This window comes from Chromobacterium sp. LK11, from assembly GCF_001043705.1.
Lineage (GTDB): Bacteria > Pseudomonadota > Gammaproteobacteria > Burkholderiales > Chromobacteriaceae > Chromobacterium > Chromobacterium alkanivorans.
On record NZ_LDUR01000027.1, the window covers coordinates 169,078 to 224,696 of the forward strand.

At 66.7% G+C, this 55,619-nt stretch carries 56 protein-coding genes and 1 tRNA gene (2 of these 57 only partly in view); 29 read left to right on the forward strand and 28 right to left on the reverse strand.

What is annotated here, in order from left to right; genetic code table 11:
* The 9 genes in view from VK98_RS16460 to gspG are tightly spaced (at most 49 nt apart) and all read right to left on the reverse strand, a layout consistent with a single transcriptional unit that may run on beyond the window.
* A protein-coding gene (locus tag VK98_RS16460; protein WP_082159081.1) for a secretin N-terminal domain-containing protein crosses the window boundary here: on the reverse strand, positions 1 to 1,561 show its 5' portion. The gene continues 293 nt to the left of window position 1, outside the view; the window shows 1,561 of its 1,854 coding nt (coding positions 1-1,561); it begins with the start codon at positions 1,559 to 1,561; the stop codon falls past the left edge of the window.
* A 49-nt stretch (positions 1,562 to 1,610) separates the two neighbouring features.
* Positions 1,611 to 2,039 carry a hypothetical protein gene (locus VK98_RS16465; RefSeq protein WP_048415057.1) on the reverse strand — a complete coding sequence of 143 codons (429 nt, stop codon included), beginning with the start codon at positions 2,037 to 2,039 and terminating at the stop codon, positions 1,611 to 1,613.
* Positions 2,036 to 2,617, reverse strand: coding sequence for a GspMb/PilO family protein (locus tag VK98_RS16470; protein WP_048415058.1), 582 nt, complete (start codon positions 2,615 to 2,617; stop codon positions 2,036 to 2,038). The genes VK98_RS16465 and VK98_RS16470 overlap by 4 nt, the downstream gene beginning before the upstream one ends.
* A gap of 8 nt (positions 2,618 to 2,625) precedes the next feature.
* A complete protein-coding gene (locus tag VK98_RS16475; RefSeq protein ID WP_048415059.1) occupies positions 2,626 to 3,159 on the reverse strand; it encodes a hypothetical protein in 534 nt (177 codons plus the stop codon).
* On the reverse strand, positions 3,147 to 3,881 hold the full coding sequence (locus VK98_RS22915; RefSeq protein WP_053077437.1) for a hypothetical protein: 735 nt from the start codon (positions 3,879 to 3,881) through the stop codon (positions 3,147 to 3,149). The genes VK98_RS16475 and VK98_RS22915 overlap by 13 nt, the downstream gene beginning before the upstream one ends.
* Positions 3,882 to 3,888: 7 nt before the next feature.
* Entirely contained in the window at positions 3,889 to 5,478 is a 1,590-nt protein-coding gene (locus VK98_RS16485; RefSeq protein WP_197083077.1) for a GspE/PulE family protein, read from the reverse strand.
* 8 nt (positions 5,479 to 5,486) lie between these two features.
* Positions 5,487 to 6,668: a type II secretion system F family protein gene (locus VK98_RS16490; protein ID WP_048415061.1), complete on the reverse strand. Its 1,182-nt coding sequence runs from the start codon at positions 6,666 to 6,668 to the stop codon at positions 5,487 to 5,489.
* A 1-nt stretch (position 6,669) separates the two neighbouring features.
* Complete coding sequence (locus tag VK98_RS16495; RefSeq protein WP_231589305.1) at positions 6,670 to 7,146, reverse strand: transglycosylase SLT domain-containing protein; 477 nt, start codon at positions 7,144 to 7,146, stop codon at positions 6,670 to 6,672.
* Positions 7,124 to 7,543 (reverse strand): type II secretion system major pseudopilin GspG, encoded by a 420-nt coding sequence (gene gspG / locus VK98_RS16500; protein ID WP_231589306.1) that lies wholly within the window; start codon positions 7,541 to 7,543, stop codon positions 7,124 to 7,126. The genes VK98_RS16495 and gspG overlap by 23 nt, the downstream gene beginning before the upstream one ends.
* Positions 7,544 to 7,863: 320 nt before the next feature.
* On the opposite strand from gspG, the gene VK98_RS22920 reads away from it, so the two are divergent.
* From VK98_RS22920 to VK98_RS16515, 3 genes are all read left to right on the forward strand, one after another.
* Positions 7,864 to 8,517 carry a cytochrome b gene (locus tag VK98_RS22920; protein WP_053077438.1) on the forward strand — a complete coding sequence of 218 codons (654 nt, stop codon included), beginning with the start codon at positions 7,864 to 7,866 and terminating at the stop codon, positions 8,515 to 8,517.
* A 101-nt stretch (positions 8,518 to 8,618) separates the two neighbouring features.
* Positions 8,619 to 9,131: a superoxide dismutase family protein gene (gene sodC, locus VK98_RS16510; RefSeq protein ID WP_048415063.1), complete on the forward strand. Its 513-nt coding sequence runs from the start codon at positions 8,619 to 8,621 to the stop codon at positions 9,129 to 9,131.
* 89 nt (positions 9,132 to 9,220) lie between these two features.
* Positions 9,221 to 9,673, forward strand: coding sequence for a DUF4442 domain-containing protein (locus tag VK98_RS16515; RefSeq protein WP_048415064.1), 453 nt, complete (start codon positions 9,221 to 9,223; stop codon positions 9,671 to 9,673).
* An 11-nt stretch (positions 9,674 to 9,684) separates the two neighbouring features.
* On the opposite strand, the gene VK98_RS16520 is transcribed toward VK98_RS16515, so the two are convergent.
* The 3 genes from VK98_RS16520 to VK98_RS16530 form a co-directional block, all read right to left on the reverse strand.
* Positions 9,685 to 10,113 carry a hypothetical protein gene (locus VK98_RS16520; protein ID WP_048415065.1) on the reverse strand — a complete coding sequence of 143 codons (429 nt, stop codon included), beginning with the start codon at positions 10,111 to 10,113 and terminating at the stop codon, positions 9,685 to 9,687.
* Entirely contained in the window at positions 10,110 to 11,048 is a 939-nt protein-coding gene (locus VK98_RS16525) for a Nudix family hydrolase (protein WP_048415066.1), read from the reverse strand. Before VK98_RS16525 ends, VK98_RS16520 begins: the two co-directional genes overlap by 4 nt.
* 122 nt (positions 11,049 to 11,170) lie before the next feature.
* Complete coding sequence (locus VK98_RS16530; RefSeq protein WP_048415067.1) at positions 11,171 to 11,374, reverse strand: hypothetical protein; 204 nt, start codon at positions 11,372 to 11,374, stop codon at positions 11,171 to 11,173.
* A 495-nt stretch (positions 11,375 to 11,869) separates the two neighbouring features.
* Here VK98_RS16530 and VK98_RS16535 point away from each other — a divergent pair, with 495 nt between their 5' ends.
* Entirely contained in the window at positions 11,870 to 13,579 is a 1,710-nt protein-coding gene (locus tag VK98_RS16535; RefSeq protein ID WP_048415068.1) for a potassium/proton antiporter, read from the forward strand.
* Here VK98_RS16535 and VK98_RS16540 read toward each other — a convergent pair.
* Together VK98_RS16540 and cysK are read right to left on the reverse strand one after the other, a co-directional pair.
* Entirely contained in the window at positions 13,571 to 14,443 is an 873-nt protein-coding gene (locus VK98_RS16540; RefSeq protein ID WP_048415069.1) for an ATP-binding protein, read from the reverse strand. The genes VK98_RS16535 and VK98_RS16540 overlap by 9 nt on opposite strands.
* A 91-nt stretch (positions 14,444 to 14,534) precedes the next feature.
* Positions 14,535 to 15,470, reverse strand: a complete 936-nt coding sequence (gene cysK, locus VK98_RS16545) for a cysteine synthase A (protein ID WP_048415070.1) — start codon at positions 15,468 to 15,470, stop codon at positions 14,535 to 14,537.
* Positions 15,471 to 15,661: 191 nt separating this feature from the next.
* Between cysK and VK98_RS16550 the strand changes: the two genes are divergently transcribed.
* Positions 15,662 to 16,537 (forward strand): ion transporter, encoded by an 876-nt coding sequence (locus VK98_RS16550; protein ID WP_048415071.1) that lies wholly within the window; start codon positions 15,662 to 15,664, stop codon positions 16,535 to 16,537.
* On the opposite strand, the gene VK98_RS16555 is transcribed toward VK98_RS16550, so the two are convergent.
* The 4 genes from VK98_RS16555 to VK98_RS16570 all read right to left on the reverse strand — a co-directional run bounded on the left by VK98_RS16555 (position 16,530) and on the right by VK98_RS16570 (position 20,216).
* The gene (locus VK98_RS16555; RefSeq protein ID WP_048415072.1) at positions 16,530 to 17,054 is read right to left on the reverse strand and encodes an O-acetyl-ADP-ribose deacetylase; all 525 of its coding nucleotides are present in this window, start codon (positions 17,052 to 17,054) and stop codon (positions 16,530 to 16,532) included. The genes VK98_RS16550 and VK98_RS16555 overlap by 8 nt on opposite strands.
* Positions 17,055 to 17,149: 95 nt before the next feature.
* Entirely contained in the window at positions 17,150 to 18,547 is a 1,398-nt protein-coding gene (locus VK98_RS16560; protein WP_048415073.1) for an amino acid permease, read from the reverse strand.
* A 312-nt stretch (positions 18,548 to 18,859) separates the two neighbouring features.
* A complete protein-coding gene (locus VK98_RS16565; protein ID WP_156187909.1) occupies positions 18,860 to 19,321 on the reverse strand; it encodes a DUF4136 domain-containing protein in 462 nt (153 codons plus the stop codon).
* Positions 19,322 to 19,325: 4 nt separating this feature from the next.
* Entirely contained in the window at positions 19,326 to 20,216 is an 891-nt protein-coding gene (locus VK98_RS16570) for a LysR family transcriptional regulator (RefSeq protein WP_048415075.1), read from the reverse strand.
* Between the two features lie 185 nt (positions 20,217 to 20,401).
* Here VK98_RS16570 and aceB point away from each other — a divergent pair, with 185 nt between their 5' ends.
* From aceB to VK98_RS16590, 4 genes are all read left to right on the forward strand, one after another.
* Complete coding sequence (gene aceB, locus VK98_RS16575; protein WP_156187910.1) at positions 20,402 to 21,997, forward strand: malate synthase A; 1,596 nt, start codon at positions 20,402 to 20,404, stop codon at positions 21,995 to 21,997.
* Between the two features lie 231 nt (positions 21,998 to 22,228).
* On the forward strand, positions 22,229 to 23,422 hold the full coding sequence (locus VK98_RS22925) for a GGDEF domain-containing protein (protein WP_053077439.1): 1,194 nt from the start codon (positions 22,229 to 22,231) through the stop codon (positions 23,420 to 23,422).
* 63 nt (positions 23,423 to 23,485) lie between these two features.
* A complete protein-coding gene (locus tag VK98_RS16585) occupies positions 23,486 to 24,175 on the forward strand; it encodes an SIMPL domain-containing protein (RefSeq protein WP_048415077.1) in 690 nt (229 codons plus the stop codon).
* A 98-nt stretch (positions 24,176 to 24,273) separates the two neighbouring features.
* Positions 24,274 to 24,885: a glutathione S-transferase gene (locus VK98_RS16590; RefSeq protein ID WP_048415078.1), complete on the forward strand. Its 612-nt coding sequence runs from the start codon at positions 24,274 to 24,276 to the stop codon at positions 24,883 to 24,885.
* A gap of 80 nt (positions 24,886 to 24,965) precedes the next feature.
* On the opposite strand, the gene VK98_RS16595 is transcribed toward VK98_RS16590, so the two are convergent.
* The 7 genes from VK98_RS16595 to treR all read right to left on the reverse strand — a co-directional run bounded on the left by VK98_RS16595 (position 24,966) and on the right by treR (position 32,503).
* Entirely contained in the window at positions 24,966 to 25,301 is a 336-nt protein-coding gene (locus VK98_RS16595; RefSeq protein WP_082159083.1) for a YnfA family protein, read from the reverse strand.
* 22 nt (positions 25,302 to 25,323) lie between these two features.
* Positions 25,324 to 26,010, reverse strand: coding sequence for a DUF1345 domain-containing protein (locus VK98_RS16600; RefSeq protein WP_048415079.1), 687 nt, complete (start codon positions 26,008 to 26,010; stop codon positions 25,324 to 25,326).
* A 72-nt stretch (positions 26,011 to 26,082) separates the two neighbouring features.
* Positions 26,083 to 26,874: an arylamine N-acetyltransferase gene (locus VK98_RS16605; RefSeq protein ID WP_048415080.1), complete on the reverse strand. Its 792-nt coding sequence runs from the start codon at positions 26,872 to 26,874 to the stop codon at positions 26,083 to 26,085.
* 123 nt (positions 26,875 to 26,997) lie between these two features.
* Complete coding sequence (locus VK98_RS16610) at positions 26,998 to 28,218, reverse strand: carbohydrate porin (protein WP_048415081.1); 1,221 nt, start codon at positions 28,216 to 28,218, stop codon at positions 26,998 to 27,000.
* A 243-nt stretch (positions 28,219 to 28,461) separates the two neighbouring features.
* Positions 28,462 to 30,114, reverse strand: coding sequence for an alpha,alpha-phosphotrehalase (treC, locus tag VK98_RS16615; RefSeq protein ID WP_048415082.1), 1,653 nt, complete (start codon positions 30,112 to 30,114; stop codon positions 28,462 to 28,464).
* 16 nt (positions 30,115 to 30,130) lie between these two features.
* Entirely contained in the window at positions 30,131 to 31,561 is a 1,431-nt protein-coding gene (gene treP, locus VK98_RS16620) for a PTS system trehalose-specific EIIBC component (RefSeq protein ID WP_048415083.1), read from the reverse strand.
* A gap of 234 nt (positions 31,562 to 31,795) precedes the next feature.
* The gene (gene treR / locus VK98_RS16625; protein ID WP_048415126.1) at positions 31,796 to 32,503 is read right to left on the reverse strand and encodes a trehalose operon repressor; all 708 of its coding nucleotides are present in this window, start codon (positions 32,501 to 32,503) and stop codon (positions 31,796 to 31,798) included.
* A gap of 192 nt (positions 32,504 to 32,695) precedes the next feature.
* Here treR and VK98_RS16630 point away from each other — a divergent pair, with 192 nt between their 5' ends.
* Complete coding sequence (locus VK98_RS16630) at positions 32,696 to 33,175, forward strand: nuclear transport factor 2 family protein (RefSeq protein WP_048415084.1); 480 nt, start codon at positions 32,696 to 32,698, stop codon at positions 33,173 to 33,175.
* 18 nt (positions 33,176 to 33,193) lie between these two features.
* Here the strand turns inward: VK98_RS16630 and VK98_RS16635 are convergent, their stop codons facing one another.
* Positions 33,194 to 33,886, reverse strand: coding sequence for a M24 family metallopeptidase (locus tag VK98_RS16635; protein ID WP_048415085.1), 693 nt, complete (start codon positions 33,884 to 33,886; stop codon positions 33,194 to 33,196).
* A gap of 36 nt (positions 33,887 to 33,922) precedes the next feature.
* Positions 33,923 to 34,987, reverse strand: a complete 1,065-nt coding sequence (locus VK98_RS16640) for an FAD-binding oxidoreductase (RefSeq protein ID WP_053077440.1) — start codon at positions 34,985 to 34,987, stop codon at positions 33,923 to 33,925.
* Between the two features lie 145 nt (positions 34,988 to 35,132).
* Here VK98_RS16640 and VK98_RS16645 point away from each other — a divergent pair, with 145 nt between their 5' ends.
* From VK98_RS16645 to VK98_RS16660, 4 genes are all read left to right on the forward strand, one after another.
* Complete coding sequence (locus VK98_RS16645; RefSeq protein WP_048415086.1) at positions 35,133 to 36,581, forward strand: PLP-dependent aminotransferase family protein; 1,449 nt, start codon at positions 35,133 to 35,135, stop codon at positions 36,579 to 36,581.
* Positions 36,582 to 36,625: 44 nt separating this feature from the next.
* Positions 36,626 to 37,105, forward strand: a complete 480-nt coding sequence (locus tag VK98_RS16650) for an SRPBCC family protein (RefSeq protein WP_048415087.1) — start codon at positions 36,626 to 36,628, stop codon at positions 37,103 to 37,105.
* Positions 37,106 to 37,226: 121 nt separating this feature from the next.
* Positions 37,227 to 37,300, forward strand: a tRNA-Gly gene (locus VK98_RS16655).
* Positions 37,301 to 37,363: 63 nt separating this feature from the next.
* Positions 37,364 to 39,514: an AsmA family protein gene (locus tag VK98_RS16660; protein WP_048415088.1), complete on the forward strand. Its 2,151-nt coding sequence runs from the start codon at positions 37,364 to 37,366 to the stop codon at positions 39,512 to 39,514.
* A gap of 359 nt (positions 39,515 to 39,873) precedes the next feature.
* On the opposite strand, the gene VK98_RS16665 is transcribed toward VK98_RS16660, so the two are convergent.
* Positions 39,874 to 41,847 (reverse strand): cation:proton antiporter, encoded by a 1,974-nt coding sequence (locus tag VK98_RS16665; RefSeq protein WP_048415089.1) that lies wholly within the window; start codon positions 41,845 to 41,847, stop codon positions 39,874 to 39,876.
* A 117-nt stretch (positions 41,848 to 41,964) separates the two neighbouring features.
* On the opposite strand from VK98_RS16665, the gene VK98_RS16670 reads away from it, so the two are divergent.
* The 15 genes from VK98_RS16670 to VK98_RS16740 form a co-directional block, all read left to right on the forward strand.
* Positions 41,965 to 42,945, forward strand: coding sequence for a KpsF/GutQ family sugar-phosphate isomerase (locus VK98_RS16670; protein ID WP_048415090.1), 981 nt, complete (start codon positions 41,965 to 41,967; stop codon positions 42,943 to 42,945).
* A 25-nt stretch (positions 42,946 to 42,970) separates the two neighbouring features.
* Positions 42,971 to 43,495: an HAD family hydrolase gene (locus VK98_RS16675; protein ID WP_048415091.1), complete on the forward strand. Its 525-nt coding sequence runs from the start codon at positions 42,971 to 42,973 to the stop codon at positions 43,493 to 43,495.
* Entirely contained in the window at positions 43,492 to 44,061 is a 570-nt protein-coding gene (gene lptC / locus VK98_RS16680; RefSeq protein WP_048415092.1) for an LPS export ABC transporter periplasmic protein LptC, read from the forward strand. Before VK98_RS16675 ends, lptC begins: the two co-directional genes overlap by 4 nt.
* Entirely contained in the window at positions 44,051 to 44,605 is a 555-nt protein-coding gene (lptA, locus tag VK98_RS16685) for a lipopolysaccharide transport periplasmic protein LptA (RefSeq protein ID WP_048415093.1), read from the forward strand. The genes lptC and lptA overlap by 11 nt, the downstream gene beginning before the upstream one ends.
* On the forward strand, positions 44,602 to 45,330 hold the full coding sequence (gene lptB / locus VK98_RS16690; protein ID WP_048415094.1) for an LPS export ABC transporter ATP-binding protein: 729 nt from the start codon (positions 44,602 to 44,604) through the stop codon (positions 45,328 to 45,330). The genes lptA and lptB overlap by 4 nt, the downstream gene beginning before the upstream one ends.
* A gap of 3 nt (positions 45,331 to 45,333) precedes the next feature.
* The gene (locus tag VK98_RS16695) at positions 45,334 to 46,758 is read left to right on the forward strand and encodes an RNA polymerase factor sigma-54 (protein WP_048415095.1); all 1,425 of its coding nucleotides are present in this window, start codon (positions 45,334 to 45,336) and stop codon (positions 46,756 to 46,758) included.
* A 67-nt stretch (positions 46,759 to 46,825) separates the two neighbouring features.
* Entirely contained in the window at positions 46,826 to 47,140 is a 315-nt protein-coding gene (gene hpf, locus VK98_RS16700) for a ribosome hibernation-promoting factor, HPF/YfiA family (protein WP_019104259.1), read from the forward strand.
* Between the two features lie 121 nt (positions 47,141 to 47,261).
* Complete coding sequence (ptsN, locus tag VK98_RS16705) at positions 47,262 to 47,723, forward strand: PTS IIA-like nitrogen regulatory protein PtsN (RefSeq protein WP_043632481.1); 462 nt, start codon at positions 47,262 to 47,264, stop codon at positions 47,721 to 47,723.
* Positions 47,716 to 48,672 (forward strand): HPr(Ser) kinase/phosphatase, encoded by a 957-nt coding sequence (gene hprK / locus VK98_RS16710; RefSeq protein ID WP_019104261.1) that lies wholly within the window; start codon positions 47,716 to 47,718, stop codon positions 48,670 to 48,672. The genes ptsN and hprK overlap by 8 nt, the downstream gene beginning before the upstream one ends.
* Positions 48,653 to 49,495 (forward strand): RNase adapter RapZ, encoded by an 843-nt coding sequence (gene rapZ / locus VK98_RS16715; protein WP_048415096.1) that lies wholly within the window; start codon positions 48,653 to 48,655, stop codon positions 49,493 to 49,495. The genes hprK and rapZ overlap by 20 nt, the downstream gene beginning before the upstream one ends.
* Before the next feature lie 36 nt (positions 49,496 to 49,531).
* Positions 49,532 to 50,155 (forward strand): flavin prenyltransferase UbiX, encoded by a 624-nt coding sequence (locus VK98_RS16720; RefSeq protein WP_048415097.1) that lies wholly within the window; start codon positions 49,532 to 49,534, stop codon positions 50,153 to 50,155.
* Positions 50,156 to 50,200: 45 nt separating this feature from the next.
* Positions 50,201 to 51,691 carry a bifunctional ADP-dependent NAD(P)H-hydrate dehydratase/NAD(P)H-hydrate epimerase gene (locus VK98_RS16725; protein WP_048415098.1) on the forward strand — a complete coding sequence of 497 codons (1,491 nt, stop codon included), beginning with the start codon at positions 50,201 to 50,203 and terminating at the stop codon, positions 51,689 to 51,691.
* A 115-nt stretch (positions 51,692 to 51,806) separates the two neighbouring features.
* Entirely contained in the window at positions 51,807 to 52,724 is a 918-nt protein-coding gene (locus VK98_RS16730) for a DMT family transporter (RefSeq protein ID WP_156187911.1), read from the forward strand.
* Positions 52,725 to 52,801: 77 nt separating this feature from the next.
* The gene (locus VK98_RS16735; protein ID WP_043591975.1) at positions 52,802 to 54,346 is read left to right on the forward strand and encodes a sensor histidine kinase; all 1,545 of its coding nucleotides are present in this window, start codon (positions 52,802 to 52,804) and stop codon (positions 54,344 to 54,346) included.
* Positions 54,343 to 55,619, forward strand: partial view of a DUF3369 domain-containing protein gene (locus VK98_RS16740; protein ID WP_048415100.1) — the 5' portion only. Its footprint extends 319 nt past the window's final position; 1,277 of the gene's 1,596 nt are visible here — the first part of the coding sequence; the start codon lies at positions 54,343 to 54,345; the stop codon falls past the right edge of the window. Before VK98_RS16735 ends, VK98_RS16740 begins: the two co-directional genes overlap by 4 nt.

Genomic DNA, 55,619 nt, shown 5'->3' on the forward strand with positions numbered 1-55,619 from the left:
CGCGGTCGTGTTGCTGATTGACCAGGCCGGCCAGCACCTGGGTTTCGCCGTCGCGCGCGGTCATCACGGTTTCGGCGTTGCGGGTGCTCATCGGATAGACGGTGCCGCCGCCGGCGGTTTTGACTTCGCCCTTGAGATTGCTGACTTCCATATTGACCTTGACGCTGACTTCATTGCTGAGGCTGATCCGCGGCTCCACTTGCAGGATCAGGCCGACGTCCTGATAGTTGACCGATTCCGTCACTACGCCGTTGGCGTTGGTGGTGGTGACCACCGGCACTTTCTCGCCTATCTTGATGCTGGCCTTTTCCATATTGCGCACGCGGATCTTGGGGTTGGCCAGCACCTTGGTCTTGCCCTGCCTTTGCAGCAGTTTGATCGCCGCGCCCAGATCCCCGCCGTTGCTGCCGCCAACGCCGATGCCGTCGCGGTTCAGGCCCAGCAGGTCGCCCACCGTCACCTTGTCCGATCCCTCTTTCGGCAACACCGAAAACCGCAGTTCCGCCGGATAGTCGACGCCGACGTCGAGCACGTCGTTGGTGTTCACTTCCAGCACTTGCACGTCCATGGTGACTTCTGACTGGGCAATGTCCAGGCTGGCCACCAGCCGCTCGATCACCGCCATCACTTCCGGCGTGTCGCGCACGATCACCGCATTGGTGCGCTCGTCCAGGTGGACGTTCTTGGGCGAGCTGATCTGGCGCAGCGCGGCCAGCACATGACTGGCGTTGGCCTGGCTCAGGTAGAAAGCGCGGGTCAGCAACTCTTGGTATTCCTTGGCTTTTTCCGAACGCGCCGGATAGATCAGTATGCTGTGCTGGCTAAGCACTTTCTTTTCCAGCTGATGGGTGCGCAGCAGCAGATTGATGGCGTCTTCCGCCGTGGTCTTGCTGGCGACGATGCTGGCGGGGGTGGCGATGGGCACTTCCGGGTCGAACACGAAGTCAATGCCGGCCAATTGGGAGATGGCGTCGAAGATGCCGGAGATCGGCTGCACCTTGAAATTCAGCGTTACCGGCTGACGCAGGGCCTCGGCCAGGCTGGGGCGCGTATCGCGGCGGCCGGCTTCCCGGTTTTGCAATTCGTCGCGCAGCGCTTGCGCCTGTCGGTAGTCCGGCTGCTCCTGAAGGATGCGCCCCAAGCTCTCCAGCGCTTCGCGCGGACGCTGCGCGCCGATCTCGGCGGCGGCGTCCAACTCCAGCTTCAGCCGCAGCCGGCGTTCCAGCTGTCGCCGCAGTTGCTGGGCGCGCATATGCTCCGGCGCCGATGCCAGCAGGCGGCTCACTTCCGCCTGCGCTCCCGCGTCGTCGCCGGCGTCCATCCTGGTCTTGGCCGTTCGCAAGGCCTCCTCCGCCAACGCCGCGCTCTTGACCACGACGTTTTTGCGGCGTTCGACATCGTCGGGCTTCCGCCGCAAAGCGGTTTCGGCGGCGCGCAATTGTTCTTCCGCGCCGGGCGGGGCCGTCTGGTTGAAGATCTTCTTGACCGGCCCGGGCAGCGCGCATCCGCCCAGCGTCAAACCAAGAGCGAGGGCCAGCAGTGTGGGTTTGCAATGTTTCATGATGCCTGGTGTCTGGTGAAAACGGCGTCGTCTCGTCGGCGGCGACGCCTTAGTTAGCCGATGGATGCAACGCAATCGAATACTCCCGCCCGTCCGCGTCCAGCAGCAGCGCGCGCTCCGCCTCCAAGGCCTTGAATGTGTATTGCCCCGCCAACTTGGCACCCGGTTGCAGCGCCTTGGGCATCCGGCAGCCGGCGCACAGCAGGAAGCTGCGCCCCAGGCCTTCCAGCACGACCACGCGCTGGCCGTCCTGCCGCCATTCGCCTACGGCGCTGAACGGTGCCGGCGCGGCCTCCAGCCGGGCTAGCGGCAGCGGAGCGGCCAGCGCCGACGCGGCGTCCGGCGGCGGAAGCTCGGGCCTCGCTTCTTCGCGCAGCGACGCCAGGCTCTGGACCGGAAATAGATCGACGCCGCCCGCCTGGGCCAGCGCCGCGCAGGCCAGCGCGAGGCCGCCCAGCCAATGCTTAAGCCGCCTCATCGTCCGGCGCCCAGCAGACTGAAGCGCATGCGCATGCTCAGCGTCGCGGTGTCGGTGCGCGCCCGCTCCAGCGTCAGCGCCTCCAGCCGCAGCAGCGGCTGCGCCGTCAGCGCGCCCAACGCCGCCGTCAAGTCCGGATAGCGGCCGCTGGCGCTCAGCTCCACCGTGACGCGGCGCAAAGCGCCGCCGGCCTCCGCGTCTTCCCGATAGCTGGCCTCGGACACGCTCAGGCCCGACTGGCGCAATTGCTCCAGCAGCGCCAGCTTGCGCGGAGCCAGCGCCAGCCGCAGCTGGGCCTGCCATTGCCGCTCTCGCCCCGCCGCCGTCGCCGGCTGCGCGCGCGCCGGCGCGCTCAATTGCCGGCGGCGCTGTTGCAAATCCTCTTGCTGCGCCTCTTGCACCAGCGCGCCGTAGGCAAGCAACAGACCGCAGGCCGCCAGCGACAAACGGCCGCCGCGCCCCAGCCGGCAAGCCAACGCTTGCCGATGCCAGCGCAGCCTGGCGCGCCATGGCCGTCCGCCGGCGGCGGGCCGAGCGCCGCGCTTGAAGGCCGCCAGCCGGCGGCCGGCGTCTTGCATCCAGGCCCTCATCGCAAGCCCACCTGCACCGTGGCCAGCACCGTCTGCTCCGGGTCGCCGGGCTTGAGCCCATGCCGCAACAGCTGCGCCTGGCCAAAACCGGCCGGCAGGTTCAGCCGTTCGACGAAATGGAAGACCTCCGCCAACTCCGCCGCGCTCAACTCCAGCCGGACTTGCTTGCCGGCGCCGTCGAGATGCAGCGACAAAATGCCCAAGCGCGGTGACCAGGCCTGTTCTATCGCCCGCAGCAGCGCCGGGCACAGCCGGGTTTGATCATCCCCCTGAGCCTGCAGCAAGGCCTGCGCCTTGCGCGCTTCCGGCGAGGCTGCCTGGGCACGGCGCTGTTCGCGCTCGCGCAGAAAGCGCTGTTGCTGCCGCCGCTGCTCCCAGGCCGAGGTGTCCGCCTCCAGCAACTCCAGCTCCCATTGCCGCCAGCCCAAGGCCGCCAGCAACGCCAGCAATACGATGGCGGCGACGCCGGCCAGCGGCGCGCTCGCCTCTGGCCGGCTGAAATCCAGCCCGCGGGTATTCAGGCGGCGCATGGCTGGCTCGCTAGCAAGGGGTGGGGAAAGCCCAGCCAGCGCGCCCGCGCCGCCAGCGGCTGCTGCGTCGGGCCTTGAGTCGCGCTCCAGTCGTAGTCGCCGCCGGGCTCGCGGCCGCACAGGGCTTCCGCCGCCGCCACGCCTTCGGCCGCGCTTTGCCCCGGCGCCAGCGCCAGGGTGAGCAACTCTTCCCAGCCGCCCTCGCCGCGCCACAAACAAGTAACGGCGCCGGCCTCGGCCAGCACCAGCCCGCCCGAGGCCGACGCGCGCGGGTGGGCTTGCAGGCAGCTGGACAACAAGTCGCGGCAGCCGGCCAAGCGCCAGCCGGCCGCCCGCGCCGCGGCGCGCAAATCGGCCAGCAGCGGCGCGTGGGCGGCGAAGGCCAGCCGCGCCGCGCCGTAAGCGGCCGGCGCCAGGCGGATGTCCAGTTCGCCGCCGACGCCGCGTTCGCGCAGCAAGCCCTGCGCGTAGGCGCGCCACTGCGCGCGCTGCCCGGACAAGCCGTCCTGCCACGGCAACAGCTGGCTGTGCGCCCATGGATAGCCCAGCAGCACCCGCGCCCGGTTGCGCCAGGCCGGCCGCCGGCGCTGGACGCCGCCCAGCAGCATGGCCAGCGCCTCGGCCGGCTTGCCGTGATGACGGCAGCGCCGCGGCTGGCCAGGGACGCCATCGGATGATTGCAGAGGCGGCAGCAGGGTCGCCAGTTCGGCGTCGATCAACACGGTTCTGTCATTCCATGGCCACGGCACGGCTGACCTCTTGATAAGTGGTGAGTCCGCGCGCCACCGCCTCGTGGGCGGCGTCGCGCAGCGATTGATAGTCGGCGCATTGCGCCAGCGCCTGCTGGCGCTTCTGCGGCGAGCGCTCCAGCAGCGCCTCCTTGAGTCGGCTGTCCAGGCGCAACACTTCCGCCAGCGCGATGCGGCCGTGGAAGCCGCCGCCGCGGCAGGTTTCGCAGCCGGCGCCGGCGCAGGCGACGCACAGCCGGCGCACCAGGCGCTGCGACACCACGCCGTTGAGCGCCTCCAGAAAGGTGGCCGCTTCCACGCCCATGTAGAGGAAGCGGTCTATCACGCTGAAGGCGTCGTTGGCGTGCACCGAGGACAGCACGCGGTGGCCGGTCAGCGCCGATTGCACCGCGATGGCGGCGGTCTCGGCGTCGCGGATCTCGCCCACCAGGATGGTGTCCGGATCGTGACGCAGGATGGAGCGCAGGCCGCGGGCGAAGGTCAGACCTTTTTTCTCGTTGACCGGAATTTGCAGAATGCCGGCCATTTCGTACTCCACCGGGTCTTCGATGGTGATGATCTTTTCCTCGCCGGTGTTGATCTCCGCCAGCGCGCCGTACAGGGTGGTGGATTTGCCGCTGCCGGTGGGGCCGGTGATCAGGGTCAGTCCGTAGGGCAGTTGCGCCAGCGCGCGCACGCGGCGCGCGGTTTCGCCGTGAAAGCCCAGGCTGTCCAGGCTCAGGCTGTCGCCGCGCTGGGATTTGTCCAACAGGCGCAGCACCGCGTTTTCGCCGTGGGCGCCCGGCATGATGGAGACGCGGAAATCCACCTCGCGGCCTTGCAGCGCCACCTTGAAGCGGCCGTCCTGCGGCACGCGCTTTTCCGCGATGTCCAGGCTGGACAGCACTTTCAGCCGCGACAGGGTCTGACTGGCCGCCAACTGCCCCGGCACCCGGCGAATGGCCTGCATCACGCCGTCGATGCGGTAGCGGATTTGCAGCCCGTCGTCGCGGGACTCCAGATGGATGTCGCTGGCGCGGCTTTGCAGGGCGTCGTACAAGGTCATGTTGACCAGGCGGATCACCGGGCTTTCGTCCTTGGCCAGGCTGCTCAGCGAGATCGATTCCACCGCCTTGGCCAGGCTGTCCTCGGCCAGGTCCACTTCCGCGCCGTCCATCACCCGCTCGCGGGCCTCGGCCTGTTTCAGCCAGGCGTCGGCCACGCCGGGCAGGCTGAGAGCGAAGCGCTGGCCGCGGCCCAGCAGCCGGTTCTGCATGCGCAGCCGCAGGTCCAGCCGCAGCGGTTCGGCCATCAACAGATACAGCTCGCCCCGCCACTCCAAGGGCGCTACGCGGCAGGACAAGGCCTCAGCCAGCGGCAACAGATCGAAGCGCGCCGTCGCCTCCCCCACCTGGGCCTCGCTCAGCGCGGCCAGGCCCAGCAGCCTGGCCGCCTGCGGCAGGCCGACCGGCTCGCGCTCCAGCTGCCGATTCAGCAGCTCGGACATCGGCAGGTCTTGTTCCCCGTTCTCGCGCCGCCATTGCCAGCCGGCCGTCTCCGGATCCATCACTCCTTGCATCAATCCTTGCATCGCTTCTCCTAGCCCATGCCGCCGGCCAATTCGAAAATCGGCATATACAGCAGGACGACGATCAGGCCGACCAGGCCGCCCACCGCCAACATCAGAATCGGTTCGAACACTTTGCTGAACACCTCGATCGCCTGGTCCAGCGCGCCGTCGTGAAACTGGGCGATGCGCTCGCACATGCCGCCCAGGTCGCCGCTCTGCTCGCCGACGCGCAATAAGCGCTCCGCCACCGCCGTGGTCAGCGCGTGACGCGCCAGGGTGTCCGCCACCGGCCGGCCGGCGCGCAACTCCTCCAAGGCGCGGCCCAGACGCTGGCCATACGCGGCCGGCAGCAGCCGCCCTGACAGCTCGAAGGCCTGCAAGGCCGGCGTGCCGCCGGCGATCAGCAAGCCGGTGGTGCGGTAAAACCGCGCCAGCACGAACAGGCGCGCGACGTCGCGCAAGCGGGGCAGCGTCCACAGCAGGCTCAGCAGCGCGCGCTGGGTCCGCGGCGCGCGCAGCAGCAGGCACAGCGCCGCCAGGCCGGCGGCCAGGCCCGCGCCCAGCAAGCCGCCGTGGGCCTGCACCAGCCGCGCCCACCAAAGCATGGCGGCGGCGCTGGCCGGCAGCTCGCGCAGCGATTCGAACACCACGGCGAAACGGGGAATCACGAAGAACAGCATGAACAGCAGGATGCCGAAACCGACGGCGAGCACCAGCGCCGGATAGACCAGCGCGCCGCTCACCCGCTTGCGGATGGCGACGATGCGCAGTTCGTAGTGCTGATAGCGCTTCAGCGCTTCCGGCAGTTGGCCGCTACCCTCGGACGCGGCCACGGTGGCCGCCAGCAGCGCCGGAAACGCCTCCGGCTGCTCTTCCATCGCCCGCGACAGCGGCTGGCCCTGGTACAGCGCCTGCAACAGCCGCTCCAGCACGCCCTGCAAGGCTTTGTCGCCGCGACCGGCCTTGTCGCGCAGCGCTTCCAGCGCTTCGATCAGCGCCAGCCCGGCCTCCAGCAGCGCCGACAGCTCCTGCAGCAGCAGGCCCAGCGCCGCGCCCTTGAGCGCGAACTCGGCGCCGGCTTCGCGCCTCGCCTCCAGCACCAGGCCGTCGTCGGCGCTCAGCTGGGCCAGCGCGGCGGCTTCGCTGTCCGCCCGCAGCAAGCGCGTCCGCACCTCCCCCTGCCGCAACACGCGGATCCGGTAGGCCGCCATCTCAGCCCCGCGCCTCGCGTTCCGCGCGCAATTGCAGATACTGCCGCCACACCTTGTCCACGTAACGCTTGCGCGCGCCTTCGCGCGCCGCCGCGCCGCCGGCGTTGTAAGCGCCCACCGCGCGCCAGGTGTAGCCGTAGCGCGCGATGAAGTCCGCCAGGATGGACGCGCCCACCTGAACGCTCAGGCAGGGCTCGTCCAGCAGCCGCTGGCGGCTGATGCCGCGCTGGGCCAGCGCCGGCAGGTGGAGGCTGTTGATCTGCATCAGGCCGATGTCGTGGCTGCCGTCCTTGTTGTAGTTGACGGCGCGCGGGTTCAGCGACGACTCCACCTTGGCGATGGAATACAGCAATAGCGGGTCCACCCGGTGGCGCGCGCCGGCTTCGCGCCAGCAATTGGCCGCCTGCGCGCCGTCGACCAGCAAGGCGCAGGCGGCCAGCAGCGGCAGCAGCCCCTTACAGCGCATGGACCAGTTCACCGTCGCCTCCCGCTCGCCCGGCTTCGCCCAGCGAAACGATCTCGGCCTCGGCCTCGCCGCCGGGCACCCGCCATTGATACGGCCGCCCCCAAGCGTCCATCGGCACGTCCTTGGCCAGATAGGGGCCGTGCCAGCCGGCCACGCCCGCCGGCGCTTTCACCAATGCCTCCAGGCCTTGCTCCGCGCTGGGATAGCCGCCGACGTCCAGCCGGTATTGCGCCAAGGCGTCGCCCAGCGTCTTCATCTGCGCCTGGGTGGCTTTGACCTTGGCCTTGTCCACCTGGGAAAACAGCTTGGGTCCGACGTAGCCGGCCAACAGGGCGATGATCAGCAGCACCACCAGTAATTCCAGCAGCGTGAAGCCGCCTTGTCCGGCGGCTCGTCGTCGAGCGCTCATCGTCGTCATAAGAATCGCTTGTCCAAAGTCAGGCCGCGCCCGGCGGCGTGGGATTAGAAGAGAGGAAGCGGGCCCGCGCCGCCCGTGACGACGGCGGCCCACTCCTTGCCAACGCATGCTCACATGGGGCTTTCGCGGTTCTCAATCTTTCTGAAAGGAATCTAAAGTCGGGCGGACGCGCCGGGACCGGGCGGCCGGAGCAAGTCATTGAGGATGGTTTCAGAATCATGGCGCCGGCAGCTGCGCCGGCGTTTGAATAGCGGTTTTTTTAATCGCGCGCCGCCGCCGGCCCCGCCCGGCGCCGCGTCCCGGAGAAACGCATGTCCCCTTCCGCCCCTGCCGCCGCCAACGCTGGCTATCCGCGCCTGCAAATCTTGTTTCACTGGCTTAGCGTGCTGTTGATGGCCGTCCTGGCGCTGGCCGGCGGGCTGCGCCACCTCTTGGTCAGCCACGCCGCCGTCGACATGCGCAGCGTGATGATCGTCCACATCGGCTGCGGCATGGCCCTGCTGTTCCTGACCCTGCTGCGCGCCGCCACCCGGCTGGCCGGCCCGGCGCTGCCGCCGCTGGCCGGCAGCAGCCGCGCGCAACGCGCTTGCGCCCACGCCGCCCATCTGGCGATCTACGGCTTGATTCTGGGGTCCTGCCTGCTGGGCTGGCTCATCGTCAACGCCAAGGGCATGGCGATCCCGATGCCGCTGCTGGGCTTCGATTTTCCGCGCCTGGTCGCCGCCGATCCGGCCCTGGTGATCGCGGCGGTGCGGCTGCACGACTGGCTGGGCTGGATCTGCTACGGACTGCTCGCCGTCCACATCGCCGCCGCCGTCTGGCACCATGTCGCGCTGAAGGACGACACGCTGCGACGGATGAGCTGGCGACGGCCGGAGACGGCCGCGGCCGGCTGCCATCGCTGCTCGCCGGCCACCGAGGCGCAAAACGAGAACCTGGCGCCCGCCGACCGGCTGGCCTCCTGAGCCGCGCCCGCCCCACCCGAACAGCCAGGCTCCGGCCTGGAACCGGGATGGCACAATCGGGGTCTTCACCCTACCCCCGCCCTTATTCGGAGAATCCGCCCATGTTGCGCCCCCTATCCGCCCTGCTGTGCTGTCTGCCCGCTCTGGCCCTGGCCCAAAGCGTGGAACTGTCCTTCGTCGACGCCAAGGGCAACGCCGGCCCGGCCGGCAGCGTCCAGATTGAAGACACGCCCTACGGCGCGCTGCTGACGCCCAATCTTGAAAAACTGCCGCCGGGCCTGCACGGCTTCCACGTGCACGAGAAAGCCTCCTGCGCGCCGTCCGTCGGCGCCAACGGCGCGGTCACCCCGGCCGGCGCCGCAGGCGGCCACTGGGACCCGGACAAGACCGGCGCGCACGCCGGCCCATATGGCCAGGGCCACAAGGGCGACCTGCCGGCGCTGTACGTGGGCGCCGACGGCAAGGCGAGCTATCCGGTGCTGGCGCCGCGGCTGAAAGCGGCGGACTTCGCCGGCCACGCGCTGATGGTGCACGCCGGCGGCGACAATCACAGCGATCACCCGCAGCCGCTGGGCGGCGGCGGCGCGCGCGTGGCCTGCGGCGTGGTCAAATAAGCCCGTCCTCGACAAGGAAAAACCGGCGCGATTGACAAGGCCGGTTTTTTTATTGACGATGACAGAATTCAAACGACCGTTTCAATACGATGAAACCACCCTCCTGGCTGTTCAGAGTCTTGCTCAATCTGTGGCCCCCCTTCCTGGGCGCCGGCATCCGCGTCCAGCGGCTGGCCGACGATTTCAGCGATATCGAAGTGCGGCTGAAGCTGGGCTTCAGCAATCGCAACTACGTCGGCACCCATTTCGGCGGCAGCCTGTACGCGATGACCGATCCCTTCTTCATGCTGATGCTGATGCACCAGTTGGGGCGGGACTACTATGTGTGGGACAAGAGCGGCAGCATCGACTACGTCAAGCCGGGCCGCGGCACGGTGCGCGCGCATTTCCGGCTGGAGCCCGCCGTGCTGGAGGAGATTCGGCTGCGCACCGCCGCCGGAGACAAATACCTGCCGCAATTGCAGGTGGACATCGTCGATCAACAGAACGAGCTGGTGGCGAGGGTGTTCAAGACGCTGTACATCAAACGCAAGAAGAAATGAGGCGCCGCGCTTCAGCGCGTGGAAAACGGCAGCAGATAGCGCTTGCCGTCCAGGCTCAGCGTGGCCAGCCAGTCGCGGCTGCCGCTGACGCACAACGGCAGGGTGACCACCGCCTTCCAGTCCGCGCCGTCGCGCACGAAGGTGTAGCGGTTGAAGCCCATGTCCATGTCGGCCATATTGAACTCCACCTGCGGCGCTTCCCGGGCCGCGACGCCTTGCAAGCGAATCTCGAACGGCTTGCCGTGTTGCGGCGGCGACGCGAAACGCCAGACGCCGCCGCCGGGCAGAGCACAGGACGGCTGGCCGGCCGCGCAGGCCAGCGGCGTCGGCTTGGCCGGCTGCCGCTCGCCGTACCAGCGATAGATCAGGCCGAACTTGAGGCCGCCCAGCAGCAGCAAGGCGCCGCCCAGCGCCAGCCATTTGCGCTGTTTGGCGTTCATCGCCAGGCCCCCCGCATCAAGGCGACGCCGTGCGCGCCGTGACGACGGGCCGCGTCCAAATCGTCCAGACTCATGCCGCCCAGCGCGTAGACCGGCGCCGGCGCGCCGTCCGCCAGACAGCGCCGGAAACCGTCCCAGCCCAACGGCGCCGCGCCGGGATGGCTGGCGGTGGCGGCCACATGGCCGAGCAAGGCGTAATCCAGACCCAACTCCCCTATCCGCGCCACTTGCGCCGCATCGTGCGCCGACGCGCCCACCCAGGCGAAATCCGGCCGCCGCGCGATGGCCTCCAGCCGCGCGGCGTTCAGGTGCACGCCGTCCACCGGCCATTCCGCCGCCCAGGCCGGATTGGCGTTAACCAGCAGCTTGCCGCCGCGGCCGTGAACAATGGCCGCCGCCTTGGCGACGAAGTCGGCGAGCTCGGCGCGCGTCATCTGCGGCTCGCGGATCTGCACCATGCCCCAGGCCGGCCCCTGCTCCAGCCGCCGCAATTGGGCGTCGACGCCGATCTCGTGCGCGCAGCTGATAGCATAGGCCGCCGGCAGCTCCAGCGATTTGAGAATGGGGCCGTTGGCCGGCAGCATGGGCTGCACCGTGCAAGCGCCCGGCGTCTGCCAGGCGAAGCGCTGGCCCTCCCGCGGCTGCGGCTCGCCGCGCCAGGACCAGACCCGGAAGAAGCGCAGCCGCACCGAAGCGTGCTCATAATGGTGGACTTTGCTCAGCCACGGCGTCGCGGCCTCCATCTCTATGCCCATTTCCTCGTAGAGCTCGCGCGCCAGCGCCTGCTCGCCGCTTTCGCCCGGCTCCACCTTGCCGCCGGGAAACTCCCAGTAGCCGGCGTAGGGCTTGCCCTCCGGCCGGCTGCCCAGCATGAAACTGCCGTCCGGCCGCATCAGCGCGCCGGCCACTACCTCGATGATCTTGCTGTCGCTCATTGCTTGGTCTTGCCCGGTGAATATCGTTCCGGCTCTCGACGGCCGGCAGCGCATTCTACCGCAAGCGCTCCTCAGCAAAGCAATAAGGGCGCCTCGGCGCCCTTGATGGATTCAAGCCCGTCTCAACCCGGACGGCCCGGCTTGGTGCAGCCCGCGTCCTTGTAAGGCTGGGAGCTGAACTGCAGCCAGCCCGGTCCCAGGGAGAATTGCGAGCAGGCGAGCTTGCCGTCAATCTTGCTCTGCCACAGATACCAGGGCGCGGGCGCGGCCAGGGTCATCAGGGGGAAGGACAAGGCCGCCAGGGCCAGAATGATTTTGCGAGTCATCGTGAATACCTCGGGACACAGTGAAGAAGAGCATGGCCGATGCGAGGCGTGGCCAGGCGCTGAAAATGCCAAACAAATATACAATACAATTCTAATTGCATAAAGCGCGACTTGCCGTAGGCATCAAGTCGCCCGACACGACGTTTTTTGCAAAAAATGCGCCCAGCAGGCCGATCCGCGCCGGCTAATCGGTAACAAAGTGTTACCATTAGCCCTGTAAGGCAGCGAATTCAACGCATTTGTCCCCATTGTCATGAACCCTCCGCCTCGAGAGCCTGTTCTCGGGCTCGCGCGCCGGGAACGAGACAAGGCGGGAACGACTGAGAAAACGGCATGCTCAAGCGGCGCTCGAGCGTTTCGAGGTCGTGCTCGCCGCGCAACGTTCAAGCCAGCGCGGCGGTCGGTTTCATCTCGCCCCGGCAAGTCCCCCGATTCGCAGCATCCGCCCCTCGCATCATCGATGCGGCCCTCGCCACCGCCAGAAGGAGATTTTTCTTGGACACCCTGAATTCACTGATCCTGGCCGGTTCGCTGGTGTTTCTCGCCAGCCTGGTGGTGTCCTCCATCGCCTCCCGCTTCGGCGCGCCGCTGCTCTTGGTCTTCCTGGCGCTGGGCATGCTGGCCGGCGAGGACGGTCCCGGCAAGATCGTGTTCAGCAATTACCAGCTCAGCTATGTGATCGGCACCATCGCCCTGGTGGTGATCCTGTTCGACGGCGGCCTGCGCACGCGCCAGGACAGCTTCCGCATCAGCCTGAAGCCGGCCGGGGTGCTGGCCACGCTAGGCGTGCTGATCACCACCGGCGTGACCGGCCTGTTCGCCGCCTGGGTGCTGAACCTCAGCTGGCTGGAGGGCTTGCTGATCGGCGCCATCGTCGGCTCCACCGACGCCGCCGCGGTGTTCGCCCTCCTGTCCGGCCGCGGCCTGGAAATCAACCGCCGCGTCGGCAGCGCGCTGGAGATAGAATCCGGCAGCAACGATCCGATGGCGGTGTTCCTGACCTCGGCGCTGATCGGCGTGCTGGGCCAGCAAGGCCAGGACGCCGGCGTCGCCGCCATGCTGTGGCTGTTCGTCAAGCAGATGGGCCTGGGCGCGCTGGCCGGCTGGGCCGGCGGCAAGGCCATGGTCTGGCTGTTCCAGCGGCTGGGCCCGCGCGGCGCGATGCTGGCGCTGTTCAGCCTGGGCACCGCCGGGGCGCTGTTCAGCCTGACCACGGCGGCCGGCGGCAGCGGCTTCCTCGCCATCTATCTGGCCGGCATCGTGGTGGGCAACGCTCGGGTGGCGGACCTGCCCAATCTGTTGAACATCCACGACGGCTACGCCTGGCTGGCCCAGGTGACCATGTTCCTGGTGCTGGGCCTGCTGGTGACGCCGTCCAATCTGCTGCCGGTGGCGCCCTACGCGCTGGCGATCTCCATCGTGCTGATGCTGGTGGCGCGGCCGCTGGCGGTGTGGCTGTGCATGCTGCCCTTCCCGGTGCCCAAGGCGGAAAAGCTGTTCATGAGCTGGGTGGGCCTGCGCGGCGCGGTGCCGGTGATTCTGGCCATTTTCCCGCTGATGGCGGGCTTGCCCAACAGCCAGCTGTTCTTCAACGTGGCCTTCTTCGTGGTGATGATGTCGCTGCTGTTCCAGGGCTGGACCATCGCGCCGCTGGCGGAGAAATTGAAGCTGAAGCTGCCGGCGCGGCCGGACGTAGAGCACCGGGTGCCGGTGGTCAGCGGCCAGGAAGCCCGCTATGAGGCCGCCTCCTGCCTGGTGCGCGCCGACAGCCCGGCCGAGGGCCAGCTGGCCGGCGAGCTGGCCTTGCCCGGCGGTGTGAGGCTGGCCGCGCTGTACCGCGACGAACAAGCGCTGGAGCCGGCGGCCGGCCAGACGCTGCGCGCCGGCGACTGGGCCTGCCTGATCGGCCCCGGCCCGGCGCTGGAGACCGCCGGCGAGGCCTTCCACCCGCCCGGCGACGATCCTTACTACGGCTATTTCACCGTGTCCGGGCTGGCGCGTCTGGCCGATCTGGCCGACAGCTACGGCCTGACGCTGAGCGAGCGCGACCGCGCCGACAGCATCGCCGACTACTGCAAACGCGCCTGCGGCTATCCGCTGGTGGCCGGTGACGTGCTGCGGCTGGACCGTCTGGAGATGGTGATCCGCGCCGCCGCCGACGGCCAGGTCAAGAGCGTGGGCCTGCGCTATCTGACATCACAATAAGGCCTTGCGCTCCTTGGCGCTGCGTCCGGCCCAGTCGCAGGCGAACTGCCAGGCGACGCGGCCGGAGCGGCTGCCGCGCAGATGGCTCCAGTGCAGCGCGGCCTTTTCCGCCTCGGCGTCCAGCTTCAGGCCGAAATGCGCCAGCCACTCGGTCGCCGCCGCCAGATAGGCGTCCTGATCGAACGGGTAAAACGACAGCCACAGGCCGAAACGGTCCGACAAGGACACCTTCTCCTCTATCGCCTCGCCCGGGTGGATCTCGCCGTCCTGCACCCAGCCCTCGCGGTTTTCGCTCATCTTTTCCGGCATCAGATGACGGCGGTTGGATGTCGCGTACACCAGCACATTGTCGACGCGGCGCGCCAGGCCGCCGTCCAGCGCGGTCTTCAACGCCTTGTAGGCGTCGTCGCCCTGCTCGAAGGACAGGTCGTCGCAGAACAGGATGAAACGCTCCTTGCGCCCGGCCACCAGCTCGACGATGCGGTTCAAGTCGCCCAGCTGCGCCTTGTCCACTTCGATCAGGCGCAGGCCCTTGGCGGCGAACTCCGGCAGCAGCGCCTTGACCAGCGAGGACTTGCCGGTGCCGCGCGCGCCGGTGAGCAGCACATTGTTGGCCGGCCGGCCCTTGACGAACTGGCGGGTATTGCGCAGCAGTTGCGCGCGCTGGGCGTCGATATGGGTCAGGCGCTCCAGCTCCGGCGCGTGCGGTTCCGCCACCGCCTCCAGCCAGCCGGCCATGCCCTGGCGCTGCCAGCGGAATGCCAGCGCGCTCCAGTCCGGCTCCGGCCGCGCCGGCGGCAGCAAGGGCTCCAGACGCGCCAGCATGGCTTCGGCCCGGGCCAGGAAGGCTTGCAACTGCTCCATGATTCCCCCTCAGATGCGAAACGACAAAAACAAACAGCCTGGCAGAAAGCCGCCAGGCTGTCGATGTCCGCGGCCGCGGCCGCGACCGAACTCAGTCCGCCAGATGCTGGAACAGCGGCGTGGACAGATAGCGCTCGCCGAAGGAGGGAATCACCACCACGATCAGTTTGCCGGCGTTTTCCGGACGCTTGGCCAGTTCCAGCGCGGCCCACACCGCCGCGCCGGAGGAAATGCCCACCAGCAGGCCTTCGCGCGCCGCCACCGCGCGCGCGGTTTCCATCGCGTCCTCGTTCTTCACGCGGATGATTTCATCGTAAATGCCGGTGTTGAGGATGGCCGGCACAAAGCCGGCGCCTATGCCCTGGATCGGGTGCGGGCCCTTGGGGCCGCCGGACAGCACCGGCGACGCGTCCGGCTCCACCGCCACGATCTGCACGCCGGGCTTGCGCGCCTTCAGCACCTCGCCCACGCCGGTGATGGTGCCGCCGGTGCCCACGCCGGCGACGAAGATGTCGACCTGGCCGTCGGTGTCGTTCCACACTTCTTCGGCGGTGCTGCGGCGGTGGATGGCCGGGTTGGCCGGATTTTCAAACTGCTGCGGCATGAAGTGGCTGTCCGGATTCTGCTCCACCAGCTCGCGCGCCTTGGCGATGGCGCCGCCCATGCCGTCCGGTCCCGGGGTCAGGATCAGCTCGGCGCCGTAGGCGCGCAGCAGCTGGCGGCGTTCGCGGCTCATGGTTTCCGGCATGGTGATCACCAGCTTGTAGCCGCGCGCGGCGCAGACCATGGCCAGGCCGATGCCGGTATTGCCGGAGGTGGGCTCCACGATGGTGGTGTCCGGGCCGATCTTGCCGGCCTGTTCGGCGGCGTCGATCATCGCCACCGCGATGCGGTCCTTGACGCTGTGCGCCGGGTTGAAGAACTCCAGCTTGGCCGCCACGGTGGCGCCGCAGCCGTCGGTCACCCGATTCAGCCGCACCAGCGGGGTGTTGCCGATCAAATCCGTCACTGCATTGGCAATTCGCATCTTTATTCTCCACAGACAGTTTTGAAGAAAACCATATTACCCAGCATCATAAACAAGCCAAGCGACGATCCAAAATATTGTTTGCTTATAATCGTCAAACTTGGCAGTCTCAGCCGGCCCCGCGCGCGCCGCGGCCCGGCGGCTACACTGAAACGACACACACCACCCGCAGACCGAGGTCCACTTCCCGCATGCCTACACAGGAAACCCTGATCCCCCTCACCGGCTGGCGCCGCAAGCTTTACATCATCATTTACGAGGCAGACACCCGGCCGGGCCGCATCTTCGACCTGGCGCTGATCGTCGCCATCCTGCTGTCGGTGCTGACAGTGATTCTGGAGAGCGTGCAGAGCATACAGGCCGCCTGGGGCGCCCAGCTCAAGATTCTAGACTGGTGTTTCACCATTCTGTTCACCATCGAGTACGCATTGCGGCTGATTTGCATCCACAAGCCTATGCGCTACGTGAAGAGCTTCTTCGGCGTCATCGACCTGCTGGCGGTGCTGCCGATGTATTTGGGGCTGTTCATCCCGGAGAGCCGCTTCCTGGCCGATATCCGCATCCTGCGCCTGCTGCGCATGTTCCGCATCCTCAAGCTGACCCGCTACATCGGCGAGGCCAGCGAACTGAAACGGGCGATGCTGGCCAGCCGCCGCAAGATCACGGTCTTCCTGGTCACCGTGGTTCTGCTGGTGGTGATCCTGGGCACGCTGATGTTCGTGATCGAAGGCCCGGAACACGGCTACACCAGCATTCCGGTCAGCATTTACTGGGCCATCGTCACCCTGACCACGGTGGGCTTCGGCGACATCACGCCCAAAACGCCGCTGGGCCAGGCGCTGGCCAGCGTGGTGATGATCACCGGTTACGGCATCATCGCGGTGCCCACCGGCATCGTCACCGCCGAAATCGCGCGCGGCAGCGGCGCCAAACCCAAGACCGTGGAAGCGGTGTCCGGCACCCGGCTGTGCCCGCACTGCTTCACCGAGGGCCACGACTGGGACGCGCGCTTCTGCAAACACTGCGGCGGCCAGTTGCCGCGGCCATCCAAGGGCGAGGTCAGCTAGCGCCGGCCAGCAACTGCCGGTAGCGGCCGGCCATCGCCTCGTCGAAGGCCACCAAGAGCACGCGCCGCAGCGGATGCGACTCCTGCGCCAGCCAAGCGCGCACGGTATCCACCGCGATGACGGCGGCCTGCTCCGGCGGATAACCGTAAACGCCGCAGCTGATCGCCGGAAAGGCGATGCTGGCCAGGCCGTGCCGCGCCGCCAGTTCCAGGCTGTTGCGGTAGCAGGCGGCCAGCAGTTCCGCCTCGCCGTGGGCGCCGCCCTGCCACACCGGCCCCACGGTGTGGATCACATGCCGCGCCGGCAGCCGGTAGCCGGCGGTCAGCTTGGCTTCGCCGACGCGGCAGCCGTGCAAGCCCCGGCATTCCTCCAGCAGCTCCGGCCCGGCCGCGCGATGGATGGCGCCGTCCACGCCGCCGCCGCCCAGCAGGCTGGTGTTGGCGGCGTTGACGATGGCGTCCAGCGCCAGCGTGGTGATGTCGCCCTGCCAGGCCGTCAATTCGATCCGCTCTTCCATGCGTCCCCCTCCTTCCTTGATGCCGCCATTATCCGCCCGCGGCCGGCGGCGGGCGCAAAAAAAGCCGGCTGAAGCCGGCTTTTTCTTCCTCCGCCTCAGGCGGGGTTGTTCAACAGCGAATTGCGCCGCGAATAACCAAAGTACACCACCAGGCCGATCAACAGCCAGACCATGAAGCACACCCAGGTCAGCAGCGACAGCTGGGTCATCAGGAAGCCGCAGCACAGAATGGCCAGCGTCGGGATGTAGGGCACGCCCGGGCAAACGAATTTGCGCGGCAGATTGGGCTCGCGCTTGCGCAGCACGATCACCGACAGCGCGATCAGGGTGAAGGCGGCCAGGGTGCCGATGTTCACCAGCTCCGCCAGCGTGTGCAGCGGCACGAAGCCGGCCAGCAGCGCGATGATGGTGCCGATCAGCCAGGTGGCCTTGTACGGGGTGCCGTACTTGGGATTCACATCGGAGAAGATCTTGGGCAGCAGGCCGTCGCGCGACATCGCGAACAGGATGCGGGTCTGGCCGTAAGTCATCACCAGAATCACCGTCATCATGCCGAGGATGGCACCCAGGTCGACGAAGCCGGCGAACCAGTCCAGCTTGGCCACTTGCAAGGCCAGCGACACCGGATGGTCTACGCCTGCGAACTGCATATAGGGCACGATGCCGGTCATGATCGCCGCCACCACCACGTAGAGCAGCGAACACACGCCCAGCGACCAGATCACCCCGCGCGGGATGTCCTTGGCCGGGTTCTTCACTTCCTCGGCGGCGCAGGTCACCGCGTCGAAGCCGATGAAGCTGAAGAACACGATGGCGGCGCCGTGGAACACGCCGGAGAAGCCGAAGGGCAGCGCCGGCTGCCAGTTCACCGGCTTGACGTGCCACACGCCGATGCCGATGAACAGCAGCACCACGCCCACCTTGATCAGCACCACCACGTTGTTGACGCGCTTGGATTCCTTGATGCCGAAGGCCAGCAAGGCGGTGATCACCATCGCCACGCAGAAGGCCGGCAGGTTGAACAGCGTATGCTTGCCCGGCAGCGAGCCGGCGGCGGCGGTCAGGTATTCGGGCAGGGTCACGCCGAAGCCGGACAGCAGGCTCTGGAAATAGCCGGACCAGCCCACCGACACCGCCGACGAGGCCAGCAGGTATTCCAGCAGCAGGTCCCAGCCTATGATCCAGGCTATCATCTCGCCCAAGGTCGCGTAGGCGTAGGTGTAAGTGGAGCCGGACACCGGCAGCATGGAAGCGAACTCGGCGTAGCACAGCGCGGCGAAGCCGCAGGCGAAGGCGCTGATCACGAAGGACAGCACCAGTCCGGGGCCGGCCACCGTGGCGCCGGTGCCGGTCAGCACGAAGATGCCGGTGCCGATGATGGCGCCGATGCCGAGCATGGTAAGGTCGAAAGCGGAAAGCTCCTTGCGAAGCCCACGCGAGGTTTGAGCGGTAGCCAGCATTCCCTGGACGCTCTTTTTGCGCATCAAACTCATTTGTTTCACTGTCCCGTAACGGCCGTCCGGTACAACGACAAAGCGCCCGCTGTCCCGGCGGGCGCTTCATACTCGGATGGGGCCTGTATGATCTGTTGTGTCCTATCCCCCGCTGCTCTGTCTGTCGTTGGCTTTAAATAAACGCGATAACAAGGGCTTGCCGTTGTCGAGCGCGGTGCTTAAGCCGCCGATCCACGCAGTTCATGCCGGGGAAGAGAGCGATAGTACCGCAGGGCCGGCCGCCGGCAATACGGGAAACCCCATATAGCCTGCAATACCCCAACCCTGCGCGTCATCATAACGCAAAACAAATCATGGCATTGGCATTAAATCTATCAATTTTCGCGCGGCGTTCTCCAGTTGCTGGCGGCCGTTGTCCCCGTCGCCCAGCTCTTGCTGGCCCTGCCACACCACAGCGCCGTCGGCGTTGTTGACCACCTCCAGCGCCAGCGTGCGCACGGTGCGCACCTGGTAGTCCGGCGACCAATACATGCCGCCGCCGTAGCGCCAATCGCGCCAGCCGCCGGCGTACCAGCCGTCCGCCGGCCAATACACCTGGCGCTGCTGGCTTTGCTTGAAGCACAACTTCCATTGCGGGCGCGCCTCGTCCACCGCCGCGCCCTTCAAGGCCAGCCGGTCCAGCAGCCATTCGCGCATGTCCACGCCGGCGCCGGCCGACGGCAGGCAGCTCAGGCCCACCGTGCCCGCGCCGGCCCAGGCCGGGACGGCCGCCAGCGCCGCCAGCAGCGCCGCCATCGCTGTTTTCATCTTCATCGCCTCAATTCCAATATGCCGCCTCAGCATACACTGACCGCAGATAGTCGACGAAGTGCCGCACCCGCGCCGGCAACAGCCGCCGCTGCGGCACCACCGCGCACACCGGATAGTCCGGCGCGGAGAACTCGTCCAGCACCGTCACCAGCCGGCCGTCGGACAAATCGTCCTTCACCTCCCACAGCGAACGCCAGGCCAGGCCCAGGCCCTGCAGCGCCCAGTCGTGCAGCACCGCGCCGTCGTTGCACTCCAGCCGGCCGCCCACGCGCAGGTTCACCGCCTCGCCGTCGCGGCGGAACGCCCAGCCGCGGCTCTGGCTCTCGCCCAGCGACAGACAGTTGTGCTCGGCCAGGTCCTCCAGCCGGCGCGGCAGGCCGTGGCGCGCCAGATAGGCCGGCGCCGCCACCACCACGCGGCGGTTTTCCGCCAGCCGGATCGCCACCAGCGAGGAATCGGCCAGATCGGAAATGCGGATCGCGCAGTCGATGCGGTCGCGCTGCAAGTCCACCAGCCGGTCCGACAGGTCCAGCGTTACCTTGACGTCGGGGTGGCGCTGCTGAAAGCCGGCGATGTGCGGCGCCACGTGCTTGCGGCCGAAACCGGCCGGCGCCGACACCCGCAGATGGCCGCGCGCGCGGCCGCTGCCGGAGGCCACCGCCGCCTCCGCGTCTTCCAGATCGGCGAGGATGCGCTGACAGTCCTCGAAAAAAGCCGCTCCCTCCTGGGTCAGCGCCAGGCTGCGCGTGCTGCGGGTCAGGAGCTTGACGCCCAGCCTCTCCTCCAGCGCGTCGATGCGCCGGCCTATGATGGCCGGCACCACCCCCTCCTGGCGCGCAGCGGCCGACAAGCTGCCCTGCGACACCACGGCGACAAAGGTCTCCAATTGTTTCAACATCCGGGCCGCCCCACGATTAGCTAACAAAAAGTAAAAGATGATATGTCTATATATGCATTTTTTTTTACGCTTTGCCTAGTTAGACTAGCCAGGTCCCGTTTCACTGTCCCAGGTCCGGACGCGGACGCCGCCTGTCCCGGCGCGCCCGCTCGCCGCCCCGTCCAACGATGCAAAGGAGTCCCAGCATGGCAGCCTCGCTTCCCCAGGGGATGGAAATCCTCGCTACGCTCACCCCGGCCTACGCCGACATCCTCAGCCACGACGCGCTGGCCTTCGTCGCCAAGCTGCATCGCCGCTTCGAGCCGCGCCGTCGCGAACTGATGGCCGCCCGCGCCGCGCGCCAGGCCGAGCTGGACGCGGGCAAGCTGCCGGACTTCCTGCCGGACACCGCCGCCGTCCGCGCCGGCGACTGGACAATCGCGCCGCTGCCGGACGATTTGCTCGACCGCCGCGTGGAAATCACCGGCCCGGTGGACCGCAAGATGATGATCAACGCGCTCAATTCCGGCGCCAAGAGCTTCATGGCGGACTTCGAGGACTCCAACTGCCCGAGCTGGGACAACCAGATCAACGGCCAGATCAATGTCCGCGACGCCTATCGCAAGACCATTTCCTTCGCCAACCCGGACGGCAAGCAATACCGGCTCAACGCCGACACCGCCACCCTGCTGCTGCGCCCGCGCGGCTGGCATCTGATGGAAAAGCACGTCAAGGTGGACGGCGAGATCGTCTCCGGCGCGCTGTTCGACTTCGCCCTGTCCTTCTTCCACAACATCAGCTATCTGCGCAGCGTGGGCAGCGCCACTTATTACTACCTGCCCAAGATGGAAAGCCATCTGGAAGCGCGGCTGTGGAACGAGGTGTTCGTCTTCGCCCAACAGGAACTGTCCATCCCGCAGGGCACGATCAAGGCCACGGTGCTGATCGAGACCATACTCGCCGCCTTCGAAATGGACGAAATCCTGTACGAATTGCGCGAGCACAGCGCCGGCCTCAACGCCGGCCGCTGGGACTACATCTTCAGCTGCATCAAGAAATTTCGCCAGAACCGCGATTTCTGCCTGGCCAACCGCGCCCAGATCACCATGACGGTGCCCTTCATGCGCGCCTACGCGCTGCTGCTGCTGAAAACCTGCCACCGCCGCGCGGCGCCGGCGATAGGCGGCATGGCGGCGCTGATTCCGATCAAGAACGATCCGGCGGCCAATGAGAAGGCGCTGGCCGGCGTCCGGGCGGACAAGGAGCGCGACGCCGCCGACGGCTACGACGGCGGCTGGGTGGCCCACCCCGGCCTGGTACCCATCGCCGCCGAAGCCTTCGGCAAGGTGCTGGGCGACGCGCCGAACCAGATCGCCAAGCTGCGGCCCGACGTCCAGGTCGGCGCCGCCGAACTGCTGGACTTCCGTCCCGACGCGCCCATCACCGAGGCCGGGCTGGCGATGAACATCAATGTGGGCATCCAGTACCTGGGCGCCTGGATTTCCGGCAACGGCTGCGTGCCCATCCACAATCTGATGGAAGACGCCGCCACCGCCGAAATCTCCCGCTCGCAGATCTGGCAGTGGATACGCAGCCCCAAGGGCGTGCTGGACGACGGCCGCAAAGTGAGCACCGAACTGTTCCGCCAGCTGCACGCGGCGGAAGTGGCCAAACTCAAGACCGAGTACGGCGTGCGCTGGACCCGCCAGTACGACGACGCGGCCGCGATGTTCGACCTGCTGACCACTTCCGACGATTTCGTCGAGTTCCTGACGCTTCCGGGATACGAATACCTGGCCTGACAGGACAAATGGATCCCGACGGCGAAATTGTCGGGATTTGTCAGCCTGGCTGCGTAGCTTTGCGGATTGAAGCCCATGGACAACGGCCCTATGATGGGCCGCTTGTCATAATTCACCTTGCAAAGCGCCGGCCCCGAGCCTGTTCACGCTCTGGCGAGCGCCCGCGAGACCAAGCGCCGCGCCCGCCGCGCGAGGTTTCGCGACGCGCAGCGGACTTTGAACAGACCCCACATGCAAAGCATCCTAGACTTCCAGGCCGCCGTGCTCAGCACCACCGGCTACGGCCTGGCGCTGACCGCCGTCATCACGATGTTCTGGCTGCGCAACCGCGACGAGCGGGCCTTCCTGTACTTCTGCGCGGCCGGCGCCAGCGTCAGCCTGGGCGGCGTGTTCAGCCTGCTGCCCGTCGGCCTGCCGCCGTGGCCGCAACTGGCGTTCAACAATCTGCTGTGGATGCTGTTCCACCCCCTCGCGCTGTGCGGCGTCCGCCATCTGAACGGCAAGAAGCCGCGCGTCTGGCAAAGCCTGCTGCTGGTGGCCGCCGGCATGGCCGCCTATCTGCAGGCCGGCCCGGCCGATATGGGGCGGCGCACCATCGCGGTCTGCCTGGTCTATCTGATCGCCTGGCTGCTGGCCGCGCGCGAACTGTGGCCCGGCCGCACCCGCATCGCCGGCGCCGGCCGCAAGATGGCGCTGGCGGTTTGCCTGCTGTACGCCTTGCTGTCGCTGACGCGCCTCGTCCACGCCGGCTGGGCCGGCGAGGTCTACGACGCCGACGCGATGCGCTTCTCCATGCTCGCTTCGCTGGGCATGCACTGGCTCAGCTTCGGCTTCATCTTGTGCGCGCTGTACATCTGCTACGAGCGCGCGCTGGAGCGGACCCAACACCAGGCCAGCCACGACGGCCTGACCAATCTGCTCAACCAACGCCGCTTCCGCGAACTGGCCGAGGCCGCCTGCCGCCGCGCCTGGCGCGAGCGCGAGCCGCTGGCGCTGCTGCTCCTGGACGTCGATCACTTCAAGAGCATCAACGACCGCCACGGCCACCAGTTCGGCGACCTGGTATTGCAACAACTGGCCGCCTGCCTGCGCGCCGAAGCGCGCGGCGACGACATCGTCGGCCGCTACGGCGGCGAGGAATTCGTGATGCTGCTGCCGCGCGCCGGCCTGCGGGACGCGCACGCGGCCGCGCAACGCATCATGCGCGCGGTGGACGCGTTGCGGCCGCAGCCGGCCGCCGCCGCCCCGCCCTTGCGCATCAGCGTCAGCATCGGCGTGGCCAGCACCAGCCAGCAGCCCTACGACGACCTGTCCAGCCTGTTCCGGGCGGCGGACAGCCAGCTCTACCGGGCCAAGCGCAACGGCCGCAACCGGATCGAACTGGCCGAAGGGCAGTATGCCGTCGGAAACTTTTCTCGGGCATGATGGGCCTACACACTGCGAATCGGACTTTTCCGATCAAGACAACAATGTCATGGGAATCGACACATGAACAAACCAACTCTCTTGCTTGCCAGCCTCGGAACCCTGTTCGCCGTCAGCGCCGCCCCGGCGCTGGCCGACAGCACCCAACTCAATCTGTCCGCCAGCGCCCAGCGCGAAGTGCCCAACGACCAGATCAGCGCCACCTTCTACCAGCAGCTGAGCAACGCCCAGCCGGCGGTGCTGGCCGACCGGCTGAACAAGGCCGCCGCCCAGGGCATCGCTCAAGGCCGCGCCTATCCCAAAGTGCAGCTGTCCAGCGGCGGCTACAACACCTGGCCCAATTACGACAAGAACGGCAAGATCCAGAGCTGGCAAGGCCGGGTGGAAATCCAGCTGAAAAGCCGCGATTTCGCCCAGGCCGCCGAACTGATGGCCAAACTGCAACAAAACCTGCTGCTGCAAGGACTGCAGTTCAGCGTGTCCGACCAGGCGCGCAAGGAGGCCGAACAGGCCATGCTGCCGGAAGCCATCGCCAACCTGGAGTCCCAGGCCAAGATCGCCGCCAAGGCCATTGGAAAAAATGTCAGCAATATCAAGGAACTGGACATCGGCAGCCAATCGCCCATCTTCCGTCCCCCGATGATGATGAAGGCCGCCGGCATGGCCGCCAACGCGGAAGTGGCGCAACCGGACCTGCAGCCCGGACAATCGCAACTGCAACTGCAAGTCAGCGGCAAGGTGGAGTTGAAGTAAGCCTTCCAGCCGCCACGGCATTGCGCTAAAGTAGTCGCTCGCCGGGCCTTGCCGTCCGGCGAGCACTTCGCCTGCCAATATCCAGAACGACCCGAAACATGAAACTGATCGCCTCGTTGACCAGCCCCTACGCCCGCAAGGTGCGCATCGTGCTGGCCGAAAAGAAAATTGACTGCCCGCTGGAGGAAGACGTGCCGTGGAACGCGGACACCCGCGTCGGCGACTACAATCCTCTGGGCAAGGTGCCGGTTCTGGAACTGGATGACGGCTCGACGCTGTATGACTCGCGCGTCATCGCCGAATATCTGGACAATATCTCGCCGGTGTCGCGCATTCTGCCGCAGGAAAACCGCCTGCTGATCGCCACCCGGCGCTGGGAAGCGCTGGCCGACGGCATCGTCGACGCGGCGGTGGCCATCGTGCTGGAAAAGCGCCGCCCGGACGACAAGCAGATGCCGGAAGCGATCGCGCGCCAGCGCGGCAAGATAGATCGCGGCCTGGCCGCGCTCGCCGCCGACCTGGCCGACCGCCAGTGGTGCAACGGCGTGAGCTACAGCCTGGCCGACATCGCTGTCGGCGCCTGCCTGGGCTATCTGGACTTCCGCTTCCCGGAGATAGACTGGCGCGACAGCCACCCCAATCTGGCCAGCCTGCTGGAGCGGCTGATGACGCGTCCGTCCTTCGCCGACACCCTGCCGCCGGCCGCTTGAATCGCGCCGCCGCCAAGAAAAACCGGGCCTGAGCCCGGTTTTTTCATGCCTGCGCCCGCACAGCGGATCGTGAACGACACTCAGCCCGGCCGCGGCGCCAGCATGATGATGGCCATCCCGCACAAGGCCACCGCCGCGCCGGCGATGTCCCAGCCGCTGGGCCGCACGCCGTCCACCAGCCACAGCCACAACAGCGCCACCGCCACGTAAACGCCGCCGTAAGCGGCGTAAACCCGGCCCGCGGCCGCCGGATGCAGAGTCAGCAGCCAGACGAACAGCATCAACGACAGCCCGGCCGGCAGCAGCAACCACCACGGTCCCTCCTTGCGCAGCCACAGCCAGGGCAGATAACAACCGACGATTTCCGCGACCGCGGTCAGGCCGAACAAGAGCAATAATTTCAACACGTTCAACATGGGGTCTCGCTGCGCTCCGGCGTCAAATCAGGCCGGCGGCGATATTGATCATCAAGGCCAACACCGTGGCGTTGAAAAAGAAGGACAGCACGCAATGCAGCGTGCCCACCTTGCGCATCGCGCTGGTGGTGTAGCTGACGTCGGCGGTTTGCCCGGAGGTGCCGATGATGCAGGCGAAATAGAGAAAGTCGCCGTAATCCGGCTCCTCCTTGCCGGGAAACTCCAGGCCCGGAGCCAGACCGCGCGCGTGGGCGGCGTAGTAGGCGCGCGCGTAATGCAGCGCGAACATCACGTGGATGAAGGCCCAGGAGGAAAAGATGGTCAGGATGGCCAGCGCGACGTGGCCGGCGCGCGGCCAGCCGTGCAAGTCCTTGACCGCCGCCAGTTCCAGCACGATGGCGGCCAGGCTGGCCAGCGCCGCCAGCACCGCCAGCGTCATCACCAGCGTCTGTCCCTCGTCCTCCAGTCTGGCCCAATGACGGATGTGCTGGCGGCCCTCGCTAAACATCATCCAGGCCACCAGCGCCAGATAGAGCGCGGCGCCCACGTTCCAGCCGACGATGTAGCGGGTGATCTCCTGCACCGGCCACAGCCAGGGCAGCGCCTGCACGGCCAGCAGGCCGACGACGGCGGCGATCGCCAGCCGCGGACGGGCCAGCAGCATGCGCGCCGGCGCGAACCGGCGGATGGAGCGAAACAGGACGGACATGGCGGCGAGACCCCCGACGATGGACAGGGCCTCAGTGTACCCGTCCCGGCGCGGGCGGCAAGCCCTCGCCGTTCAAGCCGGCGGCTCGCTGAAGCGCCGGGTGAACAGCCGGCGGAAGGTCTCGAACTCGCCCGGCGCCAGCGTCAGCCGGCATTGCCTGCCGTTGCGGATCTCGGTCAGCGCGTCCTCGGTAAGCACCCGGCTGCCTTCGGCGGTCAGCAAGGCCATCAGCCGGCTCTTGTTGAACGGCGAGCGCGGGTCTTCGGCGATGCGGCGCTGAATCTCGCTCAGCGCACCGCAATCGACGATCTCGTCGTCCAGGTCGAAGCCGTAGGCGATGCGCCAATCCTCGCCCTCCCCCGCCAGCCGTCGTTCCAATTGGGCGAAGCCGGCGCCGGCCGGCCAGGCCACCCGGTAATCGCCGTTGGCGGAGCGCGCCACTTCGCCGCACAGCGGCACCATGCGCAGCGGCTGCTTGAGGCCGTAGCCGCAATCCAGCAGATAGCCCTGGGCCTGGTGCCACAGCAGGACGGCGACATGAGTGCCGCCCAGCGGCAGCCAGTCCTGGCTGCCCTCGTCGAAGATCGTCGCGCGGATCAGGCTGGCTTCCAGGCCGTTGCGACGCAGAAACAGATAGAGCAAGGGGTTGAGCTCGTAACACAGGCCGCCTTCGTCGCGCAGCGCGATTTTTTCCAGCAGGCTGCGCTCGCTGATGGGCTCGGGCGCGCCGTGGAACAGGCTCAGGTTTTCAAACGGCAGGCACAAGGCCGTCTCGCGCAGCAAGTCGTCGATGTCCTCGAAGGCCAGCGGCCGCTGCGCGTCCCAGCCGATGCGGGCCCGAAATAGAGCGTTGATGTCCGGCATAGTCCCTCCCGTCTAGCGTCAGACAGGCAATCTAACAGCCGCCGGACCGGATCGACAGATCAATTATCCGGGCGAGACGTTCAAAAAATTTGATGGTCCGCGCCCGGCACGCTCAAGCCTCGCTCACCACCAGTGCTCCAGCTGCACTCCGAAGGTGGAACCGCTGAGCGCGCTGCCGAAGGCGCCGCCGTCGGCCAGCGCCGAACCGGGGGCGGCCGCCTGCTGGGCGGCGCGGTTCCAGCGCGCGTAGGTGTAGAAGAAACGCAGTTCCGGCCGGCTCCAGAACGCCTTGTCCAGCGCCAGCGTCGGCGCGATGGTGAATTTGCTCAGGGTGCGGATCTGGCCGTCGGCGGCCTTGACCCGGTCGAAGCCCACTTCGGCCGCCAGCTTGAAGCGCTCGCCGAAGGCGTAGACCGGCCGCGCGCCGGCCGACCACCAGGTCTGCCCGCCGTCCGGCCGCGCGTCGCGCTGCCAGGCCAGCATCAGTTGGCCGCCGAACTCGCGCGTGGCCTGCCAGTCCAGCGCCTCCACCAAGCGGCTGCGGCGGCTGCCGCTGTCGCTGACGAGGCTGCCGGTGCCGCCCAGGCCGGTGCCCGGCCCTACTCCGTATTGCAGCGAGAACAGATTGCGGCCGCCCAACACGCCTTTTTGCTCGTGCAGCGCGCTGAGCGACCAGCCGCTGTTCGCGCCCGCCACCTGGCCGGCGCGCTGGATGTAGCTGAGGCCCAGGCTCAGTTCACCGCCGGGGTTGACGGCGATGCCGCCCAATTGCAGATCGTGCTTGTTGGCCTGGTCCGCCTGCCACCAGTTGTCGTTGCGCGAGAAGGCGTAGCTGAGCTTGAGTTCCTGGCCCAGCTTGAAATCCTCCAGGCCGAAGCCGGTGCCGCTGGGATTCCAGAAATAGAAGTCGGCGATATGCACGTCGTGGCGCTTGTAGTAGCGGCGGCCGGCCCACAGCGTGGCGCCGTTCAGCTGCGGGATGTCGCTCCATTTGGCGTAGGCCTGCGGCAAACGGACATTGCCGTTGTCGCCCTGGAAGGTCAGCGAATGACCGTTGCGGTTGTACAGGCTGGCCATGCCCACCACGCTGAGTTTGCTGCCGTTCTCGGCTTGAAACAGCTGCTGGCCCAGTTCCAGCTCGGCGTACTGTTCGCATTCATTGCCCAGCCGGTACTTGGTTTCGGCGCCGGCCAGCTGGAAGCAGCTTTGCTTGCCGCCGCCGTCCGATCCGCCGGCGCCCAGGCGGGCGTAGCCGTGAAAATCCAGCGCTTGCGCGGCAACGGGCAGCAACAGGGGGGCGGACAAGGCCAGCAAGGCCAGGCCGCGGGGGGTGAATTGAGTCATTGTTCTCTCCATTTCCCTTAGTTTTGGGCACAGCGCGGCCTGCCGGCCGGGAATGCCGGCAGCTCGCAGAGGATTAACTCCTCGAAAATTCTGAGAGCCTGTTTACGATCTCGCGAGCAAGAGCGAGACAAGGCGAAAACGGCTGAGAAAGCGGAATGTACGAGTGGTACATGAGCATTTCGAAGCGGTACTCACCGTGTAACGCTCCACGCAGCGCAGCAGATCGTAAACAGGTTCTGAGGCTCAGTTCAGCACGGCGCGGTACAGCAAGGACTCATAAGGCCGCAAACGCGCCCGCGCCGGATGCGTCGCCGCGTCGGCGTAGTTGGCGCACAGCAGCTGCCAGCCGTGGTTCGGCGCCAGGTACTCCGCCGGCGGCGAGTAGTCGCGCTCCTCGGCGCTGAAATTGCTGATCACCAGCAGCTTCTCGCGCTCGCCGGTCCGCGCGTAGACCCACAGCGCCGGATCGTCCGGCGTCAGGCAGCGGTAATCGCCGTCGCTGAAGATCGGGTATTGCTTGCGCAGCGCGATCAAGCGCCGGTAGTGCTGCAGCACCGAGTCCGGATCGCGGCGCGCGGCGGCGACGTTGACCGTCTCCGCGTCCGGCGCCAGCCCTATCCACGGCTCCCGCCGCGAGAAGCCGGCGAAGCGGCCGTCGTCCCATTGCATAGGCGTGCGCGAGTTGTCGCGCGACTTCTGCCGGATCGCCGCCATCGCCTGCCCGCGCTCCAGACCGTCGGCCAGCAATTGCCGGTAGGCGTTATGGGTTTCCACGTCGCGGTAGTCTTCGATGTCGGCGAAGCCGGGATTGGCCATGCCGATCTCTTCGCCCTGGTAGATGTAGGGCGTGCCTTGCAAGCCGTGCAGCGTGGACGCCAGCATCTTGGCGGACTCCACCCGGTAGCGGCCGTCGTCGCCGAAGCGCGACACCACCCGCGGCTGGTCGTGGTTGCACCAGAACAGCGCGTTCCAGCCGCCGCCCTCGTGCATGCCGCGCTGCCAGTCCGACAGGATGCGCTTGAGCGCGATGAAGTCGAACGGCGCGGCGCGCCATTTCTCGCCGTCCGGGTAATCCACTTTCAGGTGGTGGAAGTTGAAGGTCATCGACAGCTCGCGCCGCTCGGGATGCGAATAGGCGACGCAGTGCTCCAGCGAGGTGGACGACATCTCGCCCACCGTCATCAAGTCCCGGCCGGCGAACACTTCGCGGTGCATCTGCTGCAGGTATTCGTGCACTCGCGGGCCGTCGGTGTAGAAATGGCGGCCGTCGCTGTCGTCCTCGGAAAAGGCCGGGTCCTTGGAAATCAGATTGATCACGTCCAGCCGGAAGCCGGCCACGCCCTTGTCCGCCCAGAAATTCATCATGTCGAACACCGCGCGCCGCACCGCCGGATTGTCCCAGTTCAGGTCCGCCTGGGTCTTGTCGAACAGGTGCAGATAATACTGGCCGCTGGCCTCGTCCCACTCCCAGGCCGATCCGCCGAACTTGGAGCGCCAGTTGTTGGGCCGGTCGCGCCAGATGTAGAAATCGCGATAGGGATTGTCCCGGCTCTGCAGCGCCTGGCGGAACCACGGGTGCTCGGTGGAGGTGTGGTTGACCACGATGTCCAGCATCACTCCGATGCCGCGCAGCCGGGCTTCGGCCAGCAGCAGTTCGAAGTCGGCCATGCTGCCGTAAGCCGGGTCTATCGCGTAGTAGTCGCTGACGTCGTAGCCGTTGTCGCGCTGCGGCGAACGGTAGAACGGCGTCAGCCACAGATAGTCCACGCCCAGCCAGGCCAGGTAGTCCAGCTTGTCCGCCACGCCCAGCAGATCGCCGGTGGCCGCGCCGTGGTGGCTGTAAAAGCTCTTGGGGTAGATCTGGTACACCACCGCGGATTTCAGGTTCTTGTTCATTGCTACGGCTTTCTCGTCAGGACTGCGGCAGCTGGCGGCGCGCCAACACCCAGGTCAGCGCGAACGGCGCCACCAGCGCCACCACCATGCCCGCCAGGAACATCGGGATCTGCTGCGGAATGATGGAGATGAAGGCCGGCAGGCCGCCTACGCCTATCGCCGAGGCGCGCACATGGCTGAGGGTAATGGTGGCCGCCGCCAGCGCCGAACCGGCCAGCGCCGCGTAGAACGGCAGCTTGTAGCGCAGGTTGACGCCGAACATCGCCGGCTCGGTGATGCCGAAGAAGGCGGAAATCGCCGAGGTGGACGCCATGCTCTTCTCATTGCTGGCGCGCGCCAGCCAGAACATCGCCAGCGCGGCGCTGCCCTGGGCGATATTGGACAGCGCGATCATCGGCCAGATGAAGGTGCCGCCCTGGTTGGCGATCAACTGCAGGTCCACCGCGATGAACATATGGTGCATGCCGGTCAACACCAGCGGCGCGTACAGGGCGCCGAACAGCATCGCGCCCAGCAGCGGCGCCAGATTGAACACGTAGACCAGCGCGTCGGTGATGGCGATACCCAGATGGCGCGCCACCGGGCCGATCACCGCCAGCGCCAGCACGCCGCTGACCACGATGGTGACGATGGGCACCACCAGCAGCTGGACGGAATTGGGCACCCGCGGCCGCAGCCACAGCTCCACCCGGCACATCACCCAGGTGGCGGCCAGGATGGGCAGGATCTGGCCCTGATAGCCCACTTTTTCGATGCGGAACCAGCCCAGCACGTCGAAATACGGCAGCGCCGCGCCGTCCAGGCCGGCGGCGGCCTTGCCGTAGTTCCAGGCGTTGAGCAAGTCCGGATGCACCAGCAGCAGGCCCAGCACGATGCCCAGCACCTCGCTGCCGCCGAAGCGCTTGGCCGCCGACCAGCCCACCAGCGCCGGCAGGAACACGAAGGAGGTGTTGGCCATCATATTGATCAGCCCCCACACCCCGTCCAGGCCCAGGTAGGCGTCCAGCAGGCTCTTGCCGTCGATGAACATGCCCTTGGCGCCCAGCAGATTGTTCAAGCCCATCAGCAGGCCGGCCACGATGATGGCGGGCAGGATGGGCATGAACACGTCGGAAAACACCTTGACCAGCTGCTGCAGACGGCCCTGTTTCTGATCGCCGCTGGCCTTGACCTCGGCCACGGTGGCGCGCTGCAGCGCCGCCAGTTCGATCAAGGGCTGGTAGACCCGGTCCACGTCGCCGGAGCCGATCACGATCTGAAACACCCCGCCGTGGCTGAACTGGCCCTTGATCAGCTCCACCTGGCGCAGCGCCTCCTGGTCCACCCGGCTTTCGTCCTTCAAGGACAGCCGCAGCCGGGTAATGCAGTGCGCGGCCTGCTGCAGATTGTCGCGGCCGCCCACCGCTTCGAGTATCCGGGCGGCGATGTTCTGGTAATCGTGGCTCATTTGGGGGTCCCTGTGTGTCTCGGCCTGGCGGTCTGCGCCGTCTAGCCCGTTATCAAACCTGGCGGCGGTATTGGCAAGCGCCGCCGATGCTGATGGCACGCTAACTGGTACAGACGAGTTGTGTCAACACTCGTATAGACGAGTTTGCGCAAAATCAAGCAAGCCCGTGCGCGGACGCAACAGCCGCGACGGCTCGCTTCAAATCAAGGGATTAGCGCGCGCGACGCCGGACCGCTATTTGCGGCGGGCGACGTCGGAGAAGAAGAATTTGTCCAGCCGATGGCGGGACTCGGTGTATTCGAATTGGCGGCCGTCGTAGAGATGGGTGTGGTTCTTGACCACGATCACATGGTCCATGCCGTTCAGGTCCAGGTAGCGGCGATCGTCGTCGCCGCAGGCCTGCGCCTCTATCACCCGGCGCGCGTAGCTGATGTTCAGGCCCAGCCGCTGTTCGATGAATTCGTAGATCGAGCCGGCGGCGGCCTCCCGGTCCAGCCCCGGCACCAGGCCGGCGACGAAGTAGTTGATGTCCAGGATCACGTTTTCATTGTCGATATTGCGCACCCGCTTGATCCTGAGCAGCGGGGTTTTCTCGCGCACGTCCAGCAGCCGCGCCAGTTGGGCGTCCGCCGGCACCGTTTCCATCTCCGCCACCCGGGTGCTGACGCGGCGGCCCAGGTGCTGATGCGCCTCCTTGAAGCTGACGATGCCGCTGAGCTGGAATTCAATATTGCCGGAACGCAGCACGAACACGCCCTTGCCGTGGATTTTCTGCACATAGCCGCGCTCCTGCAGCATGTCCACCGCCTTGCGCACGGTGCCGCGGCTGGCCTCGTAGCCCTGCATCAGTTCGGCTTCGGAAGGGATGCGGTCGCCCTGCTGGTAACGCTGGTTGTCGATGTCGGCGACGATGTCGGAAAAGATTTGGCTGTATTTGTTCACGGCGTGAATTCGGCAAGATCTGGCGGAGCGCCCCAGTCCGGCAGTCTGCCTCAAGCGCGGGCGGCGCGCCAGCCCGCGCCAGGCGCGCTCTTGCGCCGCGCGCAATAGTGCATTGCCGGCCGCGGCTATTCCGCCCGCGGCGGCGGCGGCGCACACTGGCCGCTCCTTAAGCCCTTTCCACAGGAGAACAAGATGTCCTCGTCCGCCCCTCTTCGTCCGCCGCTGCCGCCCTTCGATCGCGCCGGCGCCGTCCTCAAAGTCCGCCTGGCCGAAGACGGCTGGAACAGCCGCAATCCGGAACAGGTGGCCCAGACCTATACCGAGGACAGCCAATGGCGCAACCGCGCGGAATTCCCGCGCGGCCGCGCGCAAATCATCGACTTCCTGAGCCGCAAGTGGCGGCGCGAACACGAATACCGGCTGATCAAGGAGTTGTGGGCCCACGACGGCGAGCGCATCGCGGTGCGCTTCGCCTATGAATGGCGGGACGAGGCCGGCCAGTGGTTCCGTTCCTACGGCAACGAAAACTGGGAGTTCGCCGCCGACGGCCTGATGCAACGCCGCTACGCCTGCATCAACGATCTGGCCATCCGCGAAGACGAGCGCCTGTTCCACTGGCCGCTGGGACGCAGGCCGGACGATCATCCCGGCCTGAGCGAGCTGGGACTGTAAGCAAGTCCTAGGCGCCCATCACTCCTCGAAACAGGCATCCTCCAGCAACATGTCCTCGAAGAAGGCGCCGAAGGGCCGCGACGGGTGGCGGATATGGATTTCCAGCACCCACAGCATGCGCGCCGGCGTGAAGTCCACCTCCGCCAGCGGCCCCTCGTGGATGGCCGCATGCGGGAAATCCGCCAGCCGGTGGCCGGACAGGTCCAGGTTCAGCGCCCAGCCGCGGCCGGCGGCGCAGTCCTCGGCGAACCGGTACAGCTCGCGCCCGCTACAGCCTTCGCTCGCCCATTTGCGCCTCACCTCGTGGAAAATGGCGCGGGCGTCGGCGGCGCAGCGCGCCATCTCAGAATCGGCGCCGGTGACGAAGCTGTCGCCGCCGTCGCCCTCCCACTGTTTCCACACCGGGCCGATGTCGATGAAGAAAATATCGTCGTCGCCCAGGCGCACGCCGGGATCGGAGGCCGCGCCGAAAGTCTTCAGCGTATTGCGGCCAAAGCGCACGTAAACGTCGTGCCAGCCGCGCAGCATGCCGCGCTCGGCCAGGATGTCCTTGGCCAGTTCCACCGCGTCCTCCTCCAGCATCCCCGGCCGCATCGCCGCGGCGATCAAGGCGATCGCCTGCCGGGTTTTGTCGCGCACCGCCATCAATTGCTGCGGATCGAAGGCCGGGCCCACGCCCTCCAAGGCCGATTGTTCAAGGTTTGCTTCCATTTCATGCTCCTTTGCTGAATGCGGGCAGGCGGCCGCCTACCCGGGTACGACAACGCTCAAACCGTGCAAGCGCGGCTGCAGCGCGATCTGACAAGCCAGCCGGCTGCGGCCGTCATTCACTTCCAGCACTTCCAGCGCCGCCAGCAGCCGCCGCTCCGTACGCTCCATCGCCGGCAAGCGCGGCAGCCAGTCCTGTCCGACGCGCACCAGGCAAGTGCCGCAGGCGGCCTGCCCGCCGCAAACGCCGCGCATCAGCCCGGCGGCGGCCAGCGCCTGCATCAGGCTGCCGGCGGCGGCCACTTCCAGCCTCCGCTCCCCGCCATCCGCGACGCGCACGCTCAAGGCCACCGCCTCCAGGGCGGATGCGGCGGAAAGCGCCGGCTGAAACGCGTCGGCCAGGAAGCGTTCCTCCGGCAGGCCGCGCTGTCGCGTCAGCAACTGGCGCGCAGCGCCCACCATCGCCGGCGCGCCGCAGGCATAGACCTCGGCGGCGCGCAAACAGGGGAAATCCTCGGCCGCCGCCTGCTGGACGAAACCGCGCCGTCCGTCCCAACCCGGTCCGGGTTCGGACAGCACCGGCTCGAAGCGGAAACCCGGACGCTCGCGCTCCCACGCCCGCATCTCCTCAAGCAAATACAGGTCGTCCACGGTGCGGCCGCCCCAGTACAAGGTCACCGGCCGGCCTCCGGCCGCGCCCAGTCCCTGCAGCAACATCGCCCGCAGCGGCGCGATGCCGGTGCCGGTGGCCAGCATCAGCGCCTGTTCGGCGCCGGAGTCCTCCCGCCACACGCAGTCACCGTAGGGCCCCTCCAGCCAAAGCGCGTCGCCCGGCCGCGCTTGCCGACTCAGCCATTCGGAAAACGCCCCGCCCGGCTGCAGCCGCACCTGCAGCTCCACGCCGCCGTCGGCGCGCGGCGCCGCCGCCATCGAATAACTGCGCGTCAGCCCGCCCGGAGCCGTCACCGACACGAACTGCCCGCCGCGAAAACGCAGCGGCTCCGCATCGACGCACTCCAGCCGCAAGCCGCGCACCTCGCGTCCCAGCCTCTCTATCGCCGCCAGCCGGTAGCCGCGCGCGCCGCTGTCTGTCTGTTCCGTCATTTCCGTTCCTTGATCTCTCTCGCCGCGTCGGCGGCGCTGATGACCGGAAAGACTTTAGGCGGTCTTTGGACCAGCAAAAACATCCAGTTTTGATAAGATTGATGGTCCAGAAACCAGAAGTGCGGACCAGGGAAGGAGAGCGCGCATGCTGCGCAAATGGGATTTGCAACTCAGCCTGGACCGAGGCGGCGGGCTGCCGGTGCACCTGCAAATCGCCCAGCGGATCAGCGCCGACATCCAGCGCGGCCGGCTGCCGCCGGGCGCGCCGCTGCCGGGCAGCCGCGAATTGGCGGCGCAGTTGGGCGTCAACCGCAAGACCGCGGTGCTGGCCTATGAGGAACTGGCGGCGCAAGGCTGGCTGCTGACCCAGGGCCGGCGCGGCACCTTCGTCGCGCCCAGCCTGCCGCTGTTGTCGCCGCGGCCCGCACCGGCCGCCGCGCGGACGCCGACAAGCGTCCCCACGAACGACGCCATCGACTTCGGCGACGGGGTGCCGGATTCGCGGCTGATTCCCTTCGACGTGCTGGGGCGCGCCTACCGCCGCGCGCTGATCGCCGCCGCCCGCGCCGGGCGGCTGGCCTACGGCGATCCGCGCGGAGAATTGCCCTTGCGCCAGGCCTTGGCGGAAATGCTGGACATGGAGCGCGGCCTGGATGCTGACGCCGAACGCATCTGCCTGGTGCGCGGCAGCCAGATGGGCATCTATCTGGCCGGCCGCGCGCTGCTGCGGCCCGGCGACGCCGTGGCGCTGGACGCGCTCAGCTATCCGCCGGCGCGCGAAGCCTTCCGCTCCCTGGGCGCGCGGCCGCTGGATGTGGAACTGGACGCCGCCGGCATGCGGCCGGACGCGCTGGAGAGGCTGTGCCGAACCCAGCCGGTCAAGGCCGTCTACCTGACCCCGCACCACCAATACCCGACCACCCTGATGATGCCGGCCGAACGGCGCTTGCAATTGCTGGCCCTGTCGCGGCGCTACGGCTTCGCCATCATCGAGGACGATTACGACCACGAATTCCACTTCAGCCGCAGCCCGGCGCTGCCGATGGCCAGCCTGGACGCCGCCGAGCGCATCGTCTACGTCGGCTCCCTGTCCAAAGTGCTGGCCCCGGGCCTGCGCGTCGGCTATCTGGTGGCCGAGCCCGCCATCATCGAGCGCTGCGCCGCCGACATCATGCTGATAGACCGCCAGGGCAACGCCGTCACCGAGCTGGCGGTGGCGGAACTGATGCACAGCGGCGAACTGAAACGCCATCTCCGCCGCGCGCTGCGAGTCTATCGCGCGCGCCGCCAGGCGCTGGCCGACGCGATAGACCGCCATCTGGCCGGCCTGGCCGACTACGATCTGCCCGAAGGCGGCCTGGCGCTGTGGCTGCGGCTGCCGTCCTGGGTGGACATGCCGCGGCTGTGCGCGGACGCGCAAAACGCCGGCGCGCGCGTCCTGCCCGGCGGCGCCTTCGCCGGCGACGGCCGCGACATCCCCGCGCTGCGCCTGGGCTTCGGCGCGCTGGAGCCGGCTCAGTTGGAGCAAGGCGTCGCCCGCCTGGCCCGGGCGCTGCGTGGGCAAATTCCGGCGGCGGGATTGCGAACCTCATGACAAAGAACTAATCTGAGCCGATACCTCCACCCGAAAGGCCCGCCATGGACCACGCCAACGGCCCGTACCGGCTCACGCTGGAACGGCTGATCGACGCCCCGCCGGAACAGGTTTACCGCGCCTGGACCGAAGCCGAACTGCTATGCCAATGGTTCACCCCGCGGCCGTGGACCGTGGCCTCGGCCGAACTGGACGTCCGGCCCGGCGGCTCCAGCCTGGTGGTGATGCGCAGTCCGGAAGGACAGGACTTCCCCAATCGCGGCGTCTATCTGGAAGTGCGGCCCGGACGCCGGCTGGTGTTCACCGACGCCTATACCGAGGCCTGGTTGCCGTCGGCCAAGCCCTTCATGACCGTGATGCTGGACTTCGAAGCCCGCGACGGCAAGACCCATTACCGCGCCGACGTCCTGCACTGGACCGAGGCCGACCTGCGCGAGCACGAGGCGATGGGCTTCGCCAGTGGCTGGGGCCAGGCTACCGATCAGCTGGAGGCCTTGTTGGCCGGGCTGCGCAAAGAGCGTTGAGCGCGCGCTTGTTTATCAATCGCTTAGCTCGCGCCGTCGCCGCCGGAGCCGTCCGCTCCGCCGCGGCGCCTTGCCAAAACAGGCAAAAACCGCTACATTCGGGCGCTCTAGCCGAAAACGCGCGGGTGTAGCTCAATGGTAGAGCAGAAGCTTCCCAAGCTTACGACGAGGGTTCGATTCCCTTCACCCGCTCCAGTCCGATTTCCCAACCCGTAACCTAGATCCAAGCGCTGGCATGGCCCATCCGAGCATCCCCCAATGAAATTGAACTCCGGCCGGCTGTGGCTTCGCATCGCTGTTTACAGCCTCACCGCGCTGATTGCGGTCGTCGTGCTGGTGCAATCGCTGATCTACTGGCAATTCAATGAAGCCCAGGTGCGCGGCACCCTGTCGCACGCCTTGCAGGACACCGGCCGCGTCATCAGCATCGAGGGCCGCGTCACTCCGGTATTGTTCCCCTCCCCCGGCATCCAGATCGAAAAACTCTCCGTCTCCGAACCGGGCCAGCAAACGCCTTTCGCCCGCGTGGAGGAATTGCGCGTCGGCCTGGCCTGGTGGCCGCTGCTGTTCGGCAACCGCGAAGTGAGTTCGGTGGCCCTGTACGGCCCCAGCGCCAACATCAGCCGCGGCGAAGACGGCCGCCTGTCCATCGCCGACCTGTTCCAGCGCCATAGCCAGAGCAGCTTTTCCGTCAAGCTGGACACGCTGAAGATACGCGAAGGCACCCTGGTGCTGTCCGACCAGATGACGCATACCGACAGCCGCGTCGCCAGCATCAGCCTGGACGCCGACGATCTGCGCGGCAGCGCCAGCCTCAGCGCCGGCGCCATCCTGGAACAGGGCTCGCGTCCGGTGCGGCTGGCGGTCAACACCCCGCTGTCCATCCAGGACGACCAGGTCAGCCTGGAAGCGCTGGACGCGGTGGCGATGACTCAGGTGCCCGGCCTGGGCGAAAGCAAGCTCACCGTCAGCGGCCAGTACAAACTCAATTTCGCCACCTTGCAGGCCACCGGCAGCAATGTGGCGCTCGCCTTCAGCAGCGAGCGGCCCAGCAGCGAAGTCCACCTGGCGCTGCCGCAGATCAACGCCAGCTTCGACGAGCTGACCATGCCCTCCGGCCAGCTGAGCGCCAAGCTCAGCTACGCGCGCAGCCAGTACCAGCTGGAAGCCGCGCTGGAAAACCTCAAGCTCAACGAAGCCGGCCTGTACGCCGACAAGCTGCACGGCGACTTCAACTGGCTGGCCGGCTCCACCAAGGTCAACGTCAAGCTCAACGCGCCGCTGTCCCTGGCCGGCATGAACCAATTGCGGATGCAGCCGCTGGCGCTGACCTCCACCATCACCACCCCGCTGCTGCCGCGCGGCAAGCTGGTCTCCACCATGGACGGCGCGCTGGACGGCGACCTGGACGAGCCGCGCTTCAATCTGCGCGTCGCCGGCAAGATGGACGGCTCCGACCTGGCGGTCACCGTCAGCCAGTACGGCCTGATCAAGCCGCGCCACGAGGCGACGGTGTCGGTGGGCCGGCTGGACCTGAACCGCTATCTGCCGGAAAGCAAGGGCGATCCGGTGGCCATCTTCCAGAACACCGGCGACATCCCGCTGGACTGGCTGGACCTGTTCGACCTCACCGGCAAGGTGGCGATAGGCGAACTGGCGGTGGGCCGCTTCCGCATCAAGCAGATCAGCAGCAATGTGCGCGTCAACCCGCGCGAGCTGGAGCTGGACCAGATGTCGGCCGACATCTACGAAGGCCGGCTGCAGGGCGACGCCAGCCTCAGCCGCCGCGACGTGCCGCAGCTGAAAGTGAACCAGACGCTGCAAGGCATGAAGATCCGGCCGCTGCTGGTGGACCTGTTCAACTTCAGCCGCCTGGACGGCAAGGGCAACGGCAAGATAGACATCAACGCCGACGGCAAATCTTTCGCCCAGCTGCGCGACACCCTGAGCGGCAATGTGCAGATGAGCCTGAACAACGGCGCGCTGACCGGCATCGACCTGGTGGCGGCGCTGAAGAACCTGCCGGCCGAGCTGAAGGAATGGAACAGCGCCGCGCAGAACGACCAGAAAACCACCTTCTCCACGCTGTCCAGCAGCTTCCGCCTGGACAAGGGCGTGGCGCGCAGCCAGGACCTGAAGCTGGCCTCTCAGCTGATGAATGTGGGCGGCGGCGGCAAGATAGACCTGAAGCAGAGCATCGTCGACTACACCATGGACGTGCAGGCCAACCCGCTGGCCTTCGCCCGCCTCAAGGGCGTCAACGTGCCGCTGAAGATCACCGGCCCGCTGAACGCGCCGGTGTACGCGCTGGACTTCAACGCCATGGTCAAGGGCAAGAAGACCGAGGTAGAGAAGCAACAAGCGCTGAAACAGCAGTTGCAAAAGCAGATCACCACCATCCTGCCTTAAGAACCTGTTTACGATCTGCTGCGCGTCGTGGAGCGTTACACGGTGAGTACAGCTTCGAAATGCTCATGTACCACGTGTACATTCCGCTTTCTCAGCCGTTTTCGCCTTAGCCCGCGAGATCGTAAACACGTTCTAAGCCCCGGCAAGCGACTTCAACACGAACGGCCCCCGCGACTCACGTCGCGGGGGCCGTTTCCGTTTACGCCTTCAACACCGGCAAAGCCCCACAGGCTGGAGCGAGACCACGCCTAAAGACTTAGCAAGCGGAATCCACATGCGGTATCCGGGCATGTCTGAAGTGGCGCTCACCCTATGGCGCGCCACGACGCTCGGCAGATCGAGAGCCCCTTCCTAAACCGCTACTCCCCCTGCAGAATCCGGTACTCGGCCAGCGCCAGCTGCTCCGGCGTGCCCAGCAACACCAGCGCGTCGCCCTGCTCCACCTCGAAACTGTCGTCGAAATCAGTGCGTCGCACCCGCTGGCGGCGGATCGCCTTCAGCTCCACGCCCAAATCCCCCAAATGCAGATTGGCCAAGGGCTGGCCCACCGCCGCCGCCCCGGTGCAGACCTGCACGCTCTGCAAGCGCGGCACCAAGGCTTCGTCCATGGCCTCGCCCTCGTCGCTGGCGCCGCGGAAAAAGCCGCGGAACAGGCCGTAGCGCTCCTCGCGCACCGCGCGGATGCGGCGCACCACCCGGCTCGGCGGCACCCCGACCACCAGCAAGGCCTGCGAGGCCAGCATCAGGCTGCCCTCCATCACCTCGGCCACCACCTCGTCGGCGCCGGCGTGGCGCAGCTGATCCATATCGCTGTCGTCCACGGTGCGCACGATCACCGGCAGCCCCGGCCGCGCGTGTTCGACCGAGCTCAGAATGCGCAACGCCGCGTGGGTGTCGGCGAAAGTCACCACCACCGCCTTGGCGCGCATCAGGCCGGCCGCCACCAGCACCTCGTGCTTGCCGGCGTCGCCGAACACCACCGGATCGCCGGCCTCGCCGGCCTCGCGCACCCGCTCCGGGTCCATGTCCAGCGCGAAGAACGGAATCTCCTCCGCCTCCAGCAAGCGCGCCAGCGCCTGGCCGCTGCGGCCGTAGCCGCAGATCACCACGTGATCGTTCTTGGACATGCTCTCCACCAGCATGTGGTGCAGGTCCAGCGCCTGGAACATCCAGTCCTGCTTGATCAGGCGGCGGGTGATCTTGTCGCCGTACAGGATCAGGAAGGGCGCGATCAGCATGGAAATCAGAATCGCGGCGATCGCCGCCTGGGCGGTGCCGGCCGGCACCAGATGCAGGTTCAAGGCCAGCGCCAGCAGCACGAAGCCGAATTCGCCGCCCTGGGCCAGCGCCAGCGCGGCGCGCATGGACTCATTGGACTTGTGACGGAAACCGCGCGCCACGCCGAACACCACCGCCACCTTGATAGGCAGCAGCAGGGCCAGCATCAGCAGCACTTCGCCGAAGCGCTCGAACAACACCGTCAGCTCCAGCTTCATGCCGACGGTGACGAAGAAGAAGCCCAACAGGATGTCGCGGAACGGGCGGATGTCCTCCTCCACCTGGTAACGGTATTCGGTTTCCGAAATCAACATGCCGGCGACAAAGGCGCCCAAGGCCAGCGACAGGCCGGACAGCTCGGTCAGCCAGGCCACGCCCAAGGTCACCAGCAGCACATTGATCATGAACAGCTCGCCCGAGCGCTGGCGCGCCACCAGATGGAACCACGGCCGCAGCAGCCGTTGGCCGAAAAACAGCAACAAGGCCAGCACCACCACCACCTTCAGCGCCGCCAGGCCCAGATCCATCCACAAGGTGTCGCTGCCGCCGGCGAAGGCCGGGAACAGAATCAGCAAGGGGACCACCGCGATGTCCTGGAACAGCAGCACGCCGATGGCCAGTTGGCCGTGGGTCTGGTTCAGCTCCAGCCGCTCGTTCAAGAGCTTGCTGACGATGGCGGTGGACGACATCGCCAGCGCGCCGCCGACGGCGAAGCCGGTCAGCGGGCTGCCGCTGAGCCAGCCCACCGCCAGCCCCACCAGCAGCATGGTCGCCGCCACCTGACCGAAGCCGACGCCGAACACCAGCTGCCGCATCGCGCGTAGCTTGGGCAGGGAAAACTCCAGGCCGATGGAAAACATCATGAAGACAATGCCGATCTCGCCGAGAAAGGCGGTTTCCTCGCCTTGCGGAATCAGATTCATCACGCCGGGGCCGGCCAGGAAGCCCACCACCAGATAGCCGAGCATGGCCGGCACTTTCAGGCTGCGGCACAAAGTCACCGACAACACCGCGGCCAGCAGAACCAAGACGATAGGGGCAAGAGACGAATGCATCGCGCGGCGGAACTCCTGAGGCTGATGGGGTGGAAGGCTGCAATTTTTAACACATGCCAAGCAAAAGATGCACCAGCCTGCGTTCAGCGATTATAACCTTTGATATACTTTCGAATTATGGAAAAAGTACAAGCTCCGTCCCGGCTTCAATTGGCCCGGGAAGTCCTGCAGATCGAGTCCGAAGCCCTCACCGCGCTGTCGAGCAGCCTGAACGGCGACTTTCTCGCCGCCGTGGACCTGATCCTGGCCAGCGCCGGCCGGCTGGTGGTCACCGGCATGGGCAAGTCCGGCCACGTGGCGCGCAAGATCGCCGCCACGCTGGCCAGCACCGGCACGCCGGCCTTCTTCGTCCACCCGGGCGAGGCCGCCCACGGCGACCTGGGCATGATCACCGCCCAGGACATCGTGCTGGCGCTGTCCAACTCCGGCGAAAGCGACGAGATCATCGCGCTGCTGCCGGCCTTGAAGCGCAAAGGCGTGCGTCTGATCTGCATGACCGGACGCGACGGCTCCACCATGGCGCAGGAGGCCGACATCCACCTGGACGCGCGCGTGGAGAAGGAAGCCTGCCCGCTGGGCCTGGCCCCCACCACCAGCACCACGGTGCAGATGGCGCTGGGCGACGCGCTGGCGGTCACGCTGATGGACGCGCGCGGCTTCGGCCAGGGCGATTTCGCGCTGTCGCATCCGGGCGGCAGCCTGGGCCGCAAGCTGCTGGTTCACGTTTCCGACATCATGCACAGCGGCGACGAATTGCCGCGGGTGGCGCCGGGCACGCCGCTGAAGGACGCGTTACTGGAACTGTCGCGCAAGCGGCTGGGCATGCTGGCCGTCTGCGCCGCCGACGACTCCCTGCTGGGCGTCTACACCGACGGCGACCTGCGCCGCACGCTGGAGCGCTCCGCCAACCTCTACGATCTGAGCATCGACCAGGTGATGAGCCCCTCGCCGCGCACCATAGGCCCGAAAAAACTGGCCACCGAGGCGGTGTTCCTGATGGAACAGAACAAGATCACCAGTCTGCTGGTCGTAGATGAAGACAACAAGCTGATAGGCGCGCTGCATCTGCACGACCTATTCAAGGCCGGCGTGATCTGAGTCGCCGGCATTAGCAAGGACAAGCATGCAAAGCATTTTTGAGCAGGCCCGCAAGGTCAAGCTGCTGATCATGGACGTGGACGGCGTGATGACCGACGGCCGCATCTACTACAACGCCCACGGCGAAGAAAGCAAATCCTTCAATGTGCAGGACGGCCTGGGCCTGCGCCTGCTGCGATCCACCGGGGTCCGGCTGGCCATCATCTCCGGCCGCGCCGACCGCTGCGTCGAACACCGCGCCCAGGCGCTGCAGATCGACCACTACTACGGCGGCGTGCACGATAAGAAGCTGGCCCTGGCCGAGCTGCTGGCATGCACCGGCCTAAGCGCCGAAGAATGCGCCTTCATCGGCGACGACCTGATCGACCTGCCCATCCTCACCCGCGTCGGCCTGGCCGTCGCCGTGCCGGAAGCGCCGGCCCTGGTGCGCCAGCACGCCCACTACGTGACCGGCTGCTCAGGCGGCAAGGGCGCGGTGCGCGAGCTGGCCGAGTTGATCATGCAGGCCCAGGGCTCCTTCGATAAAATCCTGGCGGGATATCTGGCATGATCCGCCTGCTGCGTTCCCACCGGCTGTTCCCGCTGCTGCTGGTCGGCCTGACCGGCCTGTTGACCGTGTGGCTGGACCAGGTCTCGCGCTGGGACAGCAACCGCCGCGAACTGGACCCGGACAAGCCCGAGTACGTGGCCGAGCACCTGATCGCCACCCGCTTCGACCCGCAAGGCAAGCTCTACGAACGGCTGATCGCCACGCGCATGTGGCAGTACCCGGGCAAGGACGACGCCTTCTTCGAAAACCCCGAGCTTTACCAATACCAGCAAGGCGCGCTGCAATATCAGTTGATCGGCGACGTCGGCCGTTACAACAACAAGACCCAGCAGGCCTATTTCGACAAGAAGGCGACCATGATCCAGCCCGCCGCCGCGGACAAGCCGGAAACCAAGGTCGTCACCAGCGCCATGCATGTCGACACCGCCAAGAAAATCGCCCGCTCCGCCGCGCCCACCGTGTTCTTTCAGGGCAAATCGCACGGCAACTCCGTGGGCTTCATCTACCAGCAACAGACAGGTTTGTTGAACCTGCTGTCTCACACCAAGATCATTTATGAAAAATAAGCTCCGTCTCCTGCTGGCCGGCCTGGCGCTGGCCGCCGCCTCCGTCGCCCACGCCGAACAGGCCGACCGCACCAAGCCGATGGAAATCACCAGCGACAACGGCTGCACCATGGACCAGATCAAGGGCGTGTCCACTTGCGAAGGCAATGTGGTGATCATCCAGGGCACCTTGCGCCTGAACGCCGACAAAGTCGTCGCCACCCAGGACAAGCAGGGCAACCAGACCCTGGTGGCCACCGGCCGCATCGTCACCTTCCGCCAGAAGATGGACGGCAAGAACGAATGGGTGGAAGGCCAGTCCAGCCGCCTCGACTACAGCAGCTCGGCCAACCTCGCAGTGCTGACCGGCAACGCCCGCGTCAAACGCGAAGGCGATCTGGTGGTGGGCAACGTAATCACCTACAACACCCAGAACGAAACCTATCAAGTGACCGGCGGCACCGCCACCGGCCCCAACAAGGGCCGCGTCACCGTGATCCTGCAGCCCAAGAACACCGCCTCCCAGCCGGCAGCGGCCAAACCCGCCAGCGGAGCCGCCAAATGACGCAAAGCGTGCTCAAGGTGGAGCGCCTGCGCAAGCGCTTCAAGAAACGCACCGTGGTCAAGGACGTGGCGCTTGAAATCGCCAGCGGCGAGGTGGTGGGCCTGCTCGGCCCCAACGGCGCCGGCAAGACCACCAGCTTCTACATGATCGTCGGCCTGATCGGCGCCGACGACGGCGAGATCCGTCTGGATGACCAGGTGATCACCCACTACCCCATCCACCAGCGCGCGCGCCTGGGCCTCGGCTACCTGCCGCAGGAAGCCTCCATCTTCCGCCGCATGACGGTGGAGGAGAACATCGCCGCCATCCTGGAAGTGTCCGGCCTCAAGGGCAAGGAACTGGAGAAGGAGCTGGAGCTGCTGCTGGACGACCTCAACATCGGCCACCTGCGCGACAGCAGCGCCTTGTCGCTGTCCGGCGGCGAACGCCGCCGCGTCGAGATCGCCCGCGTGCTGGCCACCCGGCCGCGCTTCATCCTGCTGGACGAACCCTTCGCCGGCGTCGACCCGATCGCGGTGATCGACATCCAGAAAATCATCTCCTTCCTGAAGGAGCGCGGCATCGGCGTGCTGATCACCGACCATAACGTGCGCGAAACCTTGCGCATCTGCGACCGCGCCTACATCATCAGCGAAGGCTCGGTGCTCGCCTCCGGCGAGCCGGAGGAACTGGTTAACAACGAGAAGGTGCGCGAAGTCTATCTTGGCGAACACTTCCACCTGTAAGCGATGAAACAGACCCTTCAGCTCAAGGTATCGCAGCAGCTGACCCTGACGCCGCAGCTGCAGCAGTCGATCAAGCTGCTGCAGATGTCCACCCTCGACCTGCAGACCGAAGTCGAGCGCTTCCTGCTGGACAACCCCTTGCTGGAGCGCGGCGACGAAGCGCCGCAGGGCGAGGCGCCCGACGCCCCCGCCGGCCAGGAGCAGGACGCCGCCGCGGAAACCCGCGACGAAGCCTCCGGCGACGACGGCGAGCGCGGCGCCGAGGCCGGCGAACTGAGCGACTGGGGCAGCGGCGGCCGCCGCGGCGACGGCGACGACGAGCTGGACCCGATGCTGAACGTGCCCTGTCCGATCAGCCTGCGCGAGCACCTGCTGGCGCAACTGGGCGAAGTGGCGCTGCCGACGCGCGACCAGGCCATCGTGCAACTGCTGATCGAAGAACTGGACGACGACGGCTATCTGGGCCAGACGCTGGAAGACATCGCCAGCCACCTGCCGCTGGAGCTGGAAATCGAGGCCGACGAACTGATGATAGGCCTGCGCCTGCTGCAGCAGTTCGACCCGCCCGGCGTCGGCGCGCGTTCGCTGCCGGAGGCGCTGGCGCTGCAATTGCAGCGGCTGGACCCGGACGAGCCTCAGCGCGAGTTGGCGCTGGCCATCGTCCGCGACCACCTGGCCTTGCTGGGCAACCGCGACTACACCCGGCTGAAAAAGCAGCTGGGCGTCGACGACGCCGCGCTGCGCGCCGCCCAGGCGCTGATCGCCCGCCTCAACCCCCGCCCCACCGCCGGTTTCGGCGCCAGCGACACCCAGTACGTGATCCCCGACATCTCGGTCCGCAAACGCAAGGGGCGCTGGGTGGCGACCCTCAACGGCGGCGCGGTGCCGCGCTTGCGCGTCAACCAGATGTACGCGCGGCTGCTGGCGGAAAACCGCGGCGGCAACGGCGAAATGTCCTCGCGGCTGCAGGAGGCGAAATGGCTGGTGAAGAACATCCAGCAGCGATTTGACACTATCCTGAAAGTGGCGGAAGCTATCGTTGAACGGCAGCAATCGTTCTTTGAACACGGCGAAGTGGCCATGCGCCCGCTGATCCTGCGCGACATCGCGGACGAGCTGGGCCTGCATGAATCCACGGTTTCCCGGGTCACCACCCAGAAATACCTGCTCTGCCCGCGCGGCCTGTTCGAGCTCAAGTATTTCTTCGGCAGCGCGCTGGAAACCGACAGCGGCGGCGAATGCTCCGCCACCGCGATCAAGGCCCACATCCGCAGCCTGATAGACGCCGAATCGCCGAGCAAGCCGCTGTCCGACAGCGCCCTGGTCGAAGCGCTGGCCAAACAGGGAATACAAGTTGCCAGACGCACGATAGCCAAGTATCGTGAAGCCATGCAGATACCGCCGGTCAACCAGCGCAAGACGCTGTGATCCGCGCGGCAGAATACAGCGATCCGGCCGACCCGACCGGACTGTCAACACCAGAAGGAGCTAGGGTATGAACCTCAAAGTAACTGGACTGCATCTGGAAGTAACTCCCGCCCTGCGCGAATACGTTGAAACCAAAATGGAGCGCGTTACTCGACATGTCGACCATGTGATCGACATTTCCGTTACTCTGTCTGTTGATAAACTGGTGCAAAAAGCTGAAGTCAACGTGCATCTGTCCGGCAAGGACATCCACGTGGAAGCCACCGAATCCGATATGTACGCCGCCATCGATCTGTTGATCGACAAGCTGGACCGCCAAGTGCTGAAACACAAGGAAAAGCAGTCTGAACACCGTGCTCCGGCCCCTGAAGCCAGCCTGTAATCCCTTGAATTGGAAGGCGGGGGCCTGCGGGTTCCCGCTTTTCTTTGCACTTGCCCGTTTTCAGTACTATCAAGGCAACGTAGAATTGCCGGGTTTTTCTCAGCCGCATGCATAATCCAATATGAACCTCATCGGCAAAATCCTGACTCCCGAACACGTGCTGCTGGATCTCGACGTCGCCAGCAAGAAACGCGTGTTCGAACAAGTCGGCCTCTTGGTTGAAAATACCCGGGGCATCGCGCGCAGCGAAATCTTCGATTGCCTGTTCGCCCGCGAAAAGCTCGGCTCCACCGGCCTTGGCCAGGGCGTGGCGATTCCGCACGGCCGCGCGCGCGGCCTGAAGGAGGCGATGGGCGTGTTCATCCGCCTGAAGACCCCCATTCCCTTCGACGCCCCCGACGGCAAGCCGGTGCAGTGCCTGTTCGTGCTCTTGGTGCCGGAACAGGCCACCGACCTGCACCTGCAAGTGCTGTCCGAGCTGGCGCAACTGTTCTCCAGCCGCCAGATGCGCGAGCAGATGCTGGGCATCTCCATCCGCGACGAGCTCTACCAGCTGCTCAATAATTGGGTGCCCAATGCCTAGCATCAGCGTCCGCCGGCTGTACCAGGAAAACCAGCAGAAGCTCAACCTGACCTGGGTCGCGGGCACCGGCGGCGCCGACAATATGATAGGCAACGACGAACAGCGCCCCACGCAGGCGCTGGTCGGCCACCTCAATTTCATCCACCCCAACCGGGTCCAGGTGCTGGGCCTCGCCGAGGTGGACTATCTGAACCGGCTGGAGCAGTCCGCCGCCAAGACCGCGCTGGACCAGCTGTTCCACAAGAGCATGTCGGTGGTGATGGTGGCCAACGACCAGCCGGTGCCCAAGCTGCTGCGCGACTACTGCCACACCCACAACGTCCCGCTGATGACCACCAAGCTGGAAAGCCCCTACCTGATGGATGTGCTGCGCATCTATCTGGCGCGGGCGCTGGCGGTGTCCACCGTGCTGCACGGCGTCTTCCTCGACGTGTTCGAGATCGGCGTGCTGATCATGGGCGATTCGGCGATGGGCAAGAGCGAACTGGCGCTGGAACTGATTTCCCGCGGCCACGGCATGGTGGCCGACGACGCGGTGGAACTATACCGCATCGGCCCGGACACGCTGGAAGGCCGCTGTCCGCCGCTGCTGCGCGACTTCCTGGAAGTGCGCGGCCTGGGCATCCTCAACATCCGCACCATCTTCGGCGAAACCGCGGTGCGGCCGAAGAAGGTGCTGCGGCTGATCATCCATCTGGTCAAGGCCAACGACCAGGCGATGCAGGCGCTGGACCGCCTCAACATCCAGTCCGAGACCCAGGACATCATCGGCGTCACCATCCGCAAGGTGGTGCTGCCGGTGGCCGCCGGCCGCAACCTGGCGGTGCTGGTGGAGGCCGCGGTGCGCAACTACATCCTGCAGCTGCGCGGCATCGACAGCACGCGCGAATTCATCGAACGCCACACCAACTTCCTCAGAGACCAGGAAAATGCGCCTGATATTGATTAGCGGCCTGTCCGGTTCCGGCAAGTCGGTGGCGCTGCGCGCGCTGGAAGACGCCGGCTTCTACTGCGTGGACAATCTGCCGGCCACCATGCTGCACGAGGCGATGTCGCTGTACGCCGACTACGGCTACGAACAGATCGCCATCAGCGTGGACACCCGTTCCGGCCCGTCGCTGGGCGCCTTGCCGGCGGAAATGGAAAAACTGCGGGCCCAGCAGGTGGACGTGCGCCTGCTGTTCCTGGAGGCCACGCCCGCCACCCTGGTCAAGCGCTTCTCCGAAACCCGCCGCCGCCACCCGCTGTCCGGCGCCGACGTCACGGTGGAGGAAAGCATTCTGCTGGAACAGGAAATGCTGGCCGAGATCATGGAGCTGGGCACCCGCATCGACACCAGCGAGCTGTCCGCCAACGCGCTGCGCAGCTGGGTGCGCGAACTGGTGGACGCCGACAGCAGCCGGCTGACCCTGATCTTCGAATCCTTCGGCTTCAAGCACGGCCTGCCGCGGGACGCCGACTTCGTGTTCGACGTCCGCTGCCTGCCCAACCCCTATTACGACCCGCAGCTGCGCCCGTTCACCGGCCGCGACCAGCCCATCATCGACTTCTTCCAGCAAACGCCGGAAGTGCAGCAGATGGTGGACGACATCCAGCAGCTGGTCAGCAAATGGCTGCCCTGTTTCAGCATGGAAAACCGCAGCTATCTGACCGTCGCCGTCGGCTGCACCGGCGGCCAGCACCGCTCGGTCTACATCACGGAACGGCTTGCCCGCCTGTTCGCCGCCGAACAGGTGCTGGTGCGCCATCGCCAGCTTTACCGCCAGAACTGAACGCGTTCGGGCCGCCCCCGCCTACAGGAAACATTCATGCGCCCGATCCAAACCGTCACCGTCGCCCTGACCGGCGCCTCCGGCCTGCCCTACGGCCTGCGGCTGATCGATTGCCTGATCGCCGCCGGCGTCCGCGTCTGGGTGCTGTACTCGCAGGCCGCGCAAGTGGTGGCCAAACAGGAAATGGACCTGACCCTGCCCTCGCGCCCGGCCGAAGCCCGGCAATGGCTGACGCAACGCAGCGGCGCGCGCGACGGCCAGCTGGCGGTGTTCGGCCGCGAAGAATGGTTCGCGCCGGTGGCCTCCGGCTCCAACCCGGCCGACGCCATGGTGGTCTGCCCGTGCTCGATGGGCACGCTGGCCGCCATCGCCCAGGGCAGCAGCGACAATCTGATAGAGCGCGCCGCCGACGTCAGCATCAAGGAACAGCGCAAGCTGGTGCTGGTGCCGCGCGAAGCGCCGTTCTCCGCCATCCACCTGGAAAACATGCTCAAACTGGCCCGTCTCGGCGTTGTCATCCTGCCGCCGTCTCCGGGGTTCTATACTCATCCCAAGACCGTGGACGACATGATCGACTTCGTGGTGGCGCGAATTCTGGATCAGCTCCGCATCGACAATCAATTGACGCCGCGCTGGGGCGAACCCGCCGCGGCGTCCTAGCCAGCCGCCGCGCCGCTTGCGGCCCGGTCAAAGAGGAACCTTGGGATGCCGACACAAGACCAAAGCATTCTCAGCCTGGACGCCTTGCGCCAACTTGAGCGCCAAGCCACCGACGCCGGCTACAACCTGATGCAGCGCGCGGCGATGGCCACCGCCGACTGGGTCAGCCACCATCTGCCCAGCGCGTCCCGGCTGCTGATCTGCGCCGGCCCCGGCAACAACGGCGGCGACGCCTTGTACGCGGCGCTGGAGCTGATGCGCCGCCGCTTCCGCGTCGACGTGCTGGTGCCCACCCAGCCCACCAGCCCGGCCACCTCGGAAGCGCTGCGTGAGCTGGAACAGGCGCAAGGCCATGTGATGTTCGATCTGCCGCGCGACTACCGCGCGCCGCAACTGATCATCGACGGTCTGTTCGGCGTCGGCCTGAGCCGGGACTTCGATCTGGAATGGACCACGCTGATAGACCGCATCAACCAGCTGGGCGGCCCCATCCTCGCCTTGGATTGCCCCAGCGGCCTGGACGCCTATACCGGCGTGCCGGCCAACACCGCGATCCAGGCCAGCCACACCCTGACCTTTCTGTGCCAGAAACCCGGCCTGTTCAGCGCCTCCGGCGCCGATCTGGCCGGCAACGTGGAGCTGGAACTGCTGGACTGCCCGCCCAGGCTGATCCCGGCGGCGGACGGCAGCATCAACCAGCCGGACGTCCGCGCGCTGCTGCGGCCGCGCAACAGCCACAAGGGCCTGTTCGGCACCGTCTGCGTGATAGGCGGCGCGCCCGGCATGCTGGGCGCGGCGCTGCTGGCCGGGCGCAGCGCGCTGGCCTGCGGCGCCGGCAAAGTCCATGTCTGCCCGCTGGACGACCGGCTGCCGGTGGACCCGGTGGTGCCGGAGCTGATGATACACGCGCTGGACGACATCGCCGGCCTGCCCGACGCCGACGTGCTCGCCGTCGGCCCCGGCCTCGGCCAGCAAGAACGGGCCGGCCTCCTGTTGGACCAGCTCATTCTGCAACCGCAGGCGCTGGTGCTGGACGCCGACGCGCTCAACCTGCTGGCCAACGACCACGCCGCCGCCGCTCTGATCGCCAAACGCCAGGCCGGCACCGTGCTGACCCCGCACCCGGCGGAAGCCGCGCGCCTGCTGGGGCAAAGCACCGAGACGGTGCAGAAGGACAGACTGCTGGCCGCGCGCCGGCTGGCCAACCACTTCAACTGCGTGGTGGTGCTCAAGGGCGCCGGCAGCCTGATCGTCGGCCCGGACGGCTTCTACCACCTGAACACCAGCGGCGGCCCGGCGCTGGCGGTGGCCGGCCAGGGCGATGTGCTGACCGGCATCATCGCCGCGCTGCTGGCCCAGCGCATGGAGCCTTTCGAAGCCGCCAGCCTGGCGGTGCACATCCACGGCCTGGCCGGCGACGACTTCGAAATGGAAACCGGCGGCCCCATCGGCCTGTCCGCCTCCGACACCGCCTGGCGCGCCAGCCTGATGCTGAACCGGCTGATTCAGGAGCGCGCTCAGGAGCAGGCGACTTAGAACCCAACCCCAGCAAGCCCCCGGTGAAAATCCATTTGCATTAGAATGGCTCATCGGCGCGCGGGCCGGCGGCATGGCCGTCCCGCGGCCCCTCATCCGTCACCTGGGGATTACCTTGCAGTCACAATCTAAAGCTTACGCCTACGGACTCGCCGCCGTTCTGGCCTGGTCCACGGTGGCCAGCGCCTTCAAAATCAGCCTCGCCCACCTCAGCCCGGCCCAACTCGTGCTCTACGCCAGCGCCGCCTCCCTGCTCTGCCTGCTGGGGCTGCTGGCGGCGCAGGGCCGGCTGCCCGAACTCGCGCCGGCCCTGCGCCGCCATTGGCGCGCCTCGCTGGTCTTCGGCGCGGTCAACCCGGCGCTGTACTACCTGATCCTGTTCCAGGCCTACGCGCTGCTGCCGGCGCAGGAAGCCCAGGCCATCAACTACACCTGGGCGCTGACCATGAGCCTGCTGGCGGTGCCGCTGCTCAAGCAGAAACTGCAGCGCCGCGACATCGCCGCCGCGCTGGTCTGCTATCTGGGCGTGCTGGTGATAGGCACCCGCGGCCAGGTGCTGGAACTGCGCTTTTCCGACAGCCTGGGCGTGGCGCTGGCGCTGGCCTCCACGCTGCTGTGGGCCGGATACTGGATCTTCAACGCCCGCGACGCGCGCGAGCCGGTGATAGGCTTGACGCTCAATTTCGCCTTCTCGCTGCCGCTGAGCCTGGCCTGGTGCGCCTATACCGGGCAGTTGGGCCCGGTCGCCTGGCAGGGCCTGGCCGGCGCCGCCTACGTCGGCGCCTTCGAGATGGGCTTCACCTTCGTCTTGTGGCTGACGGCGATGAAGTTGACGCCCAGCACCGCCCGCATCGCCAACCTGATTTTCCTGTCGCCGCTGCTGTCGCTGGCGCTGATCCACTTCCTGATCGGCGAAGCCATCCTGCCCTCCACCCTGGTCGGCCTGGGCCTGATCCTCGGCGGGCTGGCGCTGCAGAAGCTGGCCCCGCGCGCCAAGCCCGCCGCGGCGCTGAGCGCCGACGGAGGCGGCTAGCTCCGCGCGCATCCGGATTTGGTATTCGCGCCAGAACTGCCTAGGATTCAGTGTGGGCACTTGGAACTGTGAACATAATGAAAAGCATAAAAACCAAATTGATGTTCTGGTTGATGGCCTGGATCACCGCCATTCTGGGGACGACGGGCCTGTTTTCCTATCTGCACAACCAAGAACGCAATGAGGCCGATTACCAATCCCAACGCGCCGCGGTCAAAGCCCGCCTGGCGATGTCGCTGCCGCACAGCGTCTGGCAGCTGGACGACGAAAACGTCAGGCTGACGCTGGACAGCGAACTGAGCTGGCCGTCCATCATCGCCATCAGCGTCAAGGGGGAGTCCGGGCTCAGCCTGGGCCGCAGCCACGACACCGACGGCAGCATCCGCGACATGCCGCCGTCGGAAGAGCCGCGTTCCGACGACATGCTGAACATCCCCATCATCTACCAGGGCAAGGAGCATCTGGGCAACGCCACCGTCTACCTGTCGCGCCAGGCGCTGGCCAAGCATCAGCGCGACCAGCTGATCGAACTGTCCGCCCAGATCCTGCTGCTGGACGTGATGATCTTCATGATCATGTCCTTCAATCTGCAGCGCTTCCTGTTCCAGCCGCTGGCGCGGCTGCAGCAGGCGCTGAACACCGCCATCCGCGCGCCGGACGCCAGCGGCGCCCAAGTCACCCACGTGGCCGACGACGAGATCGGCGGCATCGTCAACGGCTTCAACCGCATCGTGGCGCGCACCGCCGGCGACCTGGCCAAGCGCACCGAGGCCGAAGCCGTGGCCCGCGCCGAACGCGACCGCGCCGAAGAGGCCTACCGCCAGTTGATGGAGGCGCAGCAAACCCTGGTGGAAACCGAGAAGATGGCCTCGCTGGGCAGCCTGGTGGCCGGCGTCGCCCACGAGATCAACACCCCGGTGGGCATCACCCTGACCACCGCCTCCCACCTGGGCACAGCCACCAGCCACATCATCGAGAAAGTGGACGGCGGCACCGTCAAGAAAAGCGACTTCCAGGCTTACCTCGACACCGCCAAGGAATGCAGCGACCTGATCCTGTCCAACGCCGAGCGCGCGGCCAATCTGATCCACAGCTTCAAGCAAGTGGCGGTGGACCAGACCAGCGAAGCGCGGCGCAGCTTCCAGCTGCAGGATTATCTGAACGAAGTGATCACCAGCCTGAAGCCGCGCTTCAAGCACGCCAACACCACCATCAGCGTGCAGTGCGAGGAAGACATCCTGCTGGACAGCTATCCGGGCTCCTTCGCCCAGGTGGTCACCAATCTGATGGTCAACTCCCTGGTGCACGGCTTCGAAAACCGCAGCAGCGGCAAAATCCTGATCGAAGCCCGGCGCAACAACCCGCATTACATCACGCTGACCCTCAGCGACGACGGCAAGGGCATTCCGCCGGAAAACCTGAGCCGGGTGTTCGACCCCTTCTTCACCACCCGCCGCGGCAGCGGCGGCAGCGGCCTCGGGCTCAACATCGTCTACAACATCGTGCGGCAACGCTTGGGCGGGTCGATCGAGGTGCACAGCGAAGTGAACAAAGGCACCACCTTCACCATCACCATGCCCTGCTCCGCCCCGGTCAATCAGAGCAAGGAGAACATAGCATGAGCGACACCACCAACCAGGAAGAAGACTGGCTGCTGGACGATGACGCTCCGTCTGCGGCTTCTCCCGCGGCCGGCGCAGGCGACGGCCGCCATCCGTGGAAAATCCTGATCGTCGACGACGAAAAGGACGTGCACACCGCCACCCGCATCGCGCTGCGCAACATCCGCTACAAGGAGCGTCCGCTGGAGCTGCTCAGCGCCCATTCCGGCAAGGAAGCCTACGAAGTGGTGCGCCAACACCCGGACATCGCGCTGATCATGCTGGACGTGGTGATGGAAAGCGAGGACGCCGGCCTGAAGCTGGTGCACCAGATCCGCCAGGACTTGAAGAACGGCCTGGTGCGCATCGTGCTGCGCACCGGCCAGCCCGGACAGGCGCCCGAGCAGGAAGTCATCCTCAACTACGACATCAACGACTACAAGACCAAGACCGAACTGACGGTGCAAAAGCTGTTCACCACCATCATCTCCTCCTTGCGCGCCTACGAAAACCTGCTGTCGCTGGAAAAGAACCGCCAGGGCCTGTCCAAGATCCTGGAAAGCGCTTCCGATCTGTATCAGCTGTACTCGCTGCGCGAGTTCGCCTCCGGCGTGCTGCGCCAGATCAGCGCGCTGCTGGACATCGGCAGCGACGGCATCCTCTGCGTGCGCAACGACAACAGCAACGGCCGGCCGGAACTGGAAATCCTGGCCGCCTCCGGCAACTACGAATCGCTGGGTCAAAGCGGCGACCTGACCCCCTTCCCCGAGCTGGAGCAAGTGATCCTGCGCTCCTTCGCCGAGAAGCGCAGCATCTACCAACACCCTTACGACGTGCTCTACATCACCTCGCGCAACGGCCGCGAATTCATCATCCACTTCACCCCGCAATGGCCGCTGGAGGAAGTGGAGCGCGATCTGCTCGACGTGTTCTGCCAACGCATCTCCGCCGCCTACGACAACCTCTACCTCTACAGCCAGCTGCGCAGCGCGCAGGAGGCCACGGTGGTGGCGCTGGCGGATCTGGCGGAATTCCGCGACACCGACACCGGCAACCACGTGTTGCGCGTGCAACGGCTGACCGACGCCATCGCCGGCCAGATGCGCGACAACGGCGCCTATCCGGAGCTGATGGGCAAGGAATTCATGGACATGGTGGGCATGGCCAGCATCCTGCACGACGTGGGCAAGGTGGGCACTCCGGACCACATCCTGTTCAAGCCGGGCAAGCTGGACCCGGACGAGCGGGTGATCATGGAACAGCACGCCACCATAGGCGCGCAGATACTGGCCAG

Coding starts and splice junctions, on each gene's coding strand:
- VK98_RS16465 (WP_048415057.1), bottom strand. CDS start 2,039: ATGAGGCGGCTTAAGCATTGGCTGGGCGGCCTCGCGCTGGCCTGCGCG.
- VK98_RS16470 (WP_048415058.1), bottom strand. CDS start 2,617: ATGCAAGACGCCGGCCGCCGGCTGGCGGCCTTCAAGCGCGGCGCTCGG.
- VK98_RS16475 (WP_048415059.1), bottom strand. CDS start 3,159: ATGCGCCGCCTGAATACCCGCGGGCTGGATTTCAGCCGGCCAGAGGCG.
- VK98_RS16485 (WP_197083077.1), bottom strand. CDS start 5,478: ATGCAAGGATTGATGCAAGGAGTGATGGATCCGGAGACGGCCGGCTGG.
- VK98_RS16490 (WP_048415061.1), bottom strand. CDS start 6,668: ATGGCGGCCTACCGGATCCGCGTGTTGCGGCAGGGGGAGGTGCGGACG.
- gspG (WP_231589306.1), bottom strand. CDS start 7,543: ATGAGCGCTCGACGACGAGCCGCCGGACAAGGCGGCTTCACGCTGCTG.
- VK98_RS22920 (WP_053077438.1), top strand. CDS start 7,864: ATGTCCCCTTCCGCCCCTGCCGCCGCCAACGCTGGCTATCCGCGCCTG.
- sodC (WP_048415063.1), top strand. CDS start 8,619: ATGTTGCGCCCCCTATCCGCCCTGCTGTGCTGTCTGCCCGCTCTGGCC.
- VK98_RS16515 (WP_048415064.1), top strand. CDS start 9,221: ATGAAACCACCCTCCTGGCTGTTCAGAGTCTTGCTCAATCTGTGGCCC.
- VK98_RS16520 (WP_048415065.1), bottom strand. CDS start 10,113: ATGAACGCCAAACAGCGCAAATGGCTGGCGCTGGGCGGCGCCTTGCTG.
- VK98_RS16525 (WP_048415066.1), bottom strand. CDS start 11,048: ATGAGCGACAGCAAGATCATCGAGGTAGTGGCCGGCGCGCTGATGCGG.
- VK98_RS16530 (WP_048415067.1), bottom strand. CDS start 11,374: ATGACTCGCAAAATCATTCTGGCCCTGGCGGCCTTGTCCTTCCCCCTG.
- VK98_RS16540 (WP_048415069.1), bottom strand. CDS start 14,443: ATGGAGCAGTTGCAAGCCTTCCTGGCCCGGGCCGAAGCCATGCTGGCG.
- cysK (WP_048415070.1), bottom strand. CDS start 15,470: ATGCGAATTGCCAATGCAGTGACGGATTTGATCGGCAACACCCCGCTG.
- VK98_RS16550 (WP_048415071.1), top strand. CDS start 15,662: ATGCCTACACAGGAAACCCTGATCCCCCTCACCGGCTGGCGCCGCAAG.
- VK98_RS16555 (WP_048415072.1), bottom strand. CDS start 17,054: ATGGAAGAGCGGATCGAATTGACGGCCTGGCAGGGCGACATCACCACG.
- VK98_RS16560 (WP_048415073.1), bottom strand. CDS start 18,547: ATGAGTTTGATGCGCAAAAAGAGCGTCCAGGGAATGCTGGCTACCGCT.
- VK98_RS16565 (WP_156187909.1), bottom strand. CDS start 19,321: ATGAAGATGAAAACAGCGATGGCGGCGCTGCTGGCGGCGCTGGCGGCC.
- VK98_RS16570 (WP_048415075.1), bottom strand. CDS start 20,216: ATGTTGAAACAATTGGAGACCTTTGTCGCCGTGGTGTCGCAGGGCAGC.
- aceB (WP_156187910.1), top strand. CDS start 20,402: ATGGCAGCCTCGCTTCCCCAGGGGATGGAAATCCTCGCTACGCTCACC.
- VK98_RS22925 (WP_053077439.1), top strand. CDS start 22,229: ATGCAAAGCATCCTAGACTTCCAGGCCGCCGTGCTCAGCACCACCGGC.
- VK98_RS16585 (WP_048415077.1), top strand. CDS start 23,486: ATGAACAAACCAACTCTCTTGCTTGCCAGCCTCGGAACCCTGTTCGCC.
- VK98_RS16590 (WP_048415078.1), top strand. CDS start 24,274: ATGAAACTGATCGCCTCGTTGACCAGCCCCTACGCCCGCAAGGTGCGC.
- VK98_RS16595 (WP_082159083.1), bottom strand. CDS start 25,301: ATGTTGAACGTGTTGAAATTATTGCTCTTGTTCGGCCTGACCGCGGTC.
- VK98_RS16600 (WP_048415079.1), bottom strand. CDS start 26,010: ATGTCCGTCCTGTTTCGCTCCATCCGCCGGTTCGCGCCGGCGCGCATG.
- VK98_RS16605 (WP_048415080.1), bottom strand. CDS start 26,874: ATGCCGGACATCAACGCTCTATTTCGGGCCCGCATCGGCTGGGACGCG.
- VK98_RS16610 (WP_048415081.1), bottom strand. CDS start 28,218: ATGACTCAATTCACCCCCCGCGGCCTGGCCTTGCTGGCCTTGTCCGCC.
- treC (WP_048415082.1), bottom strand. CDS start 30,114: ATGAACAAGAACCTGAAATCCGCGGTGGTGTACCAGATCTACCCCAAG.
- treP (WP_048415083.1), bottom strand. CDS start 31,561: ATGAGCCACGATTACCAGAACATCGCCGCCCGGATACTCGAAGCGGTG.
- VK98_RS16630 (WP_048415084.1), top strand. CDS start 32,696: ATGTCCTCGTCCGCCCCTCTTCGTCCGCCGCTGCCGCCCTTCGATCGC.
- VK98_RS16635 (WP_048415085.1), bottom strand. CDS start 33,886: ATGGAAGCAAACCTTGAACAATCGGCCTTGGAGGGCGTGGGCCCGGCC.
- VK98_RS16640 (WP_053077440.1), bottom strand. CDS start 34,987: ATGACGGAACAGACAGACAGCGGCGCGCGCGGCTACCGGCTGGCGGCG.
- VK98_RS16645 (WP_048415086.1), top strand. CDS start 35,133: ATGCTGCGCAAATGGGATTTGCAACTCAGCCTGGACCGAGGCGGCGGG.
- VK98_RS16650 (WP_048415087.1), top strand. CDS start 36,626: ATGGACCACGCCAACGGCCCGTACCGGCTCACGCTGGAACGGCTGATC.
- VK98_RS16660 (WP_048415088.1), top strand. CDS start 37,364: ATGAAATTGAACTCCGGCCGGCTGTGGCTTCGCATCGCTGTTTACAGC.
- VK98_RS16665 (WP_048415089.1), bottom strand. CDS start 41,847: ATGCATTCGTCTCTTGCCCCTATCGTCTTGGTTCTGCTGGCCGCGGTG.
- VK98_RS16670 (WP_048415090.1), top strand. CDS start 41,965: ATGGAAAAAGTACAAGCTCCGTCCCGGCTTCAATTGGCCCGGGAAGTC.
- VK98_RS16675 (WP_048415091.1), top strand. CDS start 42,971: ATGCAAAGCATTTTTGAGCAGGCCCGCAAGGTCAAGCTGCTGATCATG.
- lptC (WP_048415092.1), top strand. CDS start 43,492: ATGATCCGCCTGCTGCGTTCCCACCGGCTGTTCCCGCTGCTGCTGGTC.
- lptA (WP_048415093.1), top strand. CDS start 44,051: ATGAAAAATAAGCTCCGTCTCCTGCTGGCCGGCCTGGCGCTGGCCGCC.
- lptB (WP_048415094.1), top strand. CDS start 44,602: ATGACGCAAAGCGTGCTCAAGGTGGAGCGCCTGCGCAAGCGCTTCAAG.
- VK98_RS16695 (WP_048415095.1), top strand. CDS start 45,334: ATGAAACAGACCCTTCAGCTCAAGGTATCGCAGCAGCTGACCCTGACG.
- hpf (WP_019104259.1), top strand. CDS start 46,826: ATGAACCTCAAAGTAACTGGACTGCATCTGGAAGTAACTCCCGCCCTG.
- ptsN (WP_043632481.1), top strand. CDS start 47,262: ATGAACCTCATCGGCAAAATCCTGACTCCCGAACACGTGCTGCTGGAT.
- hprK (WP_019104261.1), top strand. CDS start 47,716: ATGCCTAGCATCAGCGTCCGCCGGCTGTACCAGGAAAACCAGCAGAAG.
- rapZ (WP_048415096.1), top strand. CDS start 48,653: ATGCGCCTGATATTGATTAGCGGCCTGTCCGGTTCCGGCAAGTCGGTG.
- VK98_RS16720 (WP_048415097.1), top strand. CDS start 49,532: ATGCGCCCGATCCAAACCGTCACCGTCGCCCTGACCGGCGCCTCCGGC.
- VK98_RS16725 (WP_048415098.1), top strand. CDS start 50,201: ATGCCGACACAAGACCAAAGCATTCTCAGCCTGGACGCCTTGCGCCAA.
- VK98_RS16735 (WP_043591975.1), top strand. CDS start 52,802: ATGAAAAGCATAAAAACCAAATTGATGTTCTGGTTGATGGCCTGGATC.